Consider the following 55,268-nt stretch of genomic DNA (forward strand, 5'->3'; position numbering starts at 1 on the left):
GCGACGAGACCGGCAAGGTGATTTCCGGCATGAACCTCGACGCCCTGCGCCAGGGCGCGACCGGGCTCCTGAAGGAGGGCGCCGGCGCGGCGGCGGGTGCGGCCGGAGAGGCCGGCGGCGTCGCCGGCGAAGCGCTCCAGGAAGGCGCCGAGGAAGCCGAAGGCGCGATCAAGAACCTGCTCGGCGACTGAGCCGACCCCGCTGCGGCGGGACCCCAGGACAGGAAGACGCGGCCGCCGCTCCGAACCCGGAGCGGCGGCCCTTTCCGTTCTGCGCTTCACGCTTGGGTAACCCCTGCACGATCTAATCTCGCCACCGGCCAAATGCGGAACCTCGGCGAGAAGCCCCATGCCTAGCCCAGCGAAATCCAAGTCCAGGAAAGACGAGGCACCAGTCTGCAATTTCTGCGGAGAGAGCAGAGACCAGGTGGAGTTGCTGCTTAAGGGCAAGGGCGCCTTCATCTGCGACGCCTGCATTCGACACGGCGGCAAGCTCGTCGTCGCGCGCGCCGCAAGCGCGGGTATCGAAAACGCCTTCGAGTTGATCGCCCTTCACGTCTCGCCGATATCGCCGAATGAGCTCGTCAGCTCGAGCCGGACATTTCCTCTTCGCGTGCGAGCAGATCTGCAGTCGGCCGTCGACGAGCTTCTGACCGATCGCGCCACTAAGACCGTCGGCATCCATGTCCCTTATCGCCATGAAGCGATTGGCATCTCTTCGCTGCTGTCTACCGGCAGAAATGCGATCCGGGTTGCGCCTTTGCAGTTCGAAGACGTCGACACAGGTGACGACGTGCCCAAACGCTGTCTGAAAGATGCGCTCTGGGTATTCCACCAGGACGAAATCCCGGTGGTGGCCGTTCTGAACTCCCACCACACCTTTCGTGGAGAGGACCGTCTGCATATCGAATTGGCGGTTCCCCCGGGCGAGGCAGGACAGGCCCTTGTCAGGCATTGCTTCGACGCGATGGAGAAGGCCGTCAACGACGCAAGGAGCTACAGGGGCAAGGTCCTGTCCCTGGAGCAATCCGATCCCTACTCGGGATTGTCGAGCGGCCTCACCGTGCACAAGCTACCGCCGGTCGAAGCTGCGCACTTGATTTTGCCGGAGAAGACACTGCGCCAACTGGAGCGCAACATCGTGGAGTTCGCGCAGCAGCGCTGCGAGCTGCGGCAGCTTGGCCAAGCGACGAAGAAGGGGCTGCTGTTCCATGGACCGCCGGGCACCGGCAAGACTCATACAGTCAGCTACCTTTCGAGCCGCCTGCCGGATCACACCACCCTGATCGTCGCCGGCGACCAGGTCGGCGTCCTGGGTGAGTACTTCACCCTGGCGCGGCTCCTGCAGCCGGCGATCCTGGTGATCGAGGACGTTGACCTGATCGCGCAGGAAAGAACTGCGATGGAATCGCCGTGGCAACAGGTCCAGCTCAACAAGCTTCTGAACGAGATGGACGGCTTGCGCGAGGATGCGGAGATCTTCTTCGTCCTCACGACCAACCGTCCGGACACGATCGAGACGGCGCTGGCTGGTCGCCCCGGCCGCATCGACCAGGCGATCGAGTTCCCTCTTCCGGATGCCGACTGCCGAGCGAGGCTCGTCGCCCTCTATGGATCCGGCTTGAGTGTGTCGGCCGAGGTTGTCGAGCGGATCATCGCGCGGAGCGAAGGCGTAAGCGCCGCCTTCGTCAAGGAGCTGATGCGTCGGGCCGCCCAAGCATCCCTTGCGGCCAGGCGCAAAGGAACGATCTCGGCCGAGGAGATCGATCTGGCAATGGAAGACCTTCTGTTCGCGGGCGGGCGCCTCAATCGCAGCATCCTTGGTGCCGCCGCGAACGAAGCGTCCGGAGAATAAATCCCCAGCCGTTCTCTCGAGGCGCGTGCGCCTCAGACCCGGCGGAAGATCGAGTCGAAGGATGCGGTGGCGTTCTGGCCGAAGAAGTCGGTGTAGCGGGTATCGACCTTGTAGGCGCCCGGGGTCTCGGCGAGGAAGCGGGCGAGGGCCTGGGACTTGATCGAGCTGTCCTCGACCACGAGGTAGTCGCCGTGGCGCAGCTGGGGGTGCAGGTGGCGCAGCACCCCGAGCACGTTGACGTGGGCATCCTCCACCACCAGCCAGGGATGGCCCAGGCCGATCAGCTCCATGACCGGCAGGACCTCGGCGATGCGCTCGCAGTCGCCGCGCAGGAAGCGGACCCGCGGGTGGGTGACCTCGGGCCGCTTGATGTCGACCGAGACGACCTTGCCGGCGAAACCGAAAGCCTGGAGCAGGTCGGCCATCCAGAGCGCGCTGGCGCCCGAGCCCGAACCCAGCTCGATGATGGTCTTGGGCTGCAGCTCCCAGATCAGCATGGGATAGATGGCGAAGTCGTAGACCGTCTTGAAGAGCGGCAGGCCGCGCCAGCGCAGGCTGTCCCAGGCGCCCTGGCTCAGGCTCATGTCGTGGGGATCGATCTCGCTGCGCCGCGGCTTCTGCCCCGGCTTTTCGATGCGCCGGATACGGTAGTCGATGAAGCGGCCTTCGTCGAAGCGGTCGAGAAAGCCGCGCAGGCGCTCCAGCTCGGGCGGCGGCGTGCTGCGGCGCGGGGCCTGAGGGCCCAGCACCAGACCGATCGGCACGCCGGGACCCGGCCGCAGCGCCTGGGTCAGGATCCGCTTGAGGTGATTGTCGAAGAAGGTCGGCACCCCGCCCTGGTCGTCGTCGATCTTGCGGTCCAGGGCCTCCAACAACGTCGCGGCGCGGTCCCGCAGATCGGCTCCGGACGGCTTCGGCGCCTTGGGTCGCTTCGCCTTGGGGCGTTTCGGCATGTCGGGAGCCATCAACAACCTGCCCCAGGCCTGCGCACGGCCCCGGGACTTCCCTGCGCGATGCAGTCGTCGAGCATGACTCGGACAGGCTCCTGAAACAGGATCGCTTCGCACCGCGGCGGTGCGAAGCGTGAATGATGCTTGTCTTAAGGCATAGATCAAGTTTCACGAACCAGATTGATCCGCTCCGGGCCGGCCTCGAACTGGCGCACGTCCCGATCAGACGCGCTCGCGTCCGGCCGGGAAGAGTACGCCAATACGTTGAAGGCAGGCCATTAAATCCGGCCGGATGGGTCGCAAAGCGGTTCCACCTAATCGGATCATACCCTAGGGAAGGAGTGCCGCCCGCTCGGCTGCCGCCCTGCGTTCCGCCTCCGACACCTGCTGCGCCAGGCGGGCCCGCAGTCCCGCGACCTCTGGAACCCCGGCCCGCTCCGCGTAGTCGTACCAGGCCAGGGCCTCGACCAGGTTCTTCGGCGTGCCCCGTCCGGTCTGGTGCAGGCTGCCCAGGTTGACTGCGGCCTGGACGATCCCGCCGCGCAAGGCCGCTTCATAGAGCGACAGGGCGGCTGCAAGGTCCTTCTTGACCCCCAGGCCCTGCTCCTTGAGGACCGCCAAGTTGTACTGCGCCTGCGGCAGACCCTGGTCGGCGGCGGCTTGGAACCAGCGCGCCGCGCCGGCCGGATCCGCCAAACCGGCACCGCCGCGTCGGAGCATCAGCGCCAGGCGATACTGCGCCTGGACATGACCGGTCTCGGCGGCGCGCCGGTACCATCTCTGGGCCCGGGCCGGATCGGCCGCCGTCCCGAGGCCCCGCTCGGCAAGCTGACCGGCCCGGTACATGGCCTCGACGTCCCCTGCCTCGGCCTTGCGCTCGTACCAGGCCAGCCCGATCCGCTCCTCCCAGGGCAGGTCTTGCCAAACCGGCTCCTCGGCCCGGGCCGAGGTCGCGCAGACCATGGCCGCGACGAGCAGTGAAGCTGTGACGCCGCGTTGGAACATCAGGGCTCCAGCGGGGCGTCGAAGTGGCCGACCCGGCGCCCCTCGGCATCGGCAAGAGGTGCGGCGTGGCAATCCACCACGCCCAAGGTTCGATAGCAGTAGCGGGGTGCAAAGGATGGCGCCGCCGGCGCGCAGGCCGCCAACAGAAGCACCGCGCAAAGGCCGGCACCGATGCCCGCCGCTCTCTTCCCCCCAGACATAACACCTCAAGAATAAGGCCAAAGCTCGGCTCCGGCCAGAAGGAAGGGTCGAGGACGGCAGGAAGCGCGGCAGGGCCTCCGCTCAGCGGTGAAGGTCGACGACCAAGCGGCCCCGGACCCGGCCCTTGAGGATGTCCTTGGCCAGGGCCGGCAGGTCGGCCAGGCCGGCTTCGCTGGTCATGCCGTCGAGCTTGTCCAGGGGCAGCAGCTCGGCGAGCCGCTGCCAGGCCGCTTCGCGGCGCGGCTTGGGGCACATCACCGAGTCGATGCCCAAAAGGTTGGCGCCGCGCAGCAGGAACGGCAGCACCGTGGTCTCCAAGGTCGGACCGCCGGCCAAGCCGACCGCGGCGACCGAGCCGCCGTAGGCCATCTGCGACAGGACGTTGGCCAGGGTCGTGCTGCCCACCGAATCGACGCAGCCGGCCCAGCGCGCCGCGCCCAGCGGCCGCTCGGGCGGGGCCGAGAGCGCGGCCCGCTCGATGATCTCGCCGGCGCCGAGCTCCTTCAGGTAGGCCTGGGTCTCGGCCCGTCCGGTCGAGGCGGCGACCTCGTATCCGAGCCGGGCCAACAGGGTCACCGCGACCGAGCCGACGCCGCCCGCCGCGCCGGTGACCAGGACCGGGCCGGAGTCGGGGCGCACGGCATGTTCCTCGAGGGCGGTGACCGCCAGCATCGCGGTGAAGCCGGCGGTACCGATGGCCATGGCCTGCTTCAGGCTCAGGCCCTCGGGCCGTGCCACCAGCCAGTCGCCCTTGACCCGGGCCTTCTCGGCGAAGCCGCCCCAATGGACCTCGCCGACCCGCCAGCCGGTCAGCACGACCTCGTCGCCCTCCTTGAAGTCCGGATGCCGGCTCTCGGCGACCCGACCGGCGAAGTCGATCCCCGGCACGTGGGGATAGTCGCGGACCAGCCGTCCCTGCCCCTCAAGGATCATGCCGTCCTTGTAGTTCAGGGTGCTGTAGTCGACCGCGACGGTGACGTCGCCCTCGGGCAGACGCGACTCCTCGAGCTCCTGGATCGACGCGGTGACTCCGCCGTCCGTCTGCTCCAGCAACAGGGCTTTGAACACTCTACTCCTCCCCAGGTGAATGTCGGAGACCTTGCCTGGCGCCGGCCGCTCCGGGCCCGGATCAGGGCCAGACCTTGGCCTTGTCGTCGAAGTCCCCGGTCTGCGGCCGGACGACGCAGAAGCGATGGCCGCTGGGCGCCTCCATCACCCACCAGCGCTTGACCTGGGCAATCCGCTTGGCCCCAAGCTTTTCCAGGCGGGCGACCTCGGCCTCGACGTCGTCGGTCTCGATGTCCAGGTGCGCGCGGCTGGCATGGTCGACCTGCTGGAGCAGGATCATGACCTCGCCCGGCGGCGACTCCAGTTCGACGTAGTTCTGGTTCGAGGGGTCGTCGGAGCGCCTGGCCGGGCGGCCCAGGGCCGCGCCCCAGAACGCGACGTCGCGCTCGAAGTCGCCCTCCTGGCAATCGACGACGACCACGCCCAAGCGGCTCTTGTGCATCCGCGCCTCCCCTGCGCGATAGAGGATCAGCGCAGCGGCTCGAGGATCGAGGCGTAGTTGGCCACGGCCGCCCCGCCCATGTTGAAGATGCCGGCCAGCTTGGCGTCCTTGACCTGCATGTCCTCGGCCCGGCCCAGGACCTGCATCGAGGCCATGATGTGCATCGAGACCCCGGTGGCGCCGATCGGATGGCCCTTGGACTTGAGGCCGCCCGAGGGATTGACCGGCAGCTTCCCGTCCTTCTGGGTCCAGCCTTCCAGGATCGCCTTGGCGCCCTGGCCGCGCGGGGTCAGGCCCATGGCCTCGTACTCCAGCAGCTCGGCGACGGTGAAGCAGTCGTGGGTCTCGACCAGGTCGAGGTCGTCGAGCCCGAGCCGGGCCTTGGACAGGGCCCGCTTCCAGGCGACCTCGCAGCCCTCGAAGAGAGTGATGTCGCGCTTCGACATGGGCAGAAAGTCGTTGGCCTGGGCCGCGGCCCGGAAGACCACGGCCTTGTCCATCGACAGCGCGGTCTCGACGTCGGCCAGGACGACGGCCGCAGCGCCGTCGGAGACCAGGGAGCAGTCCGTGCGCTTGAGCGGCCCGGCGACGATCGGGTTCTTGTCCGAGACGTCGCGACAGAACTCGAATCCGAGGTCCTTGCGCAGCTGGGCCCAGGGGTTGGCGACGCCGTTCCTGTGGTTCTTGGCAGCGATCATGGCCAGGGCCTCGGTCTGGTCACCGTGCTTCTGGTAGTACTGCTGGGCGATGCGCCCGAAGACCCCGGCGAAGCCGCCCTCAATCTCCGCCTCCTCCTTGAGATAGGAGGCCTTGAGCAGCACGCCGCCGATCTCCGGCCCCGGTATACCCGTCATCTTCTCCACGCCGACCACCAGGACGAAGCGGCCGCGCCTGGCCTCGATGGTCTTCAGGCCCTGGTGGATCGCCGCGCTGCCGGTGGCGCAGGCGTTCTCGACCCGGGTCGCCGGCTTGAAGCGGAAGCGCTCGTCGGCCTGCAGGACCAGGGAGGCCGGAAAGGCCTGGGGCGAGAAGCCCTCGTTGAACTGGCCGACCACGATCTCGTCGACCTCCTCCGGCTCCAGGCCGGCATCGGCCAGGGCCTCCACCGCGACCCGGACGATCAGGGACTCCGGATCCTCGCTCTCGTGCTTGCCAAAGGGCGTGTGCGCCCAGCCGACGATGCAGGCGGTCATTTCGGGTTCTTCCTCCGTCTCTCGCTGTGGCGCCCAAGCTAGCAAAGGCGCGGTCCCGGGCACAACGCCAGCGCGCCGACGGTCCGGCCCATTCCCCTCGCAACCACTCCTTCCAAATCGGCCCAAATGCGGAAAAATTCCAGGTCAAACCCGGCTGATCTCCAGCTCGGAGAGCGGAATCCGCAGAAATCCGCGGAATCGTGGTTAAGAAATCTTTAGCGCCGGTAACCCTTCGGCAGTGGTTTCGCGGGATCATATCTACCGAGCGGCATAACCACTGACTGCCCTCTCCACGGTATGAAGGAGACGCGAGATGCAGGAACTGGAAATCCCCGCCGACGAGCTGCCGACGGTCGATCCCTCTCTCTCCGACTACCGCTTGACCACGGCCGAGATCTTCTACCACCTGCCGGACTACCCGGACATGGTCCAGACCTACGTCTGGCAGGAACTCGACCGCCTGCCCGATTTCCCCAAGCTGCACGACTTCCTAGGCCTCTGGGAACGCGAGATCGACGGCAAGCTGCACTCGATCCGGGTCGCCTACGTCGACATCATCCGGGCCGGCGAATGGCTCGACACCAATACCGGCAACGACATCCCGGTCTAGCCGAAGCCGCCTTCAAACCGGCTCTCAGCCGGCCTCTCCCACCATCGTCTCGAGGAAGCGGACCGGCCGCCCAGCGGGCGGGCCGAGCAGGCTGTCCTCGCGCATCACGACCTGGCCGCGGATCACGGTGGCGATCGGCCAGCCGGAGACCTCGACGCCCGCGAAGGGCGACCAGCCGCACTTCGAGGCCAGCCAGTCCTCGGAGATCTCGCGCCGGGCCTCGAGGTCGACCAGGGTCAGGTCGGCGTCGTAGCCGACCGCGATCCGACCCTTGCCGGCGATGTTGTAGATCCGCGCCGCACCGGCGCTGGTCAGGTCGACCAGCCGCTCCAGCGTCAGGCGGCCCTGGCTCAGGTGGTCCAGCAGCAGTGGCAGCAGGGTCTGCACCCCGGGCATGCCCGAGGGCGTCGCCGGATAGCCGCCGGCCTTCTCCTCGCGGCTGTGCGGCGCGTGGTCCGAGCCGACCACGTCGACGATCCCCTGGGCGACGGCCCGCCACAGGCCCTCCCGGTGCTCGGCGCCTCGGATCGGCGGGTTCATCTGGGCGAAGGACCCGAGCCGCTGGTAGCAGTCGGGCGCGGCCAGGGTCAGGTGCTGCGGCGTGACCTCCACCGTCGCGATGTCCTTGTGCTGCGACAGGAGTTCCATCTCCTGGGCGGTGGTGACGTGCAGGACATGAACCCGCCGGCCGGCCCGGCGGGCCAGGCCGAGCAGGCGCGTCGTCGCCCGGATCGCGGTCTCCTCGTCGCGCCAGACCGGGTGCTGGTCGACCTCGGCGCCGCCCCGCACCAGGGCCAGGCGCTCGCGCAGCCGGGCCTCGTCCTCGGCGTGGACGGCGACCCGGCGCCGGCCCTTCCTGAGGACCTGCAGCAGGGTCTCGTCATCCTCGACCAACAGGCTGCCGGTCGAGGAGCCCATGAAGATCTTGACCCCGCAGCAGCCCGGCAGGCGCTCCAGATCGGCCAGCTCGTCCTGGTTCTCCTCGGCCGCGCCGACGAAGAAGGCGTGATCGGTCCAGGCCCGGCCCTGGGCGCGGGACAGCTTGTCGGCGATGGCCGCGGCGGTGGTGGTCGAGGGCTTGGTGTTGGGCATCTCGAAGACCGCGGTGACGCCGCCCAGGGCCGCGGCCCGGGTGCCGGATTCCAGGTCCTCCTTGTGCTCCAGGCCCGGCTCGCGGAAGTGCACCTGGGTGTCGATGACGCCCGGGAGGACAGTGAGGCCGCGGGCGTCGAGAACTTCCTCTGCCGCCGAGGGATCGAGGCTGCCCAGCGCAACAATCCGTCCATCGGCGAGCCCGACGTCGGTCTGCTGCACGCCGCTCGGGGTGGCCACGGTGCCGTCCTTGATCAGCAGGTCGAAACGTGCGGGCACTTGCCGCTTCCTCCTTGAGATGCGGGTTGAAACCGGTGGTTCCGGGCCTGCGACCGCCCTAAGGGGGCGGCTCGAGCCGGGCGTCGTGTTACCGGGATATTAAGACCGGCGCGACAGAGTCATTCAAGCATTTGGGCAAGAGTAGGGGTCGATCGCAGCCATGCCCTGGATCAAGGTTGCCGTCTTCGCCGTGGCCCTCAGCGGACTGGTCGTCTGGGGCAGCCGGGCCTTTCTGACGGTCCAAGGCTATGCCCCGCAGCAAGAGACGGCTGCCTACAACAGCGAGGCCGGTGCCGACACCGGGTCACGAATCTGGAAAGCCTTCAAGAACGGCGGCCACACCGCCTGCTTCTGGACCGACGGCACTGGTCTTCAGCTGGCTCTGGCATACATCAAGTACCGGGTCGGAGTGACCGAGGATCAAGCCCGGGAGTGGACGGCGCTTCGCTCTGGTCTCACCGAGGCCGGACCGACTATGGCCGAAGCTTGCGGCTCCCTGATCGACCGGGGCGTCGGCTTTCGGATCCGAAGCTGGGATGACCTGGGCGAGCACGCCGGCCCAGTCCGGGAGCAGGTCGCCGCCCTGCGCCCGGACTTCGAGGCCTTCTACGGCGCGCTGAACGATGAGCAGCGGGACCGTCTGCGCGCCCTGGTCCAGCCCTACGCCAAAGGCCGGTAAAGCCCTTGCCAAAACCCGGCCTTTGCCCCACATCGAAGGACCGATGTCGGGAGTCGGTCGATGCCTCAGCCCCAAGCCCTGATCCTGGATGACCGCGGCGTCCTCGCCGTCGAAGGTCCCGACGCCCGCAGCTTCCTGCAAGGCCTGATTTCCAACGACGTCGAGCGCGTCGATGAGCAGCGGGCGATCTGGGCCGCGCTGCTCACCCCGCAAGGCAAGTTCCTGCACGAGTTCACGATCTTCCAGGCCGAGCCGGAGACCCTGCTGCTCGACTGTGAGGCGGCGCGTCTGGCCGACCTCATGAAGCGGCTCTCGCTCTACAAGCTGCGCTCCAAGGTCGCTCTCCGGGATGCCTCCGGGTCCCATTTCATGGCGGCCTTCTTCGGCGCGGGCGCCCTGGACTCCCTGGGCCTGCCCGCAGAACCCGGACGGGCCGTTCCCATGAACGGCAGCCGGGTCGCGGTCGACCCGCGGCTCGCCGAGCTCGGTGCCCGGGCTGTGATGCTCAAAGCCGACGGCAACGCGTCCCTCGACCTGCCCGGCTTCGATCCGGCCGCAAGGGCGGACTACGACCGCCTGCGCATCGCCCTCGGGGTGCCCGACGGCAGCCGCGACCTGCAGGTCGAGAAGGCGATCCTGCTGGAGAACGGCTTCGACGAGCTCAACGGCATCGACTGGGAAAAGGGCTGCTACATGGGCCAGGAGCTGACCGCGCGCACCCGCTACCGCGGCCTGGTCAAGAAGCGCCTGCTGCCGGTGGGTTTCGAGGGGCCGACGCCCGCCTCCGGGAGCCAGGTCACCTGCGACGGCAAGGACGCCGGCACGGTCTTCTCCAGTGTCGGAGACCAGGGCCTCGCCCTGCTCCGCCTCGAGCGCCTGGACGGCACCCTCTTGGCCGGCGGAACCGTGGTAACGCCGCGGCTGCCCGACTGGATTTCGCTTCCCGAGCAGGGCTAGCGGGAAATCGGGGTCCAAAACCGCGACCTGTGACAAAAGCCACGCCGAGGACCACAGGCCGGGCTTAAGAGTTGGTCCCGGCATGAACACTTCAGCTTTCAACACCACCGCGAGAAGCGCGGACCTGGGACTGCGCTATTGGGAAGATCGCCGGCGCGACCGCGGCCTGCCGTCGCGCGCCGACATCGATCCCTTGGACATCCCGGACCTGCTGCCGCAGGTCTTTCTGGTCGACGTGGCCCGGGCGCCGCTCGACTTCCGCTATCGCCTGGTCGGCACCCAGATCGTGCGCCACTCGGCCGCGGACTACACCGGCAAGAGCCTCAACGAGCTGCCGGAGCAATGCCCGCCGAGCCGGATCTGGTCGCTGTTCCAGAGGGTCGTCGAGGAGCGCCGTCCCTTCTCGGCCGAGATTCCCTACGTCCACATCCCGGGGAAGTCCGTTGAGATGCAGGCGATGCCGCTTTCCGACGACGGCACGACCGTCAACATGATCTTCGGCATGGTTCACTTCGATCCGAGCCTCGCCTTGCCCAGGACCATGCTGCCGAACCACAACCATGTGGCCTTCTAAGCGCGCCGGCGACAGCCGTTCCCGCTATCGGGCCAGGGTGTCGGTGTAGGCGTCGACCGAGATCGCCTGGCCCGAGATCCTGGCGCCGGCCGCGGAGCAGAGGAAGAGCGTCATGCTCGCGATGTCCTCGGGCTCGACGAAGGTCCTCAGTGCGGAGAACCGGGTATAGCTCGCTCGGACCTCGGCCTCGTCGCGCCCGCTGGCCGCCGCCTCGGCGGCGATCACCCGGTCGATCCGGGGCCCGGCGACCGCCCCCGGGCAGATGGCGTTGACCCGGATGCCGTGCGGCCCCAGCTCGTGCGCCAGGGACTTGGTCAGGCCGATCACCCCCCACTTCGAGGCCGCATAGGGCGTGCGCCGGGGAAAGCCGAAGCGGCCGGCCGCCGAGGAGAGGTTGACGATGGCGCCGCCCGGCCCTGCGGCCTTGAGAAGCGGCACGCCGCGCTGCAGGCAGAGGAACATCCCCTCCAGGTTGACCGCCAGGGTCCGGCGCCAATCCTCGAGCGAGATGTCCTCGAGGGGTGCGGTCGGGCCGGCGATCCCGGCGTTGTTGACCAGGACGTCCAGGCCGCCCAGCGCAGTCACTGCGGCCTGGAACAAATGCGCGACCTGCTCGGGCTCGGCCACGTCGGCGACGACGCCCTGAAGGTCATCGTTGGTTTCAAGGACTTTCTTGAGGGCGGCCGAATCGACATCACAGACGAAGACCCGCGCCCCTGCCCCGAGGAAGCCCTCGGCGATCTCGCGCCCGATCCCGCTCCCTGCCGCGGTCACGACGACGCGCTTGTCCTTCAGGTCCTCCAACATCGCTTCGCTCTCCCCTTTGAGCTTAGGCTCATCAAAATCCGGCTCAAGTCTGCCCAGTTTGTGGCCCCTTGGCTGTCGCTCCGAGTGTTCGGCCGACGAGTGCGTCCGGCCGGAACAAGGCCATCGGCTCCGCCTCAGTAGGGTTGGCCGTTCTTGTGGAGGAATCGCGCGCTGGGTCCGCTGATCTCCACCTTCATGTCGATGTCCGGGTACTCCGCATAGTCCTGCGCCGACCGGGTGCCAACCTCCAGGACCCGCGCCGGTCGCTGCGAGCGGTTCACCAGGTGATGGCCGTCGCGGCGGCCGGCAGGAAATCCCGCCGCCATGCCGGGCGTAAGGCGCTGCTCGCCGGCATCCGTGATCAAGATCACCTCGCCGTCCAGCACGTAGACGAACTCGTCCTCGTTCTCGTGCCAGTGGCGCTGCGACGACCAGGCACCGGGGGGCAGGGTCAGCAGGTTGGCGCCGAACTGGGTCAGGCCCAGCGCATCTCCGAGCGCCCGCCGTTCGCGGGTCGCGCAGGGTTCGTCGAAGGGTGTGGGATAGCTTGAGCCGGTTTGCGTCTCTACAGCCTCTGGATCGAGCGCCGGTGGTTTCGGCCCATTGGTCATGGTGCAACTCCGGAGTCCTGGCCAGAAGAAAAAGGAGAAAGTGCGGATAAGGTGACCCGAACATGTCCGCCGATGCAACATAGCCTTGCGAGTGCCTGCCGGTATCGGACAGCGGCCCTGGGTCCGACTCCGGGTTCAGATCTTTTCTTCGATCTCGGCCAAGCGGCGGAAGGGCGACGCACCTCCGGCCAGACTGAGGGAGCCGGCCTTGGCCAGCCCCTCGCGGCCGTAGCGTTCGCGCAGCGCGTCCCCGAGCCAGGCTTCGGCCTGGGTTTGGCGCTGGGTTCCCAGGCGGTCGGCCTCGGCCAGCCATTCCCTGTGCGCGGCGACCGCCTGAAGCAAGCGAGCAATGTCGGTCGCCTCCGCCGCCGCCACCGCTTCGCAGCGGACCGGCCAGCCGTCCTGCTCCGAGGCGGCCAGGCCCAGGGCACCCTTGAGATCCGCCAGCGCCCGCCTGGCCGGGGCGCCCAGATCGGCCTTGGTCACGACTGCGATCTGAGGGATCTCGACGATCCCGGCCTTCATGAACTGCAGGCTATCGCCCGAGCCGGGCTGGACGCAGAAAACCACCGTGTCGGCGACTCCGGCGACGTCGGTCTCCGACTGGCCGACACCGACGGTCTCGACGATCACCAGATCGAAGAGCGCGCGCAGCAGGATCACCGCCGGGTAGGTCAGCTCGGCCAGGCCGCCGAGGCGGGCCCGCGCCGCCATGGAGCGCACGAAGACGCCGGGATCGGCGGCATCCGCCGCGAATCGGGTGCGGTCGCCGAGCAGGGCGCCCCCCGAACGTTTGGAGGAGGGGTCGACCGCGACCACGGCCACGCTGCGGCCCTCGGACCGCAAGGCCCGGATCACGGCGCCGATCAGGGTCGACTTGCCGACTCCCGGCGGCCCGGTGATGCCGAGCACCTGGCCGCCGGGCGCCGCGTAGGCGGCATCGAGCAGCGCCAGACTCGCCGCCGAGTCCGGGGCGCGCTCCAGCGCCGCCAGGGCGCGCGCAACGGCGGCCTTGCCGCCGGCCTTGAGGGTTTCGAGATTCGCCTCGGTCACGAGGGGCAGTTGGCCGGCTTCACCGGAGTCGGTCAAGGCCGCGCGCTCTACGGCTTGCCCGCAGGCGCCCGAAGGTGCCAAGCTGCGCCGCGATGGAGGACACCCTCGGCACCGTCTCGTCCCACTACGCCCGCCACGGCGCGCTCACGGCGCGCCTCCTCGACGCCCTGGCGGCAGCGGGCAAGGACACCGCCGCGCTCGGTGTCGAAGACCTCTCGCCGCTCGACCAGTTCCACCTGCGGGGACACCAGGCGACCCGAGAGCTGGCCGACGAGGCGGGCCTCGCGCCCGGCCAGCGCCTGCTCGACATCGGCAGCGGCATCGGCGGGCCGGCGAGGATGCTGGCCGAGGAACACGGCGTCGCGGTCACCGCGGTCGACCTGACAGAGGCCTATTGCCGCACCGCGGCGGAGCTCTCGGCCCTGCTGCCCCAGGCGCCGGCGCCGGCCTTCGTCTGCGCCGACGCGACCCGGCTGCCCTTTCCCGCCGACGGCTTCGACGTGGTCTGGACCCAGCATGCCGGGATGAACATTCCGGACAAGCCGGCGCTCTACCGGGAATGCCTGCGGGTCTGCCGGCCCGGCGGACGCTTCCTGATCTACGACGTGGTCGAGGGGCCGGTGGGCGATCCCTACTTTCCGGTGCCCTGGGCCTCGACCTCGGGCGGCAGCTTCCTGGTCCCTGCGACGGCGCTGCGCCAACTGGTGCTGGCGGCGGGGTTTCGCGAGCTCGCTTTCCGCGACCTGAGCGGGGAGGCGCTCGCCTGGAACCGGAAGCGCCAGGCGCGGATGGCCGCGGACGAGGGGCCGCCGGTCCTCGGGACGCATCTCCTGCTGGGCCCGGAGTTCCCCCAGATGGTCGCCAACGTCGGCCGCGGGCTGGAGGAAGGCCGCCTGGGCCTCGCCATGGGGCTCTTCGAAAAGCCGGACTGATCCGGGCACCGTGGTAGGCTGTCATGCCCTTGGTACCGGGGAGGCGCCGATGTGGAAATGGCTGGTCGCCCAGGGCCCGACCTTCAACGCCGCCTTGATCACCGCCCTGACCATGATCCCGACGTTGCTCGCCTTCTCAATCCTGGGTTGGCTGGGCGTGGGCCTGCTGGGCGTCATGGGCCTGCTGGTCGCGGTGAAGGCCGACCTGAACGAGGACGCCGTCGCCGGCGACATGACACGCATGAACACGGTCTATCGCGAACAGCTGGCCGAGCGGGCCCGGCGCGATCCGCAGCAGGTCGCCGCCGAAGCGCAGGCCCGCGCAAGGGTCCTACAGGTGGTCCGGCTGATCTTCGGCGCCCTCGCCGTGACCGGCTTCGGGGTCTACCTGCTTTCGATCCTGTGACGCGCTGTCCAACAACGGCGGTTCCAGGGCCGCTGCGCTTCGCACGCAACGGTCACAGATAAGACCACGATTATCCTCGGGTCGTGAACGGGCTGCGGCGCTAGAGTGCCGCCGCCTGAACGCGCCCGGCCGACACTCTACGGCCGCCGTGGCGCGTCTCGGTTCCCGGCGTCACCATGGCAACCATCATCAAGAAGAGACGAGGGCTTACTCCATGACCAAGGGTTTCCCATGCGCCACGGCAAGCCTTGCGCTTGCGCTCGCAGTCTTTGGAAGTGCCGCCGCCCAGGCCGAGGACGAGGCCAGCTACCAGGCGATCTGCGAGGAGAACGCCCCGATCGAGCAATGCACCTGCCTGCTGCGCGAGCTCAAGGGCAACCTTTCGCCACAGGACTACCAGGCCTTCCTGACGGTCTCCGTCGCCAGCGCCCGGGACCCTGCCAAGACCCTCGAAGTCATGCGCGCGCAGGCCAACGGCGAAGAAGAGGTGGCCGCGATGAGCTCGCGAATCGCCGGCGCGGTCGCCCCTGCGACGAAAGCCTGCGGAATCATCAAGTAGCGGTCATGTGCCCGCCCAAAATCCGCCGCAAAAAGGAAGCAATTCAAACAGCCGATTCACGCGCCCGCAGGGGACATCCGCCCCGGGGCTCCACGCCGACGCCAACCCAGGCCTTCGGCCCCTGACCAGGGCCGAAAGGGCTTCGAGAGACAGGAGACGAGGACAGGATGGTCTCTGGTTTGAGATGGACCCTTGCCAGCGTGATGGCCGCAAGCCTGCTGCCCGGCGCCGCCCTGGGCAACGCCCAGGACGAGGAGGATTTCCGGGCCCTCTGCGCCCTCGACACCGGCGCCGAGAAGTGCGACTGCTACCTGGTCCAGCTTCAGGAAACGCTTTCTGCGGCCGATTACCGCACCTTCCTCGGCGCCCTCCTGGCCAACGCCAAGAAGCTGAAGAGCGGGATCGAGCTCTCGCCCCATCTCATATCGATCGACGAGGAGGCCCAGGACCTGCGCAAGCGGATCACTCAGGCCAGCGATCACGGTCTGACCGCCTGCGAGATCGACTACCACGAATAGGCGTGAAGCCGGCCGAGCGCACCGTCAAGGAAAGCCTCGGCCGATCCGAAGGTCGACTGTCATCACCGGGCTTGACCCGGTGATCCATGGACGCCCGGCTCAAACCCCGGCATGACCTTTGCGGCGCGACCTGCGCTCCGCACCGATCCCCCGCCCTCTACTCCTGCCGCGCCAAAGCCGCCTGGGCGGCGGCGAGGCGGGCGATGGGCACGCGGTAGGGAGAGCAGGACACGTAGTCCAGGCCGACCTGGTGGCAGAAGGTCACCGAGGCCGGATCGCCACCGTGCTCGCCGCAGATGCCGAGCTTGATCTCCGGCCGGGTCGCGCGGCCCCGCTCGACGCCGATCCGGACCAGTTCGCCGACGCCGTCCCGGTCGATGGAGATGAAGGGATCGGTCTCGACGATGCCGCGTTCCTCGTAGGCCGGCAGGAAGTTGCCGGAGTCGTCGCGCGACAGGCCGTAGGCTGTCTGGGTCAGGTCGTTGGTGCCGAAGCTGAAGAACTCCGCCGCACGGGCGATTCGATCCGCGGTCAGGGCAGCGCGCGGCAGCTCGATCATGGTCCCGACGATGTAGGGGATGGTCACGCCCTCGGCCTCCATGACCTCCTCTGCGGTCCGGTCGATCAGGGCCTTGAGCAGGTCGAGCTCCTTCTCGATCGCGATCAAGGGCACCATGATCTCGGGCTCGACCGTGGCCGCGCCGCCCTTGATGACCTGGGCCGCCGCCTCGAAGATGGCCCGGGCCTGCATCTCGTAGATCTCCGGGTAGGTGATGCCCAGTCGGCAGCCGCGGTGGCCGAGCATGGGATTGACCTCGGAGAGCTTGATCACCCGCTGGCGCATGTGGTCGACCGAGGCCCCGGCCGCCGCCGCGACCTCGGCCATCTCGGCCTCGGCGTGCGGCAGGAACTCGTGGAGCGGCGGATCTAGGAGGCGGATGGTCACCGGCTGACCCTGCATGATCTCGAAAATCTCGACGAAGTCCCGACGCTGCATCGGCAGGATCCGGTCCAGCGCCTTGCGCCGGCCCTGCGGGCCCTCGGCGAGGATCATCTCGCGCACCGCGAGGATGCGTTCGGCGTCGAAGAACATGTGCTCGGTCCGGCAGAGCCCCACACCCTCGGCGCCGAACTGCAAGGCGATGCGGCAGTCCTCCGGGGTGTCGGCGTTGGCCCGCACGCCGAGCCGCCGGACCTCGTCGGCCCAGGCCATGATCTTGGCGAAGTCGCCGGAGAGCTCCGGCTCGATGGTCGGGACCTCGCCGGCCATGACCTCGCCGGTGGCGCCGTCCAGGGTCACCAGGTCACCTTCGTTGAGCACCACGTCGCGGACCCGCATGGTGCCGGTCTTGTAGTCGATGCGCAGCTCGCCGGCGCCGGCGACGCAGGGCCGGCCCATGCCGCGCGCGACCACTGCCGCGTGGCTGGTCATGCCGCCGCGCGTCGTCAGGATGCCCTTGGCGGCGTGCATGCCGTGGATGTCCTCGGGCGAGGTCTCGACCCGGCAGAGGATCACCGTCTCGCCGGCCCCGGCCTGCTGTTCCGCCGCGTCGGCGCTGAACACGATGCGCCCCGAGGCGGCCCCGGGCGAGGCCGGCAGGCCGCGGGCGATGGTCCGGCGCTGGGCCGTCGGATCCAGGGTCGGATGCAGGAGCTGATCCAGCGAGGCGGGATCGATCCGCGCCACCGCCTCCTCCCTTGTGATCAGGCCCTCGGAGACCATGTCGCAGGCGATCTTCAGCGCCGCGCTGGCGGTGCGCTTGCCGTTGCGGGTCTGCAGCATGTAGAGGGTGCCGCGCTGGACCGTGAACTCGACGTCCTGCATGTCGCGGTAGTGCCGCTCCAGCGTGTGGCGGACCGCGTCGAGCTGGCCGAAGACCTCGGGCATGACCTCTTCCATGGCCGGCAGGTCGGAGTGGTTGGCCTGCTTGCCGGCCAGGGTCAGGTGCTGCGGCGTGCGGATCCCGGCGACCACGTCCTCGCCCTGGGCATTGACCAGGTATTCGCCGTAGAAGAGGTTCTCGCCAGTCGAGGGATCGCGGGTGAAAGCGACGCCGGTCGCGCAGTCATCGCCCATGTTGCCGAAGACCATGGCCTGTACGTTGACCGCCGTGCCCCAGTCGTCCGGGACGTTGTGCAGCCTGCGATAGGTGACCGCGCGGGCGTTCGACCAGGAGCGGAAGACCGCCGAGATCGCGGCCCAGACCTGCTGCATCGGCTCCTGCGGGAAGGCCTCGCCGGCCTCCTCGGTGATCCTGGCCTTGTAGTCCGCGATCACCGCCTGCCAGTCCTCCGCCGAAAGCTCGGTGTCGAGGGTGACGCCGCGGTCCTCCTTGTGCAGCTCGAGAATCTCCTCGAAGAGATGGTGGTCGACGCCCATGACGACGTCGCCGAACATCTGAATAAAGCGGCGATAGCTGTCGTAGGCGAAGCGGGCGTCGCCGGAGTGCTTGGCCAGACCCTCGACCGTCCGGTCGTTCAGCCCCAGGTTCAGGACCGTGTCCATCATGCCCGGCATCGAGGCCCGTGCGCCGGAACGCACCGAGACCAGCAGCGGATTGCCCGGATCGCCGAAGCCGGCTCCGGTCTCGGCTTCGACGGCGGCCAGCGCCGCGGCGACCGCGGCATCCAAGTCCTCGGGAAAGGCCCCGCCGTTCTCGTTGAAGAAGGTGCAGACCTCGGTGGTGATGGTGAAGCCCGGCGGCACCGGCAGGCCCAGGGCCGACATCTCGGCCAGGTTGGCCCCCTTGCCGCCCAGCAGCGCCTTCATCTCGGCACGGCCTTCCGCCTGTCCGCCGCCGAAACCGTAGACCCACTTGGTCATCGCACTCCCCTGCCCGCTATCGCCCGCTTCGAGGGCCGTCGTTTCGTCCATTGCCCAACACTTCAATTCAGGAGCCAAACAAAAACACCGCTGTCATCCCCGGATCAGGTCCGGGGACGACAGGAGGCGGTTAGCCGAAGGTGTCGCACGCCTCACCCCTCGATCTTGGAGAAGTCGGCGACCCGTCCCAGGGTGCCGCCGATGGCCGAGAGCAGCCGCAGCCGGTTCTCGCGCAGCGCGGCGTCCTCGCTGTTGACGGTCACGTGGTCGAAGAAGGCGTCGACCGGCCGGCGCAGCCCGGCCAGGGCGGCCATGGCGCCGGTGAAGTCCTCCTTGGAGAGCGCCGCGCCGGCCGTCTCCGAAGCCCGGTTCAGGGCCGCGAAGAGATGCTTCTCCTCGTCCTGTGCCAGGGCCGAGGCTTCGGCGCCGCCATTGTAGGTCGCCTTGTCCTTCTTCTGTTCGATGCGGACGATGTTCGCGGCGCGGCGGTAGGCGACCAGCAGGTTGGCACCGTCGTCGCTGCCGAGGAAGCCCTCCAGGGCCTCGACCCGGGCCAGCAGGCGTACCAGATCGTCCTCGCCGCCGAGCGCGAAGACCGCCGAGATCAGGTCGTGACGCACCCCGCGGTCGCGCAAGGCGACCTTCAGACGCTCGGCGAAGAAATCGACCAGAGGACCGGTCACCGCTTCGCTGCCCAAACTTCGGTAGAGCCTTGCGGAGGCCTCGAGGATCTCGAAGAGCGGCAGGCGAAGCCCGTTCTCGACGATCAGTCGGATCACGCCCAGCGCGGCACGGCGCAGGGCGTAGGGATCCTTGGAGCCGGTCGGCTTCTCGTCGACGGCGAAGAAGCCGACCAGGGAATCGATCTTGTCGGCCAGGGCGACGCAGACCGAGACCGGCGCCGAAGGGCAGGCGTCGTTCGGGCCCTGGGGCGCGTAGTGCGCGGCGATGGCCTCGGCGACTTCCTCATGCTCGCCGTCGTGGCGGGCGTAGTAGCGGCCCATGATGCCCTGCAGCTCGGGAAACTCGCCGACCATGCCGCTGGTCAGGTCGGCCTTGGCGAGTCGCGCCGCCGAGCGGACCCGGTCGAGGTCGGCGCCCGGCACGTGGCGGGCGATCTCGGCCGCCAGGGCCTGCATCCGGTCGACCTTCTCGTCCAGGGTGCCGAGCTTGGCGTGGAAGACGATCTGCTTCAGCGCCGGGGCGCGGCTGGCCAGGCTGGCCTTGCGGTCCTGGTCCCAGAAGAAGCGGGCGTCGGAGAGCCGGGCGCGCAGCACCCGCTCGTTGCCGGCAACGATCGTCTTGCCCCGGTCCGCCGTCGTCATGTTGGAGACGATGACGAAGCGGTCGGCCAGGCGGCCCGTCTCGTCCTGGGTCACGAAGTACTTCTGGTGGCTGCGCAGCGAGGTGGTCAGCACCTCCGGCGGCAGGTCCATGAACTCCTGATCGATGCGGCCGAGCAACGGCACCGGCCATTCGATCAGGCCGGCCACTTCCTCCAGCAGACCCGGATCCGATTTCACGGTGAGGCCCTGCTTGGCGGCGAGCTGGGCGGCCTTCTTCTCGATGATCGCCTTGCGTTCGGCCGGGTCGAGGATCACCTTGGCCGTCTTGAGCTTGGCCTTGTAGTCCTTGAAGTTCGCCACCGCGAAAGCCTTGGGCGCTAGGAAGCGGTGGCCGACTGTCCGGTTGCCGAACGCGAACTCGGCCGCGCCCAGCTCGACCGCGCCCGTCAGGCGCTTGCCGTTGAAGACGGCGAGGACCGCGTGCAGCGGCCGGACCCAGCGGAAGGCCCCGGCGTTCCAGCGCATCGACTTGGGCCAGGACAGCGCGCGGAGCGCGGCGCCGATCACCTCGGGCAGGACCTCGGCGGTCCGCCGACCCGGGACCTCGCGGACCAGGAAGTAGACCTTGCCCTTGTCGGTCTCGCGCAGCTCGGCCTGATCGATGGAGCTCAGGCCGTTGGCCTTGAGAAACCCCTGGATCGCCTGCTCCGGCGCACCCTCGCGGGGCCCGCGCTTTTCCTCGCGGGCATCGGGCTGGCGCTTCGGCAGGCCGTCGACCAACAGCGCCAGGCGCCGCGGCGTCGCGAAGGATTCGGCCTCGGAACATTTGAGACCCACCTCCTCGAGCCCTTCGCACACCAGGCGCCGCAGGTCCTCCGCCGCCCGCGTTTGCATGCGCGCCGGGATCTCCTCGGACAGGACCTCCAGCAGCAGCTCAGGCATCGCGGGCTCCAGCGAGAAAAACTCTGCCTTGAGGGGAAGCCGCGATGAGCCCCCTCCCCATCAAGGGGGGAGGGAATGGAGTTCTCGCTGCGGAGATGAGACCAAGCAGGGCCATCACGCCGCCTCCCGGCTGGCCAGCCAGGCTTCGCAGCAGCCCTTGGCGAGGGTGCGGATGCGGCCGATGTAGGACTGGCGCTCGGTCACCGAGATCACCCCGCGGGCATCCAGCAGGTTAAAGAGGTGGCTGGCCTTCATGCAGTGGTCATAGGCCGGCAGCGGCAGGGGATGGTTGCGGTTCAGGAGCTTGCCGCACTCCGCCTCGGCATCGGCGAAGTGCCGCATCAGCACCTCGGTCGAGGCGGCCTCGAAGTTGTAGGTCGAGAACTCCCACTCGTTCTGCAGGAAGACGTCGCGGTACCGCTTGCCGCCTTGCTCCAGGGGCACGCCGTCCCAGTCCAGGTCGTAGACGTTCTCGACGCCCTGGACGTACATCGCCAGGCGCTCCAATCCGTAAGTCAGCTCGACCGAGACCGGATCGCAGTCGATGCCGCCGACCTGCTGGAAGTAGGTGTACTGGGTGACCTCCATGCCGTCGCACCAGACCTCCCAGCCCAAACCCCAGGCGCCGAGGGTCGGGGCCTCCCAATCGTCCTCGACGAAGCGGATGTCGTGGGCCAGGGGGTCGATGCCGAGGGCGCGCAGCGAGCCGAGGTAGAGTTCCTGGCTGTCGGCCGGCGCCGGCTTGAGGATCACCTGGTACTGGTAGTAGTGCTGCAGGCGATTCGGGTTCTCGCCGTAGCGGCCGTCGGTCGGCCGTCGCGAGGGCTGGACGTAGGCCGCGCGCCAAGTCTCGGGCCCCAGGGCACGCAAGGTTGTCGCCGGATGGAAGGTGCCAGCGCCGACCTCCATGTCGTAGGGCTGCAGAATCACGCAGCCCTGGTCGGCCCAGTAGTCCTGCAAGGTCAGGATCAGGCGCTGGAAGCAGGTCCGTCTCGCCTCGGCCTGGGCCAGGGATGTGGCTTGGTCGTTCCGCGTCTTCGGCATGGGGCTGTCGCGATTGCTGCAGCGCACAACGGCGCGTGAACCTTATCTTTCGCCCCGGGGCGAATCAAGCGCAGAGGCCGGAGCCGGGGGCACCGCTACAGTAGCCGGCCGCAGTTGCTGCAGCTGTTGTCCGGCTTGGGAACCTGATAGGTCTTGCAGGCCGGGCATTCGACCATCTCTTCGACCCTGGGCGTGCCACCGGCCCGCCCCACCTTGGATTTGTCCTCGGCCTTGCGCATCCGGTCGAGGCGCGAGATCCACTTGAAGCCCCACCAGACGGCGCCGAGGATGGCAACGAGAACCAGCAGTTTCTGGATCGAGAACCCGAGCATGTCGGAGTCTTAGGGGCGCGTGGGGCCGGCGGTCAAGCCAAAGGCTGCCGCCCGGCCTGACAATAGATCCGCAACGTTGAATACCGATCGACCGGTTGAGCGCAAAAGCCGCACAGGTGATAATCGAACACAATGAAATCCGGCAGAATCCTTACTGTGCACGACTTCTGGGATGCACCCTTAGCAGGGATCTTCGATTGTGATGGACATCCACATCTCTTCGAACGGCAATTCTCTGAGGAGTTGGATGACTACTCGGATGAGTTTCTGATAATTGCCGTCGATCAAGAAGCCCTCGACCTCGCCTTGGAGGCAGAAGCCATCCACAGGCGTTGGCGCGACGCCTACTCTCGCGGCGAAGTGGCCTGGGATTATCGAGGCGATATGGCGTTGCCCGAGGATCGGGCGCGAAAAGCGGAGTTGACCGGTCTGCTCAAAGGTCGACTGGAAATCGATCCCAAAAGAGCCAAGCGTGTAATCGGCAGGGTCGAAGTCGTTGGAATGCCTAATCCAAACAGCTGGCTGCACTGGTCAGTGGCCAGGCCTCAAGGCTGAGACTTTCCAGCTTCCAGGTCTTCTAGCGGCTATCAAAGCCCGTAGCGCGACCACCAGGCGCGTTCCTCGGCGGCGGCGAGCAGGCCGGCAGCCCAAGCGCCCTCGGCCAGGCTTGGCCCCTGGGTCAGACCGAGGCGGCGGCGCCACCAGGGCCGGGCGCCGTCGACCCGCTTGAGGTGGACCTTTTCGCCGTAGCGTTCGCGCATCACCGCGCGCAGATGACCGAGGCCGTCGATCAGGCCCAGCTCCAGCGCCTTCTTGCCGGTCCAGAATTCGCCGCTGAACAGCGCCCGATCGCTGCCCTTGAGCCGCTCGCCGCGGCGCGCCTTGACCGTCTCGATGAAGGTCGCGTGCATGTCCTTCTGGATCGCCTTGAGGCGGGTCACGTCCTTGGGATCCTCGTCCAGGAAGGGGTCGAGCATGCCCTTGCGCTCGCCGGCGGTGTGGACCCGGCGCTCGATGCCGAAGCGTTTCAGAAGCTCGGGAAATCCGAAGCCGGCGGAGATCACCCCGATCGAGCCGAGGATCGAGCTGTCGTCGGCGAAGATCTCGTCGGCGGCACAGGCCAGCCAGTAGCCGCCCGAGGCCGCCGCGTCCTCGCAGAAGGCCACCACCGGGATCTTCTTCTCCTCGGCCAGGTCGCGGATCCGCCCGGCGATCAGGGCCGATTGCACCGGCGAGCCGCCAGGCGAGTTGACCTGCAGGGCCACGGCCTTGAGGCGCGGCGCCTTGAAGGCCCGATCGATGGCCGGGGCCAGGTCGCTGAGGGTCAGGCCGCTGCGCAACGGCCCGAGCGAGCCGATCACCCCGGAGAGCCGGATGACGGTGACGACCGGCGGCGGCTCCGGCAGGCGCCCGAAGGAGCAGCGGTGGATCAGGCTGGCGATATCCATGAGCGCCTAGATAAGGACTGCCGGCCCGGCTGCCAAGCGCAGAGCAGCGCCTATAGCGGCAGCGGCGCGGCGTCGCGCAGCACCGCCTCGGCCGGCGCGGTGAAGCCGCCGTCGGGACGGTGCAGCACCAGGCCGGGATGCAGGCTCAGAGGCGCCCGGCTGCCCTTGCGCGCACGGACGACGATCCGCTTGGCCGGCTTGGCTTCGGCACCGCCCGGCCAGAGCGGTAAGATCACGGTTGCGCCGGCCCGGCCCGTCAGGGCCGCGAGGATCTCGTCCAGGCGCTCGGCCCGGTGGATCACGCTCAGGGTCCCGTCATCGCGCAGCCGGCGCAGTCCTAGGTCGAGCCAGTCCATCAGGCCGGCCGTCGCCTCGCCATGGCTACGGCGGCGGTCCGCGTCCTCGGGCAGGCGCGAGCGGGCCGGATCCAGATAGGGCGGGTTGATCAGGACGTGATCGAAGCGCGCGGCGCGCAGGGCCGGCGGCGGCGCCAGAACCTCGCCCTCGAGGATTTGGAAGCTGTCCCCGACGCCGTTGACCGCCGCGTTGTCCCGGGCCAGCGCGGCGGTTGCTGGATCGGACTCCAGGCCGCTGGCGGCGACGCCGGGCACCCGGGCCAGCAGGCAGAGCGCGGCGGCCCCGCTGCCGCAGCCGAGGTCGAGCACCGCCTGCCCGGCGCGGGCCGGCACGGCCGCCGCGAGGAACACCGGATCGATCGCCACCCGGTAGCCGCCGGCGGCCTGCAGCAGGCGAACCCGACCGTCGAGCAGCCGATCCTCGGTCACGGCGGGTCGGGCCCCGAGGCTCACGGCATCGGCTCCTCGCCGACCTCGGTCAGCAGGCGCCGGGCCTGGACGTAGTCATCGTCGCCGACGCAGAGCCGCCGCGGGATCGCCCCGGCCGAGCCCTCCAGGACGCTGGTGTGACCGTCCAGCACGAAGGTCGGGATCCCGGAATCGGACAGCAAGGCCCGGAGCCAGGAGATCTTGACCAGATCGTTGCTGCGCAGCAGCTCCTTCATCTCAGGACACCTTTCCCAAACCGCATCGGCCTTCGCGCCCGGTGACGCGAAGTGAGCGGGCTTGACCGGCCCGGCGTTCCTCCTATCCTGCCAGAAAATATGGCCCATCCCCACGACGCAAGTAGTATGATGGGCATAGCGGGATAACCTTGAAACGAGGACCTGACTTGGCATTCGCTGCCGGCGCGACGACAGAGAAGACAGCACGGGACCGCTCCGCCAACGACCGCTTGGCCGGCCTCGTCGGGGACGACCTGAAGGCCGTCAACGCCACGATCCTGGCACGCATGGACTCGCCCGTGGCGCTGATCCCGCAGCTCGCCGGACACATCATCGCCGCCGGCGGCAAGCGCCTGCGACCGATGCTCACACTCGCCTCGGCCCGGCTCTGCGGCTATCAGGGGCAGCGCCACGTCCCGCTTGCCGCCTGCGTCGAGTTCATCCATACCGCTACGCTGCTTCACGACGACGTGGTCGACGACAGCGGCCTGCGCCGCGGCCTCGCGACCGCGAACGCGGTCTGGGGCAACAAGGCCAGCGTTCTGGTCGGCGATTTTCTGTTCAGCCGGGCCTTCCAGCTGATGGTCGAGGACGGCTCGCTGAAGATCCTCAAGATTCTCTCCGACGCCTCGGCAATCATTGCCGAGGGCGAGGTCCAGCAGCTGATGACCGCCAACGACACCTCGACCGACGAGGTCACCTATCTGGACGTCATCCGCTCCAAGACCGCCGCCCTCTTCGCCGCCGCCTGCCAGGTGGGCGCGGTGGTGGCCGAGCGGCCGGAAAGCGAGGAAGAAGCGCTGCGCCGCTTCGGCCTCAATTTCGGCATGGCCTTCCAGCTGATCGACGACGTCCTGGACTACAACGCCGACCAGGGCGAGCTGGGCAAGGCGGTCGGCGATGACTTCCGCGACGGCAAGGTCACCTTGCCGGTGGTCCTGGCCTTCGCCCGCGGCGACGAAGCCGAGCGCGGTTTCTGGCGGCGCTGCATCGAGGAGCTGGATCAGCGCGACGCCGACCTCGAAGAGGCCCTCGCCCTGATGCAGCGGCACGGCGCCCTGGCCGACGCCATGGAGCGGGCCCGAAGCTACGGCCGGGCCGCGCTGGAGAACCTCGACACCTTCGCCGAGAGCGCGGTCAAGTCGGCGCTGGCCGAGACCCTGGAGCAGAGCCTCCGGCGGATCAGCTGACCTGCTGCCGTCAGGGCAGGAAGTCGGCGGTCACGAAAAGCATGTTGACCGTCTCGCCGTCCGCGGAGAGCGGCAGGATCAGGTCCTCGGTCTTCTTGTATTCGTGGTGCTTGCCGACATAGGGCGTATCGCTGGACAGCGGCGTCCGGGTCTCGACCACGCGGGCGCAGGCGGACCAGATCCGGCTGGGCGGCCGCTGGTGGGGGATCTCGCTCATCCAGGTGCCCGTGAGGTCGCGGTTCAGGTGGCTCGCCATCTTGGTCCCGATCAGGCGATAGCGGAAATCGAGCGGATCCCGGGCCACGTCGAGCAGGAACACGCAAGGCAGGATCGTGCGAATGTCCGAGGGATCCAGGTCGGCCCTGGCCGGCATGGCCCGCCCGGCACGGATCCTGTCCCAGTAGGCGAAGGCTGCCTGGTTCGTCGGGTGCCGAAGCCGCCCCGCCTCGAATACGGCGGTCGCTGCCGCGTCGCGCCCCTTGCGCTTTCCATCCCTTCGCGATGGTTCCATGCTCAAGCTCGTCTGGCGTGGAGTGAGTCGAGCCTAGAACTGCTCAGTGCTTCGGCAAATCCCGAAAATGGCGTATCGGAGCAGGAAAATCACATCGAAGCCTGGCGGGCTCCCTCGGTCCGCTAGGACCTGCAACGCCCACGCCCGGAACCGATCTCGACGGTCTCCGCGAGGTGCCTCGTGAAACCTGGTCGGGGAGAGAGGATTTGAACCTCCGGCCCCCACGTCCCGAACGTGGTGCTCTACCAGGCTGAGCTACTCCCCGAAGCGCCGGGGTTATAGCCCGCTTCAGACTGCTTGGCAACGTTCACCTGGGCGCCCCGAGGCGGGCTCGGATTCCTTAAGCGGACTTAACACTTAGCAAGTCGTTAAGGATTTTCGCTCAGTCTTGATTCGGCCAGGAGCCGGGACTCCCGCGGGTCCTGGCCAGAGCGGCTCCCCGAGGCGGCGGGCCGACGGACGGGCGAAGCGTGGAGGACGGCGGCAGCCCATGGTCATCGCGGCTTCAAGACGCGAAGCTTGGTCACGCAAGCGATGGCTGCCAGCTCATCCGCTGCGGCCGGAGACCGGACGATGACGTCGGAGCCGATCCACGACAGGTCGCCGCGCATCGGTCGGGCGGACGGTCTTTGCGGCAACACCTCGCGTCCCCTGCACTACATCGCTGCGACGGTCCTGGGACTGGGGTTCACCGCGATCCTGGTTCTGCTTGCCTTCACCCACATGTCCAACCTGAACGAGACCGCCTTCGAGGCCACGGCCGAAGAGATCAAGGCGCTGATCAACCAGCGGCTGACCCGTTCGGTCGAGATCGTGCACGGCCTCGCCACCCTCTTCCACGCCTCGGCCTTCGTCGAATCCTACGAGTTCAGGATCATGACCGACGAACTGCTGAAGCGCGCGCCTAACATCGACGCCGCGGTCTACACGCCCCTGGAGACCAACCGGGGGCTCTTCGAGGACGAGATGGAGGTGCGCTACGACCGGGCGATCGGCATCACCGAGATGCGCGACGGCGCCCTGGTGTCGGCCGGAAACCGCGACCTCTACGCTCCGGTGCAGCTGTTGCAGCCCCTGGAGCGCAACAACCAGGATCTGCTCGGCTTCGATTTCCTTTCGGACCCGAAGCTGCGCGAGGGCGTGGACCGGGCCATCGTGACCGGCGAGTCGGCGATGGCCGGCCTGGTCGTCGGCCCGAACGGCCGCAAGCGCTATTGGCTGTTCCGGGCGATCTACCGCGGCCGGGATACACCGCTGGACGTGGAGGAGCGGCGCAGCAACGTCACCGGGCTGGTCGCGGTCCGGATCAACCCGGCCCTGCTCTTCGACAGCGACATGCTGACGGCCGACCTCTCGGTGACCCTGATGGCCGAGGACGACAGCGTGCCGGAGGCCGAACGCACGCTCTACCGCAAGACCGCCGAGCCGGAGCAGCGCCTGCCCCTGGCCTCGGCCAACATCCTGAGCCGGATCTACCGCATCTACCTGGGCGAGCGCACGCTGGTCCTCCAGGTCACCAAGCGGCTGTCGCTGCTGGAGATCAAGCCCGAGATCACCCTGATCGCCTTCTCGGTCGGGATCCTGATCACCGTGCTGCTCCTTCTGCTGGCGCGCTACACGATCCTGCGCGCGCAGGACCTTGAGCAGCGCCACGAGGAGGTCAGCCGGCAGGTGACCCAGAAGACCCGCGAGCTTTCGACCAGCGAGGAGCGCTACCGGCAGCTCGTGGAGACCACCAACGTCGTGCTCTTCGAGGCCGAGCCGCAGGACCTCCGCTTCACCTACGTCGGCCCGCAGGCGGCGAAGCTGCTCGGCCACGCCGTCGAGGACTGGTACCGGGAGGGCTTCTGGGTCGAGCACATCCACGCCGCCGACCGCGGCCGGACCCTCGCCCACTGCCGCCAGGCCATCGAGTCGGGCGAGGACCGGGCCTTCGAGTGCCGCATGCTGGCCGCGGACGGCCGCACCGTCTGGCTGCGCATCCTGGTGACCATCCCGCCCTACGACGACGAGGCGCAGTACCTTCACGGCGCCATGCTGGACATCACGGAGGTGAAGGAAGCCGCCCTGGCGATGACCATCGCCAAGGAGGAGGCGGAGATCGCCAGCCGGGCAAAATCGAGCTTCCTGGCCAACGTCAGCCACGAGCTGCGGACCCCGCTGAACGCCGTGATCGGCTTTTCGGAGATGATCCGCAACGAGACCTTCGGGCCGACCGGGGATTCCCGCTACCGCGAGTACGCCAAGGACATCCACGACAGCGGCCGGCACCTGCTGTCGCTGATCAACGACATCCTCGACGTCTCGAAGATCGAGGCCGGCAAGTTCACCCTGCACGAGGAGCCGGTCTCCCTGCCCAAGGTCGTGACCTCGGCGCTGCGCTTCGTGCGCGAGCGGGCCCGCATGGGCCGCCTGACCCTCAGCGCCGACCTGCCCTACGACCTGCCGCTGGTCCTGGCAGACGAGCGCAGCATGAAGCAGGTCCTGCTCAACCTCCTGACGAACGCCGTGAAGTTCACGCCGGAAGGCGGCACGGTGACCGTGCGCGCCGACTGCAGCCCGGAAGGCGAGGTCCGGCTCTCCGTCGCGGACACCGGAATCGGCATGTCGAAGGAGGATCTGCCCCGCGCGATGGAGTCCTTCGGCCAGGTCGACAGCGACCTGTCGCGCCGCTACGAGGGCACGGGGCTGGGCCTGCCCCTGGCGAAGCGGCTGGTCGAGATGCACGACGGCCGCTTCGAGATCGAAAGCGAGCCGGACAAGGGTACCGTGGTCACGGTGATCCTGCCGGCCAGCCGGCGCATCGACCCGAACTCCGCCGAGGCGCAGGCCCCCGCCCGCCAGCCTCTCAGGCGGCAGGAGTCCCCCGCCGCCTGAAGCGCCGCGGCAGGCCGCGCTACTGAAACTTGCGCTCGAAGCAGCGGATCTTCCATTGGCCGACGTACTGGCCCTTGAACAGGCGGCAGGCCTGCACCGTCTCGCCGCTGGGATCGTAGAACCAGAGATTGCGGCCGGAGGTGGCCGAGAGCTGCGCCTGCGGCTGCGCCGGCGGGGTCCGAACCGCCGGCTTCTCCGGATCCGTGTTGCCGCGCAGGATCAGGACCGACTGAACGCCGGTCTCCGCTTCGGCGTCGAAGGTCACCGTTTCCCGGGCGCTGCCCCGGTGCACCTGAACCGGGGGCACCTTGGGAGTCTCTTCGAGCTGCGCCGCGAAAGCTTCGGGGCCGCCCTGCTCGAGCGCGACGTGGTCCGCCGCCTCGGCGGGCACCGCCGCCAGGAGCAAACCCGCCAAGAGCGAAGCGCCCGAGGTATAGAACCTCACAGATCCTTGCTTCATTGTCACTCATGCCTCCGAGCAAGATTGATTAACATTGTATTTATCATTCTTAATGGTTTTAGCGCAAATTTATTTTGCATTGACTATGTTTATAGTTAACACGGAGGCTCGGGCCTCCGGATTGTGCCGCGACGCCGGCCCGCGGATCCCGGCCTCCGAAGCGCAAGACGCCGGGCGGTCCCCGAAACCCGGCGCCAACTCATTGATCCTTGCGGAAGAAATGGGCCGCCCTGCAGACCGGCTCCCGAAAAAGTGACTGCGACGATGCAGCCGGAGCCGGAAAATCGGCCCTACACTTGCAGGTGCAGGCATTGTAATGTTTTGCTACGTCTTTACTCTGGCATTCCAGATTCAAAGAGGTTGGCGGGGGCAATGGGTGAGGAAGCGACGCATCGCCAGGACGGCGGTGCGCCCCAGCCGATATCCTCAAGGGAATCGACTGGCAAACTGGGAGGAAATTCGAGATGACCAAGAAATCCAAAGCCAAGACGGACGTCGCCAGCCGGCGGCGCTTCCTGACCGGCGCCGCGGCGGTGACCGCCGGCGCCGCCACGACCGTCGCCATGCCCGGCGTTTCGCGGGCCCAGACCGTGACCCTGAAGATGCAGGGCTCCTGGGGCGCCAAGAGCGTCTTCACGGACATGGCCCAGCAGTACGTCGAGCGCGTCGAGAAGATGGCGGGCGGCCGCCTGAAGATCGACTACCTGCCGGCCGGCGCGGTGGTGAAGGCCTTCCAGGTGCAGGACGCCTGCAACAAGGGTGTCCTCGACGGCGCCCATTCGGTGACCGCCTACTGGTACGGCAAGAACAAGGCCGCCTCGCTCTTCGGCACCGGCCCGGTCTTCGGCTGCAACGCCGCGCAGATCCTGGCCTGGATCCACTTCGGCGGCGGCAAGGAGCTCTATCGCGAGCTCGTCCAGGACATCCTCAAGCTGAACCTCGTCGGCTTCTTCGCCATGCCGATGCCGACCCAGCCGCTCGGCTGGTTCAAGAAGAAGGTCAGCTCTGCGGACGACCTCAAGGGCTTGAAGTACCGTACTGTCGGCCTGGCCACGGACATCATGCAGGGCATGGGCCTGAAGGTGACCCAGCTGCCGGGCGGCGAGATCATGCCGGCCCTGGAGAAAGGCGTGATCGAGGCCTTCGAGTTCAACAACCCGACGGCCGACAGCCAGTTCGGCGCCCAGGACGTGTCGAAGCACTACCACATGGGCAGCTACCATCAGGCCGCCGAGTTCTTCGAGATCATGTACAACAAGGACCGCTTCGAGGGCCTGCCGGCCGAGCATCAGTCGATCCTGGAGTACGCGGCCGAGGCGGCGAACACGGCCAACTACGGCTTTGCCATGGACACCTATTCCAAGGACCTGCAGAAGCTGATCAACGAGAGCGGCGTCAACGTCTACCGGACCGACGCCTCGATCATGAAGGCGCAGCTGGAGTCCTGGGACAAGACCCTGACGCGGCTGAACAAGGATCCCTTCTTCAAGAAGGTGGTCGACAGCCAGAAGGCCTGGTCGGAGCGGGTCGCCTTCTACGACCTGGTCAACTCGGCCGACTACAAGCTGGCCTACGAGCACTACTTCCCGGGCAAGCTGCCCTCCTAAGGCGGGCAGATCGCAGGTCCGAGGTTTTCATCACTGAGGACGGGGCGGCGCAACGCGGCGCCGCCCCACCTGCTTTCCATCCACGCTTGACCTAATCCGGGGCGGCCGATGACTCGCTTTATCTTCCTGGTTGACATGTTGACGGCCTGGGTCGGCAAGGCCTTCTCGTGGTGCATCCTTCTGCTGACCTTCGGCGTCGGCTACGAGGTCTTCGTCCGCTATGCCCTGCGCAATCCGACGGCCTGGGCCTTCGACATCAGCTACATGATGTACGGCACGCTGTTCATGATGGCCGGCGCCTACACGCTATCGCGCGACGGCCACGTCCGCGGCGACGTGATCTACCGGCTGTGGAAGCCGCGGACCCAGGCGATCGTCGAGTTCACGCTTTATTTCCTGTTCTTCTTTCCGGGCGTCCTGGCCCTGATCATCGCCGGTGCCGACTACGCCAACGATTCCTGGTTCTACAAGGAAGTCAGCGTGATGAGCCCGGCCAACGTGCCGATCTTCCAGTTCAAGACCATCATTCCGGTCGCGGGCGGCCTGCTGTTCCTGCAAGGCCTGGCCCAGGTCTGCCGCTGCATCATCTGCATGCGCACAGGGGCCTGGCCGGCCCACCTGGAGGACGTCGAGGAGATGGAGACCGTCCTTCTGCACCAGCACGAGGAAGAGGTCCGCCACAGCAGCGAGCAGACCGAGCAGCCCAAGCCCGGAGGCGGCCAATGACCAACCCCGAAGTCGCCGTCCTGATGCTCGGGATCTTCATTCTGTCGATCCTCCTGGGCTTCCCGATCTGGATCACCCTCATGGCGATGGGGATCTTCTTCGGCTACTACGCCTACTACGACGCCGAGCGCATGCAGTCGGTCTTCGACAATCAGATCTTCGATCTGCTGGTCAACCAGACCTACTCGGTGATGGCCAACGACGTCCTGGTCGCCGTGCCCCTGTTCCTCTTCATGGGATACATCGTCGAGCGGGCGAACATCGTCGACCGCCTGTTTCACACGCTTCAGATCGCCGCCCGGCGGCTGCCGGGTTCGATGGCGATCGCCGCGCTGGCGACCTGCGCGCTCTTCGCCACGGCGACCGGGATCATCGGCGCCGTGGTCACCCTGATGGGCATGCTGGCCTTCCCGGCCATGCTCAAGGCCCGCTACAACACCTCCTTCGCGGCTGGCGTGATCTGTGCTGGCGGCTGCCTGGGCATCCTCATCCCGCCGTCGATCATGCTGATCGTCTATGCCGCGGCCTCCAACGTCTCGGTGGTCAGGCTCTACGCCGGCGCGATTCTGCCGGGCTTTCTGCTGGCCGGGCTCTACATGCTCTATGTGATCGGCCTTTCGCTGCTCAAGCCCGAGCTGGCGCCGAAGCCGCGAGAGGAGGACATCGGCGAGGTCACGACCCGGCAGGTCGTCATCGACATGATGACCTCCTTCTTCCCCTTGGCCTTCCTGATTCTCTCGGTGCTGGGGGCGATCCTCTTCGGCCTGGCCACGCCGTCGGAGGCCGCCTCCATGGGCGCGATCGGCGGCCTGGTCCTGGCCATCGCCTACCGCATCGGTGCCATCCGCGAGGGCAGCCATACGCCGGAGTGGATGCGCGACGGCGCACCGGCCGTGAACCCCTGGCTCTACGCCCTGGGCGTCGGCGCCGTGACCTCCGGCTTCCTCTACCTGGCCTACTTCGCGCTGCGCCTCCTGGCCAGCGCGCTCTTCGACCTGCCGATGCCGGAAGAGCGATCCCTGCCCTTCGGCTTCGGCGCGGCCATCCTGCCGAGCCTCGCGATCGCCCTGCTGGTCCGCTTCGGCGGCCGCGACCTACCGGTCCTGGGCTGGATCCAGCCGCGCAACCCGGCCCTGGTTCCGATGTTCGACTACGCCGGCCGGGGCGCCCTGATCGGCCTGGTCGGCGCGATCCTCTACGTCGCCCTGATCCGCTACGACAATCAGGAGTTCTTCCTCTTTCACGAGCTCAACTGGTGGGCCTTCGACGTCGGATTCTACCTCGGCGCCTTCGGCTGGCTGGCCTGGCAAGTGATCGACAAGCGGGGACTCCAGGAATCCGTCTACCTGTCGGTCCGCACCTCGGCCATGGTGTGCTGGCTCTTCGTCGGATCCTGGACTTTCTCCTCGGTCTTCTCCTACCTGGGCGGGCACGACCTGATCGAGCACTGGGTCCTGGGCATGGACCTGACGCCGGTGATGTTCCTGATCATGGCGCAGTTCATCATCTTCCTGCTGGGCTGGCCGCTGGAATGGTCGGAGATCATCATCATCTTCGTGCCGATCTTCCTGCCCATGCTGCCCTACTTCGGCATCGACCCCTTGTTCTTCGGGATCTTGGTGGCCTTGAACCTGCAGACCTCCTTCCTGACCCCGCCCATGGCCATGGCGGCCTACTACCTGAAGGGCGTGGCGCCGCCGCACATCCAGCTGATCGAGATCTTCAAGGGCGTGCTGCCCTTCCTGTCGATGGTGTTCCTGGCCATGTTCATCCTCTACGTGTTCCCCGAGATCGCGCTGTGGCTGCCCGAGGCAGCCTACGGCAAGTAGCCGCCGGAGGCCGCAACCATGCTGGACAAGATCGTCGCCGGCCTGTCCGTCCTCGCTTTCGCCGTGTTCCTGGGCATCGTGATCTCCTTCGTCACGGAACCGGACCTCTGGGTGGTGATCTTCGTCGTCGTCTACATCGCGATCTACTTCATCTGGCGCGAGCTGCGGGCGGGCGGCAGCCATCTCGAGGACGAGAAATAGCGGCGCTACCTGGGCCGCAAGGGAGGCGTCCCATGGACCTGATCGGCGAAAGCGCTCTGGACCTCCGCGCGAAGCTGGCGGCCGGCGAGATCACCGCGGAAGCGCTGGTCCAGGCCTGCCTGGACCGGATCGCCGAGGTCGACGACGCGATCGGCGCCTGGGCCCATCTCGAGCCGGCGCACGCCCTGGCCCAGGCCCGGACCCTGGACCGGCTGCGCGGCACCGGGCTGCCCCTCGGGCCGCTGCACGGCCTGCCGGTCGCAGTCAAGGACATCGTCGACACCGCGGACCTGCCGACCGAGAACGGCTCCGGCCTGCTGCGCGGCCGCCAGCCGGAGGCCGACGCGACCCTGGTGAGCCTGCTCCGCCAGGCCGGGGCGGTGATCCTCGGCAAAAGCGTGACCACCGAGTTCGCGATGTACGCGCCGGGCAAGACCGCCAACCCGCACAATCCGAAGCATACGCCCGGCGGCTCGTCGAGCGGCTCCGCGGCCGCCGTCGCCGCCGGCATGGCGCCCCTGGCCATCGCCAGCCAGACCAACGGCTCGGTGATCCGCCCGGCGTCCTTCTGCGGCGTCGTCGGCTTCAAGCCGAGCCACGGGCGGATCTCCCGGTACGGCGTGCTGTCGCTTTCAAGGCCCCTCGACACCATGGGGGTGATGGCCAGGACGGTCGAGGACGCGGCGCTCCTGGCCGAGACGCTGATGAGCTACGACGCCAGGGACCGGGACATGCGTCCCTCGCCGGCACCGCGGCTGCTGGAGGTCGCGCGGCAAGAACCACCGCTGCCGCCGCGCTTCGCTTTCGTGAAGACGCCGGTCTGGGACCAGGCGGAGGACGACATGGCGGCGGCCCTTTCGGAGCTGGCCGAACACCTGGGCGCGGACTGCGACAGCGTCGACCTGCCCGAGCTCTACGACCGCGCCCTGCCCAATCACCGGCTCATCATGTGCGCCGACCTGGCGAAGAACCTCCAGCCCCACTACGAACGCGGCAAGGAGGGGATCAGCCCGCAGCTCGCGGCCCTGATTGAGGAAGGGCAGTCGGTCACCGCGGTCGACTACAACCGGGCCCTGGAGTGGCGGGAGGTCCTCTACGACGGCCTGGCGGAGATCTTCGAGGACTTCGACGCCATTCTGACGGCGCCGGCCCCGGGCGAGGCGCCGGCCGGTCTGGAGGCGACCGGCAATCCGGCCTTCTGCACGATGTGGACCTTCCTCGGCGCGCCGGCGGTCAGCCTGCCGGTCTTTACCGGGAGCTCCGGCCTGCCCATGGGCGCGCAACTGGTCGGCCCGCGCAGCGAAGATGCACGGCTACTGCGCAGCGCGGCGGCGCTGCTCGCCCGGCTGCGTGACGGCGACGGCGCATAGGCCAAGCTGCGCCGCGCATGTCGCTTTGGACCATAGCCGTACTCGCGGCCTTCGCCGTCATCGGCGTGCTCCTGCGTCTGCGCTTCGGCAACCTCTACCGCAGGGCTGTTGCGGCCCTGGAGGCGCGCAGCGGGATCGACTCCAAGACCGCGCTGATGCTGGTCGGCGGCGCCACGGTCGCGGTCTGGCTGATCATCGCCTTCACTGCCGACGAAGCCGCCCGCGGCGGCCTCGAAGAGATCTTCGAGTGGTTCCGGGTGCCGAGCGACGAGCCGGCGGCCGCGCCCTGAGCGAACCCGCCGGGCCGGGCGGACGCCTTGTGCCGCGGAATCCCCTGGTTTAGCGTCAGGCGACCACGCAGCGGCAGAGAAGCTCCCCATGACCTCGGCGAAGACGAAAGCGCTCTTGCGGGCGAGACGGCTGGCTGGCGCGGGCCTGCTCCTCGGGCTCGTCGCGCTGACCGGCGGCGCAGCCGCACAGGAGGCGCCCCTCGAGCTCAAGCTGGGCAGCGCCTTCCCGAGCAAGCTGCCCCAGCTCGGCACCTTGGGCGTCAGCCTGACCGAGAAGGTCGGCCGCATCTCCGGCGGCAGCCTGACGCTCAAGTTCCACGAGCCGAACGAGCTCATGCCGCCCCAGGACATGTTCGGCGCCATCGCCGCCGGCGCGCTGGACGCCGCCTGGTCGACTCCCGGCTACTGGTTCGAGCGGGAACCGGCGCTGATCCTGTTCTCCGGAATCCCCTTCGGCCCGACCCCCGGCGAGTACGCCGCCTGGATCTACTACGGCGGCGGCGAGGCCCTGATGCAGGAGATCTATGCCAAGCGGAACATCCACGCGATGATCTGCGGCATCACCGTCCCGGAAGCGGCGGGTTGGTTTCGTAAGGAGATCAAGTCGGTCGCCGACCTCAAGGGCCTGAAGATCCGGATCCGCGGCCTCGGCGCCCGGGTCCTGGAACGCCTGGGAGCGGTCCCGCAGGTGGTCGATCCGGCCGAGATCTACGAGGCGCTACGGCGCGGCAGGATCGACGCGACCGAATACTCCATGCCGATGATCGACCGTGACCTCGGCTTCCATCGGGTCGCACGCTATTACTACTTCCCGGGATGGCACCAGCCCTCGACGCTTTTCGAACTGATGCTCTCCAGGAAGGTCTGGGAGGGCCTCAGCGAAAGCCGCAGGGCGCAACTCGCGCTGGCCTGCGGCGACAACTTCCGCGAAGGCCTCGCCCAAGGCGAAGCCGGCCAGTTTGCCGCGATCACCGACCTCGAGGCCAAGGGCGTCGCGATCCGCAACCTGCCGCCCGAGGTGCTGAGCGCGCTGCGGTCGGCCTGGGATGCGGTCGCCGAGGAGATCGCGTCCGGAGACGAGACCTTCCGCAACGTCTACACCTCGCTCCAGGCCTTCCGCCGCGATTACCGGCTGTGGAAGGAGCTGGGCTACCTGCCCTGAAACCGCCGTGCAAAAACGAAGGGCGGCGCCGCCCGAAGGCCGCGCCGCCGTCCGCGGGGTCGCCATTCCGCCGCCGTCAGGCGGCAAGCTGGTTCAACTTCTCCATCAGATAGTCGAGGTCGTCCGCCGCCAGGTCGTCGTACTGAGTCAGGATGCGCGACAGCATGCGCGAGATGAAGCGCTCGCGGTCGTTGTCCTTGAGGTCGTAGTCGGTCTCCTGGATCACATCGACCGCGACCCGGATCGCCGGGAAGAGCTTCTCCGGCAGCCCGGTCTTGAGGTAGAGCGATTGCAGACCGAGCGAACCCTCGTCGTGGATCAGCAGCCTGGCGTTTTTCACGGGAATCTGCGCGAGGCGCGCCATCGCCGCCTCGAAGAAGGCGAGATCGCCCATGCAGAGCGCCCGCAGGACCAGCGAGGACGAGAGCCGGCCCTTCTTGTGAAGCTGGGCGACCAGGGTCTCGATATCGGTGACCGTCCGGCCGCTGGCCACCAGGTCGACGGTGGCCCGCTCTCGGGTCTGCAGGATCAGGTTGCAGATCTTGTCCGGGCTCAGGTTGCCTTCCTGGAGCAAAAAGGTCTCCAGCCGCTCCGAGATCGCGTTCACCACGCGCTCCGCCACATCGACCGGCATGTTGTTACGCCTGGAAAGTGAATCGGAGACGGCCTCGCTCTCGCCGTACTGGACCATGACCCGGTCGAAGGAGTTCTCGGTCAGTTCGGCGCCTTCGTTGGCGACCAGGCGCGCCACCGCCTTCTCGTTGCCGGTGTCGATCAGGCTGTCGGCGACCTGGGTGGATATCGTCCGGCGTTGCGCGATGGCAGTCTGCTTTTCGGAGTCCTGGCTCTGGATGATGTCGATCAGGTCTTCGTCGGTCAGCACCTCCGAGGACTTGAGGATCGGCAGCGCTACGGAGGTCACGTCCTGCGCCAACTTCAGGGCGATGTCGTGGGACAGGCCCGCGGCCGCCTGCAGGTTCTTCGACAAAGACTCGCGGACTCGGACCGAGACGTCCTGAGCCATCAGCCGGAAGATCGCTTCGGCCTGCTCTCGTTCCGCGTCCGTCAGCTCGCCGTCGGCGAACTCGGCGGCGACCTTGCCGGCCGTTTCGGCCCGGGTTTCATCCGAGCTGTCCGCCACGAGGCGGGCGACATCTTCCTTGGTGAGTTTATGTGCCATCTGGTGGTCCGGCGTCTGCCTGAGTTCTTGGGTGGAAGCCGGCCCCGGCTTCGAGCGGGCCCGCCTCCACGAACGCCGGTGATTCTGCTACGCCTTCCTTAACCTCGGTTTAACGCTCGTGAGGTTTTTCACCTTTTGGCGTAGGTGGGACCTAGATATTTAGGGTTACTTTCGGAACGATCCGCTTTGGCCCCGTCCCGGCATCACGAGCAAGTGTCTGTTCCCTACGCCCTCAGGTCGCTAGGATCATGCCGCTATGATGGCCGGACCGATCGAGACCGAATCGCCGCGTGAGCCCGCCGGGCCGGACCGGGCCTCGCGGCGCCGGCTGCTGGGCCTGATCGGCTCGGTCGGGCTGCTGGCCGTCCTCGGCCCGCGCGGCGGCTTGGCCGCTGAGGATACGATCAGCGTCCAGGACGCCCTGAAGGGGGCGCGGAGCGGTCGTCTCACCCTGGTCGACGTGCGCTCGCCCGAGGAATGGCGCAAGACCGGCCTGCCGGAGGGCGCCGAGGCGGTCACGATCCACGGACCCGAGGGACTTCCCGGCTTCGTCGCGGCGATCCGGGAGCGGCTCGGCGCACAGCAGGATCAGCCGATTGCGCTGATCTGCGCCACCGGTGTCCGCTCGACCGCGGCCAGCCGGGCCCTGCGCGCGGCAGGCTACACTCGGGTGCTGAACGTCCGCGAAGGGCTTTTCGGCAATCAGGCCGACGGTCCGGGCTGGCTGCGCAAGGGCCTGCCGACAGAGCCCTGCCAGTCCTGCTGACGCGGCCGATCAGCCACCCAGGAACGCCCGCAGCGTCTCGAGCTGCCGATCGACCGAAATGTCGACATAGGAGGTGACTTCGAGGTCCCGGTCCTCGTAGGTGTCGCCGTCCGGCCGGTCGCTTTGCCAGGCCGCGATGCAGCGGTCCCGGGCCGTCACCAGTTCGCGAATCTGCGGCCTGAAGAGGGCGATCATTGCGGTGATCCAGCGGTTGGTCGGCCATGACGGCTGAGCATGATCGATCTTGAAGTGATCGAGCAGGCTGCAGACGTGCTCGGCTTGGTACCAGACTTCGCCGGTCACCCAGCGGTTCACAGTGAACAAGCGAAACGGCTCGCCGTCGCCGTCCATGGAGATGGCGATCAGGTGGCTGAGCGCGTCGTTGGGATCCTCCGGCATGGGCGCGCCCGGGATCGGCGCCGGCTTGATGCCGGCCGGCATGCCCTTGGCCCGCAGGAAGGTGTGGAAGTGGCCGTGCTCGCCTTCGAAGCGCCGATCGAGCGGGTGGGCGTGATAATAGTACTGCGCGTGGCTCTCATGGTCGTAGACGTCGCCCGAGGGGTAGTGGTCCCACTCGTAGAAGGTTCCCTGATTACGCAGGATCTCCGCGACGACGTTGTCGCCGGTACGGCCGAGAATGCGCCGGATCTCGACGATCTCGCTGCCGGCTTCGCCCATCCTTTCCACTTCGTCGCGCGGCAGGGCGGCGAGATCGATCGCCCCGGGGGCAAGAGACAGCGTCGCTTCGGGTTCTGGGCGCATGATCGGAGTTTTAGCCGCTTTTCTCGACGATGGAAGTCCCGCGATTCCCAGGACGACCCTTAGTCGGTGACCAAGCGAAATCCGATGAGGATGTGCTTGAGGGTCGCGGGCCTCGCGTGGCGGGCGGCGGGCCGGCAGATGCCGCAGCCGCTGTCGTCCCAGGACCCGCCCTTGACGATGTAGCGCAGGTCACCGGCGGCGCTGGAGGTCCATTCGAAGACCTGGCCCGCGCCGTCGAGCAGACCGAAGGGACTGCCGCCTTCGGGAAAGCTGCCCACCGGCAAGGTGTCGAAGGGGCCTGCGTCGTGGCTGTTCAGGCGCTCGGGTTTCCACTCGTCGCCCCAGGGAAAGCGCAGGCCATCGGCGCCTCGGGCCGCTTTCTCCCACTCTCTCTCGCTCGGCAGGCGCCAGTTCTCGCCCGTCTGGGCGGAAAGCCAAGCGGCGTAGGCCTTGGCGTCGGCATGGCTGACCAGGACCACGGGATGAGGCTCGCGGCCCTCGGGTGGCTTGCCGTCGACCCAGGCATGGCGCCGGGTGCGCTCGTAGGGATGGACCAGGCGCAGGCTGCGCCAGTCGGCGGCACTGACATCGGGTGCCGGATGCCCGGTCGCCTCGACGAAGGCCGCGTACTGGGCGTTGGTGATCGGGGTCTTGGTGATTCGGAAGCTGCGGGTCGCCTTTCTCTGGCGGCGCGGCTCGTTCTCGTACCACAGCCATTCCCGGGTCCGGGAATGGCCGTAGGCGGCCTCGTCCAGGCGATAGGCAAACTCCCGCTCGGCCCGGTCCGAGCCGATGATCACCGGGCCCGCCGGGACCAGGATCGTATCGGGGACCTCGATGTCTGCGGCGATCGCGACCCGGCCGGCCGCGAAAGCGAGCAGCAGGATCGGGGCGTGTCGGAGCTGGAAGCAACGGCACGGCATGGTTCCGACGCCCCTCGTCGTCTGGTCGCTCTGGCTACTCGCGCACGATCATGACCGAGCAGGAGGCATGACGCGCGACCCGCGCCGCATTCGGCCCCAGCAGGTAGTCCTGAAGCTCCGGGCGGTGCGAGGCCATGATGATCACGTCGCAGCCCAACTCCTTGCCGGCGCGCAGGATTTCCTCGTAGATCGTGCCGTGGCCGACGATGTGCTGAACCTTGAGCTCCTTGGGGATCTCGGCCTTGACGAAGTCGTGCAGCTTCTTGCTCGCCTCGTCGAGCGCGTGCTTCTCATAGCCCTCTGGGAAGAAGGAGCCGACGATGCTCAGGCCGTAGTCCGGCACCACGGTCATGACGTGGAGCTGCGCCTTAGAGGTCTTAGCCAGGTGGACCGCGGCTTCGACGGCCTTGCGCTGGGTCTCGGCGTTGCCGAGGTCGACCGGCAGAAGTATCTCCTTGAACATCAGGTCTCGCCCTTTGCTATTCCGCAGGTGCCGGAGCCGCCGCCAAGTCCGCCGGACGCCGCCGGCGCTGCATCAACACGATCAGCCCGAGAAGCAACAAGGCCGGGATGTAAAAGATCTCCTTCGGCAGGCGCTCCGCCGGGACCTCAACGCTCGTGATCTCCCAGTCGAAGTCGAGGCCCGCTTCCTCGGCCGGGCTGCCGAAGCCGATGTTGTCGATCAGCACCTTGCCGTCTTCCTCGCGGATCTCGATCCCGGCCTGCTCCGCCAGCCGCAGCGCGCCGTCGCCGGCGGGGCCGAGCGGCAGCTGCACCGTGGTCGTGACCACGTCGCCGTCGATGTTCTCGCCGGTGGCGACCAGGCGCACCTGGCCGTCGACCGGTGCCTGACCGGCCATGGCGACAATCTCCGAAGGCGCCACCTGACGGAAGGGGCTTTGCACCATGTCGAGCCAGAAGCCCGGGCGGAACAGCGAGAAAGCGATGAGCAGCAGGAGCACCGACTCCCAGATCCGGCTGCGGGCGAAGAAGAAACCCTGGGTCGAGGCCGCGAAGATCAGCATAGCCGCCGTCGCGATCACGAAGATGAAGATCCCCTGGAACCAGGTGACGTCGATCAGCAGCAGGTCGGTGTTGAAGATGAACAGGAAGGGCAGCGCCACGGTCCTGAGCGAGTAGAAGAAGGCGGTGAAGCCGGTCTTGATCGGGTCGCCGCCCGAGACCGCGGCGGCGGCGAAGGACGCCAGGCCCACCGGTGGAGTGACGTCGGCCATGATCCCGAAGTAGAAGACGAAGAGATGCACCGCGATCAGGGGCACGATGAGCCCGTTGGCGGCCCCCAACTCGACCACCACCGGCGCCATCAGCGAGGACACCACGATGTAGTTGGCCGTGGTCGGCAGGCCCATGCCCAGGATCAGGCTGATCAGCGCGGTGAACATCAGGCCAAGGATCAGGCTGCCGCCCGACATCCACTCGACCAGCTCGGCCATCTTCTGGCCGACGCCGGTCAGGGTCACCGTGCCGACGATCACGCCCGCCGTGGCGGTCGCCACCGCGATGCCGATCATGTTGCGCGCGCCGGTGATCAGGCCGTCGATCAGTTCCTGCCAGCCCAGGCGTAGGTCTGCCGCCATCTCGGCGCCCCGGCCCCGGAAGAAGCCCTTGAGCGGCCGCTGGGTGACCAGGATCAGGATCAGCAGCGCACAGGCCCAGAACGCGGAGAGACCCGGGGACTTTTGCTCGACCATCAGGAACCAGACCAGGACCACGATCGGCAGGAGGTAGTGCAGACCGGTCTTCACCACCTGCCCGGCGATCGGCAGCTTGACGATCTCCGCGTTGGGGTCCTCCATCTCCAGATCCGGCGAGCGTGCTGCGAAGCCGACCAGGATGACGTAGACCAGGAGCAGCACCAGGGCGGCGATCGGGCCGGTCAGGCCGGGAATCACGGCCTTCAGCCCGAGCAGGCCGTAATAGATCAGGAAGGAAAGGATGACGATCGAGCACACGATGATCCCGGTGCGGATCAGGGTCTGCTTGAGCGGCGAGATGACGGGCTTGGGCAGGCCCTGCATGTTGGCCTTCATCGCCTCCAGGTGGACGATGTAGAGCAGCGCGATGTAGGAGATCGCGGCCGGCAGAAAGGCGTGCTTGATCACGTCGACGTAGGCGATGCCGACGTACTCGACCATCAGGAAGGCGGCAGCGCCCATGACCGGCGGCATGATCTGGCCGTTCACCGAGGAGGCGACCTCGACCGAGCCCGCCTTCTCCGGCGAGAAGCCGACCCGCTTCATCAGCGGCATGGTGAAGACGCCGGTGGTCACCACGTTGGCGATGGAAGAGCCCGAGATGAGGCCGGTCATCGCCGAGGCCAGGACCGCGGCCTTCGCCGGCCCGCCGCGCATGTGCCCGAGCAGGCCGAACGCCAGCTGGATGAAGTAGTTGCCGGCGCCGCCCTTCTCCAGGAGCGCCCCGAAGAGCACGAAGAGGAAGACGAAGCTGGTCGAGACCCCGAGCGCAATGCCGAAGACGCCTTCCGTGGTCAGCCACATCTGGTCCATCGCCCGGTTGAAGGTCGCGCCTTTCCACTGGATGACCTCGGGGATGAAGCCATAGGAGCCAAAGAAGACGTAGGCGAGGAAGAAGATGGCCACGATCATGAGCGGCGGCCCCAGGGAGCGACGGGTCGCCTCCAGCAGCAGGACCAGTCCAAGGCCCGCGGTCACGAGGTCGAAGGTGGTCGGCTGCCCCGGACGTTCCGCCAGCTGATTGTAGAAAAGGAACAGGTAGGCCGCGCAGAAGGCGCCGAGCAGGGCCGTGACCCAGTCCTGAACCGGGATCCGGTCGCGCGGCGAGCCCTTCAGGGCAGGAAAGGCCATGTAGGCGAGAAAGATCGCGAAGGCCAGATGAATCGAGCGCGTGTGCGTCGAGTTCAGGACCGGGATGATGTCCCCGACGAGAAAGGGCAAGGGCGAGGCGATCCAGAGCTGAAACAGCGACCAGACCAGGGCGACGCCGGCAAGGGCCTTACCGATCGGCCCCGCGACGTTGCGCGCGCCGGTATCGGACGAGGCGACGAGATCCTCGAGCTCCTCACCGGAGAGAGCCTGACCGCTCTTCTGTTCCTCGCTCATCCCTTTCCCCCGCTGTCGTTGATGGATCTTTTTGTGCGTGTCGTCGATCCCGCCCCCCGGGATCGGGAACCGTCCGGGCCGTCAGGCTCAACCCCCTTCGACCGGCAGGCCGGCCTCGCGGAAATAGCGCAGCGCACCGGGGTGAAGCGGCGCCGAGAGCCCGTCCGTGACCATGCGCTTGGCGTCGAGGCCGCCGAAAGCCGGATGCATCTTGCGGAAACGGCGCAGGTCGCCGAGCACGCTGCGCGTGATCGCATAGGCCAGCGCCTCGTCGAGCGACGCGGTGGTCACCACGGTTGCCTTGACGCCGAAGGTCTTCACGGGCTCGGGATTGCCGGCGTAGATCCCGCCCGGAATCTCGGTCGCGGCGTAGAAGGGGTTTTCGGCGATCAGCTTGTCGATGGCCGCGCCGCTGACCTCGACCATCACGGCATCGCAGAGGCCTGCCGCCTGGCCGACCGAGGCGTTGGGATGGCCGACGGTGTAGATCATGGCCTGGACCCGGTCGTGACACAGTGCCAGCGATTGCTGGGCGGCCGGCAGCTCATCGGCCAGGGAAAAGGCGCTCCGGTCCCAGCCCAGGGCCGCCATCACGATCTCCATGGTCGCCCGCTGGCCCGAGCCCGGGTTGCCGATGTTGACCCGCTTGCCGGCGAGGTCCTGCAGCTTGGCGATCCCGGCGTCGCGCCGCGCGACCACCGTGAAGGGCTCGCCGTGCACCGAGAACAAGGAGCGCAGCCCTTCGTCCGGGCCGGCCTCGGCGAAGGGGCCGCTGCCCCTGACCGCGTGGTAGTGCCAGTCTGACTGTGCGACGCCCAGCTGCAAGGCGCCGCCGCGCAGGTTCTCGAGATTGAAGATCGAGCCGGCGGTCGAAAGGGCGTTGCAGTCCGTGCTCTTGAGCGATTCGTCCCGTGCGGCCAGATAGCAGAGCGCCCGGCCGACCTGATAGTAGACACCGGCCTCGCTGCCGGTGCCGATGGTCAAGGAGCCCTGTGCCGATGCGGGCGAAGGGCCGAAGCCTGGGCATAGTGACAAGAAGAGGGATGCTACAATGACCGCCCGGCGAACGGGCCAGCCTAGACGTGACGTCGAAGGGACATTGCGGTTCAGCAGCATCTAGCAGAACACCGCCGGGCGGGCGCAAGGCGTCCCGCCCGGCGGCCCCAGGTTACATCCAGCCCTTCTCCTTGTAGTACTTCGCGGCACCGTCGTGGAGCGGCGCCGAAAGGCCGTCCTTGATCATCTCCGTTTCCTTCAGGTTGGCGAAGGCGGGATGAAGCCTCTTAAACTGGTCGAAGTCGTCGAAGACCGCCTTGACCACGTTGTAGATCGTGTCCTCGGCAACCGCGGTCGACGAGACGAAGGTCGCGCCCACGCCGAAGGTTTCGACGTCTCGCTCGGTTCCCGTGTACATGCCGGCCGGGATCACCGCCTTGCGGTAGAAGGCGTTGTCGGAGACCAACTTGTCAATCGCCGGACCCGTCACCGAAACCAGGACGGAGTTGCAGGACGTCGTCGCCTCCTTGATCGCGCCGTTGGGATGACCGACCGTGTAGATCATCGCGTCGATCTTGTTGTCACACAGCGCCTGGGACTGCTCCGAAGCCTTGAGCTCGGAGGCCAGCGAGAAGTCGCCCGACGTCCAGCCTACGGCCTGAAGCACCACGTCCATGGTCGCCCGCTGACCGGAACCGGGGTTGCCGATGTTGACGCGCTTGCCCTTGAGGTCGGCGAAATCCGTGATGCCGGAGTCGGCCCGCGCCACGACGGTGAAGGGCTCGGGGTGCACGGAGAAGACGGCGCGCAGTTCCTTGTTGGGACCCTGGTCCTTGAACTTGGAGGTGCCGTTGTAGGCGTGATACTGCCAGTCGGACTGCGCAACGCCCATGTCGAGCTCTTTGCCGCGAATGGCGTTGAGGTTGTAGACGGAGCCGCCCGTCGACTCGACGGAGCAGCGAATGCCATGGTTCTTGCGGCCCTTGTTGACCAGACGGCAGATCGCGCCACCGGTCGGGTAGTAGACGCCGGTCACGCCACCAGTCCCGATGGTGATGAAGGTCTGCTCGGCCTTCGCCTCTATCGCGCCGCCGGTCAGAGTTGCGCCGCCGATCAAGGCGGCCGCGAATGCCGTAGCAAACAGCTTGTTCATGTGGTTACCTCCGACTATTGCCAGTCTGCCCTTGTGCGAGAGCAATTTACCGTTTCCGGAACGCATGGCGGAATGCCGCCCAGGAGCTTCGCAAGGCGCCCGTGCGGTAATCCGCGTTGCTGATGAAAGCTAGCCTGTCCGGGCTTCGGCAATCCGGGGCAGCGATGCCACCCGATCGCAACCGGACTGTTGCTCAGAAAGACGTCTCCCTGCTGCCAAGAACCGAGCGCTTGCCGCGCCTCTGTCACAGGGGCATTGAACAACTATTCCGCCCAAATTGCCACCCCCGGAAAAACCCATTGGATCGGGTTCAGGCCTGGCGGCCCTCCATCAGAGCCCGGGCCGCGGCGGCGGCCGCCAGGGGCCGGCCGATCGCCGCAATGCCGCGGGCCGCCGCCGCGACCAGGCCGGCGTTGTCCGCCGCCTGAATCCCGGCGGGCAGGAAGAGGTTGTTCTCGAAGCCGACCCGAGCATGCCCGCCCAGGGCCGCCGCCGCCACCGCGCAGGCCGTCTCGCGCGCCCCGAAGGCGCAGACCATCCAGAGATGGCCGGCCGTGTTGGCCGCGACGAAGGGCAGCAGGTCCCGCGGCTGCGAGGTTTGGCCCGGTGTATAGCGGCCGAGGACGAAGAGCAGGAAATGCGGTCCGCCGGGGATCACCCCGCGCCGGACCAGATCGTCAAAGCGCGCGATCTCGTCCTCGGAGTAGAGGATGTACTGCGCGAGGACGCCGCGCGCCTCGAGCCAGGCGAAGAACTCGCCGGCCGCCGCTTCCGCAGCCGGGTCCGGACAGAGTTCGCGCAGCGCCAGGCTGGCCGCCTCGGGCTCGGTCTCGCGGACCACGGCCATCTGCTGCGCCGGGCTGTAGCGGCCTACGGCCTCGGTGGTGATCTGGACGACGATGTCCGCGCCGGCCTCCCGGCGGATCGCCGCCGTGGCATCGCGATAGGCCTCCGCATCCAGCAGGTGCGCGCCCTCCCGGTCCCGCACGTGCAGGTGGATCATCGCCGCGCCGGCCTCGGCACAGGCTGCCGCGGTGCGGGCGATCTCGGCCGCGGTCATCGGCACCGCCGGATGATCTTCGCGGGTCTTGCGGGCGCCGTTCGGCGCGACCGTCAGGATCAGCGGCTGCCCGAGGTCGTCGCCGCTCACGCCCCGGCCTCCGCAAGGTCCTCGAAGGCGTTGGCCACGGCGGCCTCCAGCTTGTCGACCAGCTCCTCGACCTGGGCGTCGTCGAGGATAAAGGGCGGCGCCAGGAGGATATGGTCGCCGCGGGTGCCGTCGGCGGTGCCGCCGCCGGGATAGCAGATCAGGCCCTCCGCCATCGCCGCCTTCTTGATCCTGGCGTGCAGCTTGAGCGCCGGATCGAAGGGCGTCTTGTCGCCGCGGTCGCGCACCAGCTCGATCCCGATGAACAAGCCCCGGCCGCGGATGTCGCCGACCTGGGGATGGTTGCCGAAGCGCGCGGTCAGGAGGTCGCGCAGGACAGCGCCCTTGGCCACCACGTTGTCGAGCAGGCCCTCGCTCTCGATCGTCCGCTGGACCGCCAGGGCGGCGGCGCTGGCCGTGGCATGGCCGATGTAGGTGAAGCCGTGCTGGAAGAAGCCGCTGCCGGCCTCCAGGGCGTCGTAGATCTTCCGAGCGACGAAGCAGGCGCCGATCGGCTGGTATCCGGCACCCAGGCCCTTGGCGCAGGTCACAAGGTCCGGGCTGACGCCCTCCTGCTCGCAGGCGAAGAGGGTTCCGGTGCGGCCCATGCCGCACATCACCTCATCGAGGATCAGCAGCACGCCGTAGCGGTCGCAGATCTCGCGGATCCGCGCGAAGTAGCCGGGCACCGGCGGCACCGCGCCGGCGGTCGCCCCGACCACGGTCTCGGCCAGAAAGCCGATTACCGTCTCCGGGCCCAGCTCCAGGATCGCCCGCTCCAGATCGTCGGCGGCCCGCCGGCCGTAGGCCTCCTCGCTCTCGCCGGGTTCCTGGTGGCGATAGGCGTAGCAAGGCTCGATGTGGGCGACGTCGATCAGCAGCGGCTCGTAGGGCTTGCGGCGCCCGGCGTTGCCGCCGGCGGCCAGCGCGCCCAGGGTGTTGCCGTGGTAGCTCTGGCGCCGGGCGATGAAGCGGCTGCGCGTCGGCTCGCCGATCTCGAGGAAGTACTGCCGGGCCAGCTTCATCGCGGTTTCGTTGGCCTCCGACCCGCCGGAGACGAAGTACATCTTGCCGATGCCCTCGGGCGCGCGGGTCACCAGGTGTTCGGCCAGGGCCTCGGCCGGCTCGTTGGTGAAGAACCCGGTGTGCGCGAAGGGCAGGCGCCGGACCTGCTCGACCACGGCCTCGACCACCGCCGGATGGGAGTGTCCGAGGCAGGACACCGCCGCCCCACCCGAGGCGTCGAGGTAGCGCCTGCCGGCGCTGTCGACCAGGTAGGGGCCTTCGCCGGCGACGGCTGAGGGCGGGGTTTGCTGCGTGTGGCGATGCAGGATGTAGGACATGTTCGCTTCCCGAGGCGCGGAGCGCTGCTCGACTCCGCCTGCCGGTCTGAGGTCTTCCCGGGTCCATCGGGCCCGGACCGCGGCAAGCCTACGTCGCCGGGGAAGCCTACGGCAAGGGCACCGCGAGCGCTTTGCCGATTGTGTCGGCGGGCCGCCCTGATTAGCCTAGCGCGCCGCGGGCCGGGCCACGGCCGTCAGCCAGGGGGAAATCGGGCCATGAACCTGAAGGACCACATCGCCGAGGTGCCGGACTTCCCGGAGCCCGGGATCCTGTTCTACGACATCTCGCCGCTGCTGGCCCATCCCGAGGCCTGGCAGGAGACCGTCCGGCAGCTCTCGGAAGCGGTGGCCGCCCAGAAGCCCGATGTCCTGGCCGGCATCGAATCGCGCGGATTCCTGGTCGCAGCGCCGCTCGCCCTGCAGCTCAACCTCGGCTTCGTGATGATCCGGAAGAAGAACAAGCTGCCCGGGGCAACCATTCCCTACACCTACGACCTGGAATACGGCAGCGACAGCATCGAGATTCAGGCCAACGCGGTGCAGCCCGGCCAGAAGGTCGCCGTACTCGACGACCTGCTCGCCACCGGCGGCACCATGAACGCCAGCGTCCAGCTCCTGCGCAGCGTCGGTGCCGAGGTCACCGGCGGCGCCGGCATCATCGAGCTCACCTTCCTCAAGGGCCGAGAGCGGCTGGATATCCCTTTCACCTCGATCCTGACCTACGACGAATAGATCGTCGGCGATTCCGGCGTCTCCAGGGTTTCCGCGAGGGCCAGGAGCTTCTCGTCGGTCCCCGGTCCGCCGATCAGGGACAGGCCGAGGGGGCAGCCGTCGAGGCTGGCCAACGGCAGGGAGATCTGCGGCAGGCGCGCCAGGCCGGCGATACAGGTCAGGCGGTGCACCCGGTAGCGGTGGTCGAGCAGCGCCTCCTCGGTGGCGTCGATGCGCGGCGCGATGCCCGGCGCCGTCGGCAGGCAGAGCAGCGCATCGTCGCCGAGCCGCTCGGCCAGATCTCCCGCGACGGCTTCGCGGGCATCCCGGGCCGCGGCGATCTCGGCCTCGGGTATGCCCCGGGCCCATTCGAAGCGCTGGGCCAGCTCCGGGCCGAGGCTTGGCCGGCGCGCCGCGATCCAGCCCCGGTGGCTGGCCCAGGCCTCGCCGCCCAGAATCGCCCGGAAATGCTCCACCCAGTCGGCCAGGCCCTCGCCCTCCGGCGCCAGGGTCACGTCCTCGGCGGCCCCGAAAACGGCCTCCAGCCGGCGCAGCAGCGGTTCCAGGACCTCGGCGGCCGCCGGCTCCGCGAGGGCGAAGGCGTCCTCGGCACGCAGCAGGCGGCGGAAGCCGCCGCCGGGACCGGGCCGGTCGAAAAGCGCGGCGAAGGCCCGGGACAGCGCCCCGGCCTCGCGCGCGAAGCAGCCGACGGTGTCCAGGCTCGGCGCCAGCGGCATGACTCCGGCCAGGGAGATCCGGCCGTGGGTCGGGCGCAGGCCGAAGAGCCCGCAGTAGCTGGCCGGAATCCGGACCGAACCGCCGGTGTCGGAGCCGAGCGCCAGGTCGACCAGGCCGCCGGCCACGGCCGAGGCCGAGCCGCTCGAGGACCCGCCGGGAATCCGCCCCGGCGCGTTGGCGTTGGTCGGCGTCCCGTAGTGGGGGTTCTGGCCGTTGAGGCTGAAGGCCAGCTCGTCGGTGATGGTCTTGCCGGCCAGGTCGGCCCCGGCCACCAGCAGGCGCTCGACGGCGACGGCGTGGCCGGCGGCGGGGTCATGGCCGCTCGCCCAATCGGGGTTGCCGCAGCCGGTCACCGTGCCGGCGACGTCGAAGATGTCCTTGGCCGCGAAGCTCAGGCCCTTGAGCGGGCCGGACCCGGCGCCGGCAATCTCGACCTCGGTCCCGGGCACGAAGGCCCCCAGCGTGTCCCTCTTCACCGCAGCTCTCCCCTCTTTCCCCTCACGCCGGCCGGGCTCGACAGCGGGCCGGCGGGGCACGACAATGGCACTTGGTCCGAACCTCAACAAGTCCCGCCGCCATGACCCAAGACCCAGCCTTGCTGAGCGCCTGCGAGCTTCGAGACCTCTACCGTGACGGGGCGCTCTCGCCCGTGGAGGCCACCGAGGCGGCCCTGGCGCGCATCGAGACGCTCGACCCGCAGCTCAACGCCTACCTCCTGGTCGATGCCGAAGGCGCCCTGACGGCGGCCAGGGAGTCCGAGGATCGCTGGCAGAAGGGCGAGCCCCGCGGTCTGCTCGACGGCGTGCCGACCTCGGTCAAGGACATCCTGCTGACCGAGGGCTGGCCGACCCTTCGCGGCTCGCGCACGGTGGATCCGGACCAGGACTGGAGCGAGGACGCGCCCGGCGTCGCGCGGGTGCGCGAGCACGGCGCCGTCCTGCTCGGCAAGACCACGACGCCGGAGTTCGGCTGGAAGGGGGTGACCGACAGCCCGCTGACCGGGATCACGCGCAACCCCTGGAACCTCGGGAAGACGCCGGGGGGCTCCTCGGGCGGCGCCGCAGCGGCGGTGGCCGCGGGCATGGGCGCCCTGGCCTTCGGCACCGACGGCGGCGGCTCGATCCGGATTCCCGCCGGCTTTACCGGCATCTTCGGCCACAAGCCCAGCTTCGGTCGCGTCCCCGCCTACCCGCTGAGCCCCTTCGGCACCGTCGCCCACGTCGGGCCCATGACCCGCTCGGTCGCCGACGCGGCCCTGATGCTGACCGTGATCGCCGAGCCGGATCCGCGCGACCCCTACGCCCTGCCGCCCGACGGGCACGACTACCTGACGGACCTGGACCGGGGCGTCCGGGGCCTGCGCATCGCCTTCAGCCCGAGCCTGGGCGGCAAGCCGGTCGATCCGGAGGTCGCGGCCCTGGTCGAGCGGGCCGCCCTGCGCTTCAGCGAGCTGGGCGCCACGGTCGAGATCGCCGAGCCCGAGATGCCCGACTGCGGGGAGATCTTCCGGACCCTCTGGTTCGCCGGCGCCGGCTACATCCTGGCTTCGCTGACCGAGGCGCAGCGGGCACTCGTGGACCCCGGGCTGCTGGAGATCGCCAGGATCGGCACCGAGATCACGCTGCACCGGCATATCGAAGCGGTGCGCGCACGCGAGGCCTTCTCCCAGACCATGAAGGCCTTTCACTGGCAGGGCTGGGATCTTCTGCTGACGCCGAGCCTGCCGATCCCGGCCTTCGACGTGGGCCTGGAGATGCCGCCGGACCAGGGCGAGCAGCGCTGGGTCGACTGGACCCCCTTCACCTATCCCTTCAACCTGACCGGACAGCCGGCGGCCAGCATTCCCTGCGGCCTGACCGCGGCCGGCCTCCCGGTCGGGCTCCAGATCGTCGGCCCGCACTTCGCCGACGCCCGGGTCCTGCAGGCCGCGGCGGCCTTCGAGGCCGTGGCGCCCTTCCCCCTGCCCGAGCTCTGAGCGAGGGCGGCGCGGGGCCATGGCCGGCAGGGGGGCGGGCAAGGGGGCGGTGGCGGCGGGGCATCCCGCCACGGCGGCGGCGGCCCGGGAGATCATCGAGGACGGCGGCAGCGCCGTCGACGGCGCCCTGGGCGCCATGTGCGCGGCCTGCGTCGCCGAGCCGGTCCTGGCCTCCCTGGGCGGCGGCGGCTTCTTCCTCGCTGCCGGACCCGAGACGCCGGCGGTGCTCTACGACTTCTTCGTCGAGACGCCCTTGAGACGCCGGCCGGTCGAGGAGATCGAGTTCTTCCCGATCGAGGCCGACTTCGGCCCGGCGACCCAGGAGTTCCACATCGGCCTGGGCGCCATGGCGACGCCCGGCTTCCCGCGCGGCCTCTTCGAGGTCCATCGGCAGCTCGGGCGGCTGCCCATGGCCCGGATCCTGAAGCCGGCCATCGCCCTGGCCCGCAACGGCATAGCCCTGCGCGCCAGCGAAGCCTTCATCTTCCAGGTCGTGGCGCCGGTCTTCACCGCCAGCGAGGCGGCCCGCGAGGTCTATGGCTCCGGCGAGGGCCTGCTGAAGGAAGGCGAGATCCTGCGCCAGCCGGAGCTGGCCGAGACCTTGGAAGCCCTGGCCGAAGAGGGCGACCGCCTGTTCTACGAAGGCGAGATCGCGGCCGCGCTGACCCGCTTCTGCCGCGAGACCGGCGGGCAGATCACCGAAGCGGACCTGGGACGCTACGCCGCCGTCCGGCGCCGCCCCCTGGAGCGCCGCTATCGCGGCGCCCGCGTCCTGACTAACCCGCCGCCCTCGACCGGCGGCATCCTGATCGCCTTCGCCCTGGACCTGCTGTCCGGCCGGGCATGGGCGCCCGAGGACTTCGATTCCCCCGAAAGGCTGGCGGCTTTGGCCCGGGTCATGGCCCTGACCGACCGGGCGCGGCTGGAATCCCGGCTCCACGAGGCAATGGGCCAAGCCGAGGAGGACGCCGCGCTGCGGCGGCTCTTCGATCCGGACCTCGTGGCGCGCTACCGGGCTCGGGTCGAAGGACGTCCCGCGGCCCGGCGCGGCACGACGCACATCAGCGTCGTCGACGGGGCCGGCAATCTGGCGGCCGTCACCCTGTCCAACGGCGAGGGTTGCGGCCGCCTGCTGCCCAGGACCGGTATCATGCTCAACAACATGCTGGGCGAGCAGGACCTGAACCCGCGCGGCTTCCACGCCTGGCCGGAGGGGGTGCGCCTGGCTTCCATGATGGCGCCGAGCCTGGCCTTTCTCGAGCACGGCCGGATCGCCGCCCTGGGCTCGGGCGGCTCCAACCGAATCCGCACCGCGGTCCTTCAGGTGCTGCTGAACCTGATCGACTTCGAGCAGCCGGCCGAGCAGGCGGTGGCCGCCCCGCGGCTCCACGTCGAGCGCGACCAGGCGGAACTCGAGACCGGCTTCCCGGAGGCAGCCGTCGAGGCGGCGCGCGGCGAGGTCACCAGGCTGGCGACTTGGCCGCCCAGGAACCTCTTCTTCGGGGGCGTCCACGTCGCCACCCGGGACCGTAGCGGCCGCTTCCAGGCCTCGGGCGACCCTCGGCGCAGCGGCGTCGGCGTCACCTTCTAGATCAAACTGCGCTCAATTGGACTCGATTGAGCGCAGATAATTTGATCTATTCCATATAGATAGAGCAGCCTGCGTTCGAATGAACGCAGGCTGCTCTTGGCCGGGGGCGCCCACTTGGCAGGGTCAAGAGCCGCTGAACGGACAGAAAAAGGGGGCCGGCGTTGCCCGCCGGCCCCATCTCAAGCAACCCGTCGAGAGTTACGCGGGAAGTCAGGCGGCCTCGTCGCCGCTGCTGCGGCTGCGCGTGATGTAGGCGCGCGCACAATGTTCTTCGCAATAAGGCTTGTTCTCGATCGCGGGGCCGCCACAGAAGTGGAAGTCCGGCTCGCCCGGATCGCCGATCGGCCACATGCAGCTGCGGCCCTTGGCATAGCGGACGGCGCGCCGGGGCGCGGGCGCCGCCGGACGAGTGATCACGGTCTTGGTCACCGGCTGAACCGGCTTGGAAATGCGCCGCGGCATGGTGCTCTGTTTGATCGGCGATGGACGCGACGGCAGCTGCATTCGGTGCGCCTTGCCCACCACGGCGTTCTTCGATACCCCCAGCATCTTGCCGATGGCCGAAGCGCTGTGCCCCGCCTGCCAGAGGCGGATGAGCTCCGCGACGCGTTCCTCTGTCCAGGTCATGATTTTCCAAGCCCCTCCCGTCAAAATACCAGATGTTGGGTAACCCGCTAGATCTTGCGGATCATCAATATGAAGGCACGATATACGGTAGGTTTTCCCTTGTCCACCCGGGAGTGCGCCAATTTGCCCACAGGGATGCGGCCGCAGAAACGGTGACGGCGGTCTCGGCATTCGCTGTACGGGGGCTTGGCAACGCGGGCGGCAGGTTGGAGTGTCTGGCTATGTTCGTGCTGTTCACCGATTTCGGACTGGAAGGGCCCTACATCGGCCAGGTGAAGGCCGCCCTCTGGCAAGGCGCGCCGGATCGTCCGGTGATCGACCTGCTCTCTGACGCGCCGCCCTTCGACCCGCGCTCGGGCGCCTATCTGCTGGCGGCCTACGCGGCGGCGATGCCGCCCGGCTGCCTGATACTGGGCGTGGTCGACCCCGGTGTCGGCGGGCCGCGGCAGGCGCTCGCCGTCAAGGCAGGGGGCCGCTGGTTCCTGGGGCCCGACAACGGCCTGCTGGCGATCGCCGCGCGGCGCGCCGGCGACGCCCGGGTCTGGCAGATCGACTGGCGCGGGCCGGGGGTCTCGGCGTCCTTTCACGGCCGGGACGTCTTCGCGCCGCTTGCCGCGCGCCTGGCGCGGGGCGAGGCCCTCCCGGGCCGCGAGGTGCCCGCGGACACCATGGTCGGCGCGGACTGGCCGGCGGACCTTGACCGGATCGTCTACATCGACCGCTTCGGCAACGCCATGACCGGCCTACGCGCGGCCGCCCTCGGCCCGGGCGCCGTGCTGGAAGCGGGCGGCCGCCGGCTGGCGCGCGCCGACAGCTTTTTTCAGGTGCCGGTCGGGGCGACCTTCTGGTATGAGAACGCCAACGGCCTAGCGGAGATCGCCGTCAACCAGGGACGCGCAGACCGGGTCCTGGGCCTGGGCATCGGCACACAGATCCGGACGGTCGCGGCTACAACAGGCGAGGATTGAATGGCGGAGGCAAGGCCGGCAGCGGCCGGACGCGGCCTGTGGCTGCCGATCGGCGCCATGGCCGCGGTCATCACGCTCTCGAACGTGGCGGTCAACTTCCAGATCAACGACTGGCTGACCTGGGGCGCCTTCACCTATCCGGTCGCCTTCCTGGTCACCGACCTGACCAACCGCGCCCTGGGCAGCGAGTCCGCCCGCCGGGTCGTCTACGCCGGCTTCGCGGTGGGCGTCCTCTGCTCCATCGTCGCCGGGCTGCTGGGGCTGTCGACGGTCCGCATCGCGCTCGCCTCGGGCGCCGCCTTCCTGATCGCGCAGCTGCTCGACATCCTGATCTTCGACCGGTTGCGGCGCGCCGCCTGGTGGAAGGCGCCCTTCGT

At 68.3% G+C, this 55,268-nt stretch carries 55 protein-coding genes and 1 tRNA gene (2 of these 56 cut by a window edge); 26 read left to right on the forward strand and 30 right to left on the reverse strand.

Annotated features, from left to right (window positions below; translation table 11 throughout):
• Window positions 1–191, forward strand: the final stretch of a protein-coding gene (locus QNJ30_18495) for a hypothetical protein (GenBank protein MDJ0945462.1). Its footprint begins 658 nt before the window's first position; the window shows 191 of its 849 coding nt (coding positions 659–849); its start codon lies off the left edge, out of view; its stop codon occupies window positions 189–191.
• Window positions 192–348: 157 nt separating this feature from the next.
• Window positions 349–1,854, forward strand: a complete 1,506-nt coding sequence (locus QNJ30_18500) for an AAA family ATPase (protein ID MDJ0945463.1) — start codon at window positions 349–351, stop codon at window positions 1,852–1,854.
• A gap of 32 nt (window positions 1,855–1,886) precedes the next feature.
• Here the strand turns inward: QNJ30_18500 and QNJ30_18505 are convergent, their stop codons facing one another.
• The 5 genes from QNJ30_18505 to QNJ30_18525 form a co-directional block, all read right to left on the reverse strand.
• Complete coding sequence (locus QNJ30_18505; protein MDJ0945464.1) at window positions 1,887–2,819, reverse strand: CmcI family methyltransferase; 933 nt, start codon at window positions 2,817–2,819, stop codon at window positions 1,887–1,889.
• Window positions 2,820–3,134: 315 nt separating this feature from the next.
• A complete protein-coding gene (locus tag QNJ30_18510) occupies window positions 3,135–3,809 on the reverse strand; it encodes a tetratricopeptide repeat protein (protein MDJ0945465.1) in 675 nt (224 codons plus the stop codon).
• Window positions 3,810–4,091: 282 nt separating this feature from the next.
• Window positions 4,092–5,078: an MDR family oxidoreductase gene (locus QNJ30_18515; GenBank protein ID MDJ0945466.1), complete on the reverse strand. Its 987-nt coding sequence runs from the start codon at window positions 5,076–5,078 to the stop codon at window positions 4,092–4,094.
• Between the two features lie 61 nt (window positions 5,079–5,139).
• Entirely contained in the window at window positions 5,140–5,520 is a 381-nt protein-coding gene (locus tag QNJ30_18520) for a VOC family protein (GenBank protein ID MDJ0945467.1), read from the reverse strand.
• A gap of 26 nt (window positions 5,521–5,546) precedes the next feature.
• Window positions 5,547–6,713 (reverse strand): acetyl-CoA acetyltransferase, encoded by a 1,167-nt coding sequence (locus QNJ30_18525; protein ID MDJ0945468.1) that lies wholly within the window; start codon window positions 6,711–6,713, stop codon window positions 5,547–5,549.
• Between the two features lie 313 nt (window positions 6,714–7,026).
• On the opposite strand from QNJ30_18525, the gene QNJ30_18530 reads away from it, so the two are divergent.
• Entirely contained in the window at window positions 7,027–7,323 is a 297-nt protein-coding gene (locus tag QNJ30_18530; protein ID MDJ0945469.1) for a Usg family protein, read from the forward strand.
• 24 nt (window positions 7,324–7,347) lie between these two features.
• Here the strand turns inward: QNJ30_18530 and QNJ30_18535 are convergent, their stop codons facing one another.
• A complete protein-coding gene (locus QNJ30_18535; protein MDJ0945470.1) occupies window positions 7,348–8,694 on the reverse strand; it encodes a dihydroorotase in 1,347 nt (448 codons plus the stop codon).
• Between the two features lie 160 nt (window positions 8,695–8,854).
• Between QNJ30_18535 and QNJ30_18540 the strand changes: the two genes are divergently transcribed.
• From QNJ30_18540 to QNJ30_18550, 3 genes are all read left to right on the forward strand, one after another.
• Window positions 8,855–9,373: a hypothetical protein gene (locus tag QNJ30_18540; protein ID MDJ0945471.1), complete on the forward strand. Its 519-nt coding sequence runs from the start codon at window positions 8,855–8,857 to the stop codon at window positions 9,371–9,373.
• A gap of 60 nt (window positions 9,374–9,433) precedes the next feature.
• Window positions 9,434–10,330 carry a folate-binding protein gene (locus QNJ30_18545; protein ID MDJ0945472.1) on the forward strand — a complete coding sequence of 299 codons (897 nt, stop codon included), beginning with the start codon at window positions 9,434–9,436 and terminating at the stop codon, window positions 10,328–10,330.
• Window positions 10,331–10,412: 82 nt separating this feature from the next.
• Window positions 10,413–10,904, forward strand: a complete 492-nt coding sequence (locus QNJ30_18550; protein ID MDJ0945473.1) for a PAS domain-containing protein — start codon at window positions 10,413–10,415, stop codon at window positions 10,902–10,904.
• A 24-nt stretch (window positions 10,905–10,928) separates the two neighbouring features.
• Here the strand turns inward: QNJ30_18550 and QNJ30_18555 are convergent, their stop codons facing one another.
• From QNJ30_18555 to QNJ30_18565, 3 genes are all read right to left on the reverse strand, one after another.
• Entirely contained in the window at window positions 10,929–11,711 is a 783-nt protein-coding gene (locus QNJ30_18555) for an SDR family oxidoreductase (protein MDJ0945474.1), read from the reverse strand.
• A 134-nt stretch (window positions 11,712–11,845) separates the two neighbouring features.
• Window positions 11,846–12,322, reverse strand: coding sequence for a cupin domain-containing protein (locus tag QNJ30_18560; protein MDJ0945475.1), 477 nt, complete (start codon window positions 12,320–12,322; stop codon window positions 11,846–11,848).
• Between the two features lie 135 nt (window positions 12,323–12,457).
• Window positions 12,458–13,411, reverse strand: a complete 954-nt coding sequence (locus tag QNJ30_18565; GenBank protein MDJ0945476.1) for an ATP/GTP-binding protein — start codon at window positions 13,409–13,411, stop codon at window positions 12,458–12,460.
• 38 nt (window positions 13,412–13,449) lie between these two features.
• On the opposite strand from QNJ30_18565, the gene QNJ30_18570 reads away from it, so the two are divergent.
• The 4 genes from QNJ30_18570 to QNJ30_18585 all read left to right on the forward strand — a co-directional run bounded on the left by QNJ30_18570 (window position 13,450) and on the right by QNJ30_18585 (window position 15,790).
• Window positions 13,450–14,307 (forward strand): methyltransferase domain-containing protein, encoded by an 858-nt coding sequence (locus QNJ30_18570; GenBank protein ID MDJ0945477.1) that lies wholly within the window; start codon window positions 13,450–13,452, stop codon window positions 14,305–14,307.
• A 49-nt stretch (window positions 14,308–14,356) separates the two neighbouring features.
• Window positions 14,357–14,713 (forward strand): hypothetical protein, encoded by a 357-nt coding sequence (locus QNJ30_18575; protein MDJ0945478.1) that lies wholly within the window; start codon window positions 14,357–14,359, stop codon window positions 14,711–14,713.
• Window positions 14,714–14,927: 214 nt separating this feature from the next.
• Complete coding sequence (locus QNJ30_18580) at window positions 14,928–15,272, forward strand: hypothetical protein (GenBank protein MDJ0945479.1); 345 nt, start codon at window positions 14,928–14,930, stop codon at window positions 15,270–15,272.
• A 179-nt stretch (window positions 15,273–15,451) separates the two neighbouring features.
• The gene (locus tag QNJ30_18585; GenBank protein MDJ0945480.1) at window positions 15,452–15,790 is read left to right on the forward strand and encodes a hypothetical protein; all 339 of its coding nucleotides are present in this window, start codon (window positions 15,452–15,454) and stop codon (window positions 15,788–15,790) included.
• A 157-nt stretch (window positions 15,791–15,947) separates the two neighbouring features.
• Here the strand turns inward: QNJ30_18585 and ppdK are convergent, their stop codons facing one another.
• The 4 genes from ppdK to QNJ30_18605 form a co-directional block, all read right to left on the reverse strand.
• A complete protein-coding gene (ppdK, locus tag QNJ30_18590) occupies window positions 15,948–18,614 on the reverse strand; it encodes a pyruvate, phosphate dikinase (GenBank protein ID MDJ0945481.1) in 2,667 nt (888 codons plus the stop codon).
• Window positions 18,615–18,766: 152 nt separating this feature from the next.
• Window positions 18,767–20,842, reverse strand: coding sequence for a glycine--tRNA ligase subunit beta (gene glyS, locus QNJ30_18595; protein MDJ0945482.1), 2,076 nt, complete (start codon window positions 20,840–20,842; stop codon window positions 18,767–18,769).
• A gap of 114 nt (window positions 20,843–20,956) precedes the next feature.
• Window positions 20,957–21,886: a glycine--tRNA ligase subunit alpha gene (locus QNJ30_18600; GenBank protein MDJ0945483.1), complete on the reverse strand. Its 930-nt coding sequence runs from the start codon at window positions 21,884–21,886 to the stop codon at window positions 20,957–20,959.
• Window positions 21,887–21,981: 95 nt separating this feature from the next.
• On the reverse strand, window positions 21,982–22,218 hold the full coding sequence (locus tag QNJ30_18605) for a hypothetical protein (protein ID MDJ0945484.1): 237 nt from the start codon (window positions 22,216–22,218) through the stop codon (window positions 21,982–21,984).
• Window positions 22,219–22,374: 156 nt separating this feature from the next.
• On the opposite strand from QNJ30_18605, the gene QNJ30_18610 reads away from it, so the two are divergent.
• On the forward strand, window positions 22,375–22,773 hold the full coding sequence (locus QNJ30_18610) for a hypothetical protein (GenBank protein MDJ0945485.1): 399 nt from the start codon (window positions 22,375–22,377) through the stop codon (window positions 22,771–22,773).
• 32 nt (window positions 22,774–22,805) lie between these two features.
• On the opposite strand, the gene QNJ30_18615 is transcribed toward QNJ30_18610, so the two are convergent.
• From QNJ30_18615 to QNJ30_18625, 3 genes are read right to left on the reverse strand one after another with little or no spacing between them, the layout of a single operon-like run.
• Window positions 22,806–23,666: a S49 family peptidase gene (locus QNJ30_18615; GenBank protein MDJ0945486.1), complete on the reverse strand. Its 861-nt coding sequence runs from the start codon at window positions 23,664–23,666 to the stop codon at window positions 22,806–22,808.
• A 50-nt stretch (window positions 23,667–23,716) separates the two neighbouring features.
• Window positions 23,717–24,475, reverse strand: a complete 759-nt coding sequence (locus QNJ30_18620) for a methyltransferase (GenBank protein ID MDJ0945487.1) — start codon at window positions 24,473–24,475, stop codon at window positions 23,717–23,719.
• Window positions 24,472–24,687 carry a DUF2007 domain-containing protein gene (locus QNJ30_18625; GenBank protein ID MDJ0945488.1) on the reverse strand — a complete coding sequence of 72 codons (216 nt, stop codon included), beginning with the start codon at window positions 24,685–24,687 and terminating at the stop codon, window positions 24,472–24,474. Before QNJ30_18625 ends, QNJ30_18620 begins: the two co-directional genes overlap by 4 nt.
• Before the next feature lie 230 nt (window positions 24,688–24,917).
• On the opposite strand from QNJ30_18625, the gene QNJ30_18630 reads away from it, so the two are divergent.
• The gene (locus QNJ30_18630; protein MDJ0945489.1) at window positions 24,918–25,877 is read left to right on the forward strand and encodes a polyprenyl synthetase family protein; all 960 of its coding nucleotides are present in this window, start codon (window positions 24,918–24,920) and stop codon (window positions 25,875–25,877) included.
• 10 nt (window positions 25,878–25,887) lie between these two features.
• Here QNJ30_18630 and QNJ30_18635 read toward each other — a convergent pair whose 3' ends face one another.
• Together QNJ30_18635 and QNJ30_18640 are read right to left on the reverse strand one after the other, a co-directional pair.
• Complete coding sequence (locus tag QNJ30_18635; protein ID MDJ0945490.1) at window positions 25,888–26,388, reverse strand: PAS domain-containing protein; 501 nt, start codon at window positions 26,386–26,388, stop codon at window positions 25,888–25,890.
• 188 nt (window positions 26,389–26,576) lie between these two features.
• Window positions 26,577–26,653, reverse strand: a tRNA-Pro gene (locus QNJ30_18640).
• A 308-nt stretch (window positions 26,654–26,961) separates the two neighbouring features.
• On the opposite strand from QNJ30_18640, the gene QNJ30_18645 reads away from it, so the two are divergent.
• Window positions 26,962–29,265: an ATP-binding protein gene (locus QNJ30_18645; GenBank protein ID MDJ0945491.1), complete on the forward strand. Its 2,304-nt coding sequence runs from the start codon at window positions 26,962–26,964 to the stop codon at window positions 29,263–29,265.
• 19 nt (window positions 29,266–29,284) lie between these two features.
• Here QNJ30_18645 and QNJ30_18650 read toward each other — a convergent pair whose 3' ends face one another.
• Window positions 29,285–29,725, reverse strand: coding sequence for a hypothetical protein (locus tag QNJ30_18650; protein MDJ0945492.1), 441 nt, complete (start codon window positions 29,723–29,725; stop codon window positions 29,285–29,287).
• A gap of 464 nt (window positions 29,726–30,189) precedes the next feature.
• Here QNJ30_18650 and QNJ30_18655 point away from each other — a divergent pair, with 464 nt between their 5' ends.
• The 7 genes from QNJ30_18655 to QNJ30_18685 all read left to right on the forward strand — a co-directional run bounded on the left by QNJ30_18655 (window position 30,190) and on the right by QNJ30_18685 (window position 36,910).
• Complete coding sequence (locus QNJ30_18655) at window positions 30,190–31,332, forward strand: TRAP transporter substrate-binding protein (GenBank protein MDJ0945493.1); 1,143 nt, start codon at window positions 30,190–30,192, stop codon at window positions 31,330–31,332.
• A 108-nt stretch (window positions 31,333–31,440) separates the two neighbouring features.
• Window positions 31,441–32,058: a TRAP transporter small permease subunit gene (locus QNJ30_18660; GenBank protein ID MDJ0945494.1), complete on the forward strand. Its 618-nt coding sequence runs from the start codon at window positions 31,441–31,443 to the stop codon at window positions 32,056–32,058.
• Entirely contained in the window at window positions 32,055–33,887 is a 1,833-nt protein-coding gene (locus QNJ30_18665) for a TRAP transporter large permease subunit (GenBank protein MDJ0945495.1), read from the forward strand. The genes QNJ30_18660 and QNJ30_18665 overlap by 4 nt, the downstream gene beginning before the upstream one ends.
• Window positions 33,888–33,905: 18 nt before the next feature.
• The gene (locus QNJ30_18670; protein MDJ0945496.1) at window positions 33,906–34,088 is read left to right on the forward strand and encodes a hypothetical protein; all 183 of its coding nucleotides are present in this window, start codon (window positions 33,906–33,908) and stop codon (window positions 34,086–34,088) included.
• A gap of 32 nt (window positions 34,089–34,120) precedes the next feature.
• Window positions 34,121–35,458: an amidase gene (locus QNJ30_18675; protein ID MDJ0945497.1), complete on the forward strand. Its 1,338-nt coding sequence runs from the start codon at window positions 34,121–34,123 to the stop codon at window positions 35,456–35,458.
• A 17-nt stretch (window positions 35,459–35,475) separates the two neighbouring features.
• Window positions 35,476–35,748, forward strand: a complete 273-nt coding sequence (locus QNJ30_18680; GenBank protein MDJ0945498.1) for a hypothetical protein — start codon at window positions 35,476–35,478, stop codon at window positions 35,746–35,748.
• An 88-nt stretch (window positions 35,749–35,836) separates the two neighbouring features.
• Window positions 35,837–36,910: a TRAP transporter substrate-binding protein gene (locus QNJ30_18685; protein ID MDJ0945499.1), complete on the forward strand. Its 1,074-nt coding sequence runs from the start codon at window positions 35,837–35,839 to the stop codon at window positions 36,908–36,910.
• Between the two features lie 76 nt (window positions 36,911–36,986).
• Here QNJ30_18685 and QNJ30_18690 read toward each other — a convergent pair whose 3' ends face one another.
• Window positions 36,987–38,090: a DUF2336 domain-containing protein gene (locus QNJ30_18690; GenBank protein MDJ0945500.1), complete on the reverse strand. Its 1,104-nt coding sequence runs from the start codon at window positions 38,088–38,090 to the stop codon at window positions 36,987–36,989.
• Window positions 38,091–38,346: 256 nt separating this feature from the next.
• Between QNJ30_18690 and QNJ30_18695 the strand changes: the two genes are divergently transcribed.
• The gene (locus QNJ30_18695) at window positions 38,347–38,856 is read left to right on the forward strand and encodes a rhodanese-like domain-containing protein (protein MDJ0945501.1); all 510 of its coding nucleotides are present in this window, start codon (window positions 38,347–38,349) and stop codon (window positions 38,854–38,856) included.
• 9 nt (window positions 38,857–38,865) lie between these two features.
• Here the strand turns inward: QNJ30_18695 and QNJ30_18700 are convergent, their stop codons facing one another.
• The 8 genes from QNJ30_18700 to QNJ30_18735 all read right to left on the reverse strand — a co-directional run bounded on the left by QNJ30_18700 (window position 38,866) and on the right by QNJ30_18735 (window position 48,281).
• Complete coding sequence (locus tag QNJ30_18700; GenBank protein MDJ0945502.1) at window positions 38,866–39,618, reverse strand: hypothetical protein; 753 nt, start codon at window positions 39,616–39,618, stop codon at window positions 38,866–38,868.
• Between the two features lie 59 nt (window positions 39,619–39,677).
• Window positions 39,678–40,541, reverse strand: a complete 864-nt coding sequence (locus QNJ30_18705; protein MDJ0945503.1) for an SUMF1/EgtB/PvdO family nonheme iron enzyme — start codon at window positions 40,539–40,541, stop codon at window positions 39,678–39,680.
• Window positions 40,542–40,575: 34 nt separating this feature from the next.
• The gene (locus QNJ30_18710) at window positions 40,576–41,004 is read right to left on the reverse strand and encodes a universal stress protein (protein ID MDJ0945504.1); all 429 of its coding nucleotides are present in this window, start codon (window positions 41,002–41,004) and stop codon (window positions 40,576–40,578) included.
• Between the two features lie 16 nt (window positions 41,005–41,020).
• On the reverse strand, window positions 41,021–43,642 hold the full coding sequence (locus QNJ30_18715) for a TRAP transporter permease (GenBank protein ID MDJ0945505.1): 2,622 nt from the start codon (window positions 43,640–43,642) through the stop codon (window positions 41,021–41,023).
• An 87-nt stretch (window positions 43,643–43,729) separates the two neighbouring features.
• A complete protein-coding gene (locus tag QNJ30_18720; protein MDJ0945506.1) occupies window positions 43,730–44,758 on the reverse strand; it encodes a TAXI family TRAP transporter solute-binding subunit in 1,029 nt (342 codons plus the stop codon).
• 52 nt (window positions 44,759–44,810) lie between these two features.
• Window positions 44,811–45,791 (reverse strand): TAXI family TRAP transporter solute-binding subunit, encoded by a 981-nt coding sequence (locus QNJ30_18725; protein ID MDJ0945507.1) that lies wholly within the window; start codon window positions 45,789–45,791, stop codon window positions 44,811–44,813.
• A gap of 310 nt (window positions 45,792–46,101) precedes the next feature.
• Complete coding sequence (locus QNJ30_18730; GenBank protein MDJ0945508.1) at window positions 46,102–46,941, reverse strand: 3-keto-5-aminohexanoate cleavage protein; 840 nt, start codon at window positions 46,939–46,941, stop codon at window positions 46,102–46,104.
• Window positions 46,938–48,281 carry an aspartate aminotransferase family protein gene (locus QNJ30_18735; GenBank protein ID MDJ0945509.1) on the reverse strand — a complete coding sequence of 448 codons (1,344 nt, stop codon included), beginning with the start codon at window positions 48,279–48,281 and terminating at the stop codon, window positions 46,938–46,940. Before QNJ30_18735 ends, QNJ30_18730 begins: the two co-directional genes overlap by 4 nt.
• Window positions 48,282–48,497: 216 nt before the next feature.
• Here QNJ30_18735 and QNJ30_18740 point away from each other — a divergent pair, with 216 nt between their 5' ends.
• Window positions 48,498–49,013, forward strand: coding sequence for an adenine phosphoribosyltransferase (locus tag QNJ30_18740; GenBank protein MDJ0945510.1), 516 nt, complete (start codon window positions 48,498–48,500; stop codon window positions 49,011–49,013).
• Here QNJ30_18740 and QNJ30_18745 read toward each other — a convergent pair.
• The gene (locus QNJ30_18745) at window positions 49,001–50,206 is read right to left on the reverse strand and encodes an amidase (protein ID MDJ0945511.1); all 1,206 of its coding nucleotides are present in this window, start codon (window positions 50,204–50,206) and stop codon (window positions 49,001–49,003) included. The two genes, QNJ30_18740 and QNJ30_18745, sit on opposite strands and share 13 nt — an antisense overlap.
• Before the next feature lie 101 nt (window positions 50,207–50,307).
• Here QNJ30_18745 and QNJ30_18750 point away from each other — a divergent pair, with 101 nt between their 5' ends.
• Together QNJ30_18750 and QNJ30_18755 are read left to right on the forward strand one after the other, a co-directional pair.
• Complete coding sequence (locus QNJ30_18750; GenBank protein MDJ0945512.1) at window positions 50,308–51,705, forward strand: amidase; 1,398 nt, start codon at window positions 50,308–50,310, stop codon at window positions 51,703–51,705.
• 19 nt (window positions 51,706–51,724) lie between these two features.
• The gene (locus QNJ30_18755) at window positions 51,725–53,296 is read left to right on the forward strand and encodes a gamma-glutamyltransferase (GenBank protein MDJ0945513.1); all 1,572 of its coding nucleotides are present in this window, start codon (window positions 51,725–51,727) and stop codon (window positions 53,294–53,296) included.
• A 210-nt stretch (window positions 53,297–53,506) separates the two neighbouring features.
• On the opposite strand, the gene QNJ30_18760 is transcribed toward QNJ30_18755, so the two are convergent.
• Entirely contained in the window at window positions 53,507–53,923 is a 417-nt protein-coding gene (locus QNJ30_18760; GenBank protein ID MDJ0945514.1) for a GcrA family cell cycle regulator, read from the reverse strand.
• A gap of 221 nt (window positions 53,924–54,144) precedes the next feature.
• Between QNJ30_18760 and QNJ30_18765 the strand changes: the two genes are divergently transcribed.
• Window positions 54,145–54,891, forward strand: a complete 747-nt coding sequence (locus QNJ30_18765) for an SAM-dependent chlorinase/fluorinase (protein MDJ0945515.1) — start codon at window positions 54,145–54,147, stop codon at window positions 54,889–54,891.
• On the forward strand, window positions 54,892–55,268 hold the 5' portion of the coding sequence (locus tag QNJ30_18770; GenBank protein ID MDJ0945516.1) for a VUT family protein. 190 nt of this gene lie beyond the right edge of the window; only the first 377 of its 567 coding nucleotides appear in the window; the start codon lies at window positions 54,892–54,894; the stop codon falls past the right edge of the window.

The organism is Kiloniellales bacterium (assembly GCA_030066685.1).
Classification (GTDB): Bacteria; Pseudomonadota; Alphaproteobacteria; order Kiloniellales; family JAKSBE01; genus JAKSBE01.

Coding starts and splice junctions, on each gene's coding strand:
- QNJ30_18500 (MDJ0945463.1), top strand. CDS start 349: ATGCCTAGCCCAGCGAAATCCAAGTCCAGGAAAGACGAGGCACCAGTC.
- QNJ30_18505 (MDJ0945464.1), bottom strand. CDS start 2,819: ATGGCTCCCGACATGCCGAAACGCCCCAAGGCGAAGCGACCCAAGGCG.
- QNJ30_18510 (MDJ0945465.1), bottom strand. CDS start 3,809: ATGTTCCAACGCGGCGTCACAGCTTCACTGCTCGTCGCGGCCATGGTC.
- QNJ30_18520 (MDJ0945467.1), bottom strand. CDS start 5,520: ATGCACAAGAGCCGCTTGGGCGTGGTCGTCGTCGATTGCCAGGAGGGC.
- QNJ30_18525 (MDJ0945468.1), bottom strand. CDS start 6,713: ATGACCGCCTGCATCGTCGGCTGGGCGCACACGCCCTTTGGCAAGCAC.
- QNJ30_18530 (MDJ0945469.1), top strand. CDS start 7,027: ATGCAGGAACTGGAAATCCCCGCCGACGAGCTGCCGACGGTCGATCCC.
- QNJ30_18540 (MDJ0945471.1), top strand. CDS start 8,855: ATGCCCTGGATCAAGGTTGCCGTCTTCGCCGTGGCCCTCAGCGGACTG.
- QNJ30_18545 (MDJ0945472.1), top strand. CDS start 9,434: ATGCCTCAGCCCCAAGCCCTGATCCTGGATGACCGCGGCGTCCTCGCC.
- QNJ30_18550 (MDJ0945473.1), top strand. CDS start 10,413: ATGAACACTTCAGCTTTCAACACCACCGCGAGAAGCGCGGACCTGGGA.
- QNJ30_18555 (MDJ0945474.1), bottom strand. CDS start 11,711: ATGTTGGAGGACCTGAAGGACAAGCGCGTCGTCGTGACCGCGGCAGGG.
- QNJ30_18560 (MDJ0945475.1), bottom strand. CDS start 12,322: ATGACCAATGGGCCGAAACCACCGGCGCTCGATCCAGAGGCTGTAGAG.
- QNJ30_18575 (MDJ0945478.1), top strand. CDS start 14,357: ATGTGGAAATGGCTGGTCGCCCAGGGCCCGACCTTCAACGCCGCCTTG.
- QNJ30_18580 (MDJ0945479.1), top strand. CDS start 14,928: ATGACCAAGGGTTTCCCATGCGCCACGGCAAGCCTTGCGCTTGCGCTC.
- ppdK (MDJ0945481.1), bottom strand. CDS start 18,614: ATGACCAAGTGGGTCTACGGTTTCGGCGGCGGACAGGCGGAAGGCCGT.
- glyS (MDJ0945482.1), bottom strand. CDS start 20,842: ATGCCTGAGCTGCTGCTGGAGGTCCTGTCCGAGGAGATCCCGGCGCGC.
- QNJ30_18600 (MDJ0945483.1), bottom strand. CDS start 21,886: ATGCCGAAGACGCGGAACGACCAAGCCACATCCCTGGCCCAGGCCGAG.
- QNJ30_18605 (MDJ0945484.1), bottom strand. CDS start 22,218: ATGCTCGGGTTCTCGATCCAGAAACTGCTGGTTCTCGTTGCCATCCTC.
- QNJ30_18615 (MDJ0945486.1), bottom strand. CDS start 23,666: ATGGATATCGCCAGCCTGATCCACCGCTGCTCCTTCGGGCGCCTGCCG.
- QNJ30_18625 (MDJ0945488.1), bottom strand. CDS start 24,687: ATGAAGGAGCTGCTGCGCAGCAACGATCTGGTCAAGATCTCCTGGCTC.
- QNJ30_18635 (MDJ0945490.1), bottom strand. CDS start 26,388: ATGGAACCATCGCGAAGGGATGGAAAGCGCAAGGGGCGCGACGCGGCA.
- QNJ30_18645 (MDJ0945491.1), top strand. CDS start 26,962: ATGACGTCGGAGCCGATCCACGACAGGTCGCCGCGCATCGGTCGGGCG.
- QNJ30_18650 (MDJ0945492.1), bottom strand. CDS start 29,725: ATGAAGCAAGGATCTGTGAGGTTCTATACCTCGGGCGCTTCGCTCTTG.
- QNJ30_18655 (MDJ0945493.1), top strand. CDS start 30,190: ATGACCAAGAAATCCAAAGCCAAGACGGACGTCGCCAGCCGGCGGCGC.
- QNJ30_18660 (MDJ0945494.1), top strand. CDS start 31,441: ATGACTCGCTTTATCTTCCTGGTTGACATGTTGACGGCCTGGGTCGGC.
- QNJ30_18665 (MDJ0945495.1), top strand. CDS start 32,055: ATGACCAACCCCGAAGTCGCCGTCCTGATGCTCGGGATCTTCATTCTG.
- QNJ30_18670 (MDJ0945496.1), top strand. CDS start 33,906: ATGCTGGACAAGATCGTCGCCGGCCTGTCCGTCCTCGCTTTCGCCGTG.
- QNJ30_18675 (MDJ0945497.1), top strand. CDS start 34,121: ATGGACCTGATCGGCGAAAGCGCTCTGGACCTCCGCGCGAAGCTGGCG.
- QNJ30_18680 (MDJ0945498.1), top strand. CDS start 35,476: ATGTCGCTTTGGACCATAGCCGTACTCGCGGCCTTCGCCGTCATCGGC.
- QNJ30_18685 (MDJ0945499.1), top strand. CDS start 35,837: ATGACCTCGGCGAAGACGAAAGCGCTCTTGCGGGCGAGACGGCTGGCT.
- QNJ30_18690 (MDJ0945500.1), bottom strand. CDS start 38,090: ATGGCACATAAACTCACCAAGGAAGATGTCGCCCGCCTCGTGGCGGAC.
- QNJ30_18695 (MDJ0945501.1), top strand. CDS start 38,347: ATGATGGCCGGACCGATCGAGACCGAATCGCCGCGTGAGCCCGCCGGG.
- QNJ30_18700 (MDJ0945502.1), bottom strand. CDS start 39,618: ATGCGCCCAGAACCCGAAGCGACGCTGTCTCTTGCCCCCGGGGCGATC.
- QNJ30_18705 (MDJ0945503.1), bottom strand. CDS start 40,541: ATGCCGTGCCGTTGCTTCCAGCTCCGACACGCCCCGATCCTGCTGCTC.
- QNJ30_18710 (MDJ0945504.1), bottom strand. CDS start 41,004: ATGTTCAAGGAGATACTTCTGCCGGTCGACCTCGGCAACGCCGAGACC.
- QNJ30_18715 (MDJ0945505.1), bottom strand. CDS start 43,642: ATGAGCGAGGAACAGAAGAGCGGTCAGGCTCTCTCCGGTGAGGAGCTC.
- QNJ30_18720 (MDJ0945506.1), bottom strand. CDS start 44,758: ATGCTGCTGAACCGCAATGTCCCTTCGACGTCACGTCTAGGCTGGCCC.
- QNJ30_18725 (MDJ0945507.1), bottom strand. CDS start 45,791: ATGAACAAGCTGTTTGCTACGGCATTCGCGGCCGCCTTGATCGGCGGC.
- QNJ30_18735 (MDJ0945509.1), bottom strand. CDS start 48,281: ATGTCCTACATCCTGCATCGCCACACGCAGCAAACCCCGCCCTCAGCC.
- QNJ30_18740 (MDJ0945510.1), top strand. CDS start 48,498: ATGAACCTGAAGGACCACATCGCCGAGGTGCCGGACTTCCCGGAGCCC.
- QNJ30_18750 (MDJ0945512.1), top strand. CDS start 50,308: ATGACCCAAGACCCAGCCTTGCTGAGCGCCTGCGAGCTTCGAGACCTC.
- QNJ30_18755 (MDJ0945513.1), top strand. CDS start 51,725: ATGGCCGGCAGGGGGGCGGGCAAGGGGGCGGTGGCGGCGGGGCATCCC.
- QNJ30_18760 (MDJ0945514.1), bottom strand. CDS start 53,923: ATGACCTGGACAGAGGAACGCGTCGCGGAGCTCATCCGCCTCTGGCAG.
- QNJ30_18765 (MDJ0945515.1), top strand. CDS start 54,145: ATGTTCGTGCTGTTCACCGATTTCGGACTGGAAGGGCCCTACATCGGC.